General features: G+C 39.9%; 51 protein-coding genes and 1 riboswitch. Of the genes, 19 read left to right on the forward strand and 32 right to left on the reverse strand.

Annotated elements, in window-relative coordinates; genetic code table 11:
* Positions 1 to 441 precede the first annotated feature (441 nt).
* The gene (locus NON16_RS20745) at positions 442 to 1,740 is read right to left on the reverse strand and encodes a Glu/Leu/Phe/Val family dehydrogenase (protein ID WP_372508856.1); all 1,299 of its coding nucleotides are present in this window, start codon (positions 1,738 to 1,740) and stop codon (positions 442 to 444) included.
* A gap of 200 nt (positions 1,741 to 1,940) precedes the next feature.
* A complete protein-coding gene (locus NON16_RS20750; RefSeq protein ID WP_257351330.1) occupies positions 1,941 to 3,173 on the reverse strand; it encodes an arginine deiminase in 1,233 nt (410 codons plus the stop codon).
* 486 nt (positions 3,174 to 3,659) lie between these two features.
* Between NON16_RS20750 and motA the strand changes: the two genes are divergently transcribed.
* The 6 genes from motA to NON16_RS20780 all read left to right on the forward strand — a co-directional run bounded on the left by motA (position 3,660) and on the right by NON16_RS20780 (position 9,829).
* A complete protein-coding gene (motA, locus tag NON16_RS20755; RefSeq protein WP_257351331.1) occupies positions 3,660 to 4,457 on the forward strand; it encodes a flagellar motor stator protein MotA in 798 nt (265 codons plus the stop codon).
* Entirely contained in the window at positions 4,450 to 5,205 is a 756-nt protein-coding gene (gene motB, locus NON16_RS20760) for a flagellar motor protein MotB (protein ID WP_257351332.1), read from the forward strand. The genes motA and motB overlap by 8 nt, the downstream gene beginning before the upstream one ends.
* A 257-nt stretch (positions 5,206 to 5,462) precedes the next feature.
* A complete protein-coding gene (locus NON16_RS20765) occupies positions 5,463 to 6,968 on the forward strand; it encodes a spore germination protein (protein WP_372508857.1) in 1,506 nt (501 codons plus the stop codon).
* A 166-nt stretch (positions 6,969 to 7,134) separates the two neighbouring features.
* Positions 7,135 to 8,226 carry a GerAB/ArcD/ProY family transporter gene (locus NON16_RS20770; protein ID WP_257351334.1) on the forward strand — a complete coding sequence of 364 codons (1,092 nt, stop codon included), beginning with the start codon at positions 7,135 to 7,137 and terminating at the stop codon, positions 8,224 to 8,226.
* On the forward strand, positions 8,223 to 9,299 hold the full coding sequence (locus tag NON16_RS20775) for a Ger(x)C family spore germination protein (protein WP_257351335.1): 1,077 nt from the start codon (positions 8,223 to 8,225) through the stop codon (positions 9,297 to 9,299). Before NON16_RS20770 ends, NON16_RS20775 begins: the two co-directional genes overlap by 4 nt.
* A gap of 191 nt (positions 9,300 to 9,490) precedes the next feature.
* Positions 9,491 to 9,829 carry a DUF3905 domain-containing protein gene (locus NON16_RS20780; RefSeq protein WP_257351336.1) on the forward strand — a complete coding sequence of 113 codons (339 nt, stop codon included), beginning with the start codon at positions 9,491 to 9,493 and terminating at the stop codon, positions 9,827 to 9,829.
* Between the two features lie 64 nt (positions 9,830 to 9,893).
* Here NON16_RS20780 and cphA read toward each other — a convergent pair whose 3' ends face one another.
* The 3 genes from cphA to NON16_RS20795 all read right to left on the reverse strand — a co-directional run bounded on the left by cphA (position 9,894) and on the right by NON16_RS20795 (position 14,879).
* On the reverse strand, positions 9,894 to 12,533 hold the full coding sequence (gene cphA / locus NON16_RS20785) for a cyanophycin synthetase (protein ID WP_257351337.1): 2,640 nt from the start codon (positions 12,531 to 12,533) through the stop codon (positions 9,894 to 9,896).
* The gene (locus tag NON16_RS20790) at positions 12,523 to 13,359 is read right to left on the reverse strand and encodes a cyanophycinase (RefSeq protein WP_257351338.1); all 837 of its coding nucleotides are present in this window, start codon (positions 13,357 to 13,359) and stop codon (positions 12,523 to 12,525) included. The genes cphA and NON16_RS20790 overlap by 11 nt, the downstream gene beginning before the upstream one ends.
* A 128-nt stretch (positions 13,360 to 13,487) precedes the next feature.
* Positions 13,488 to 14,879 carry a hypothetical protein gene (locus NON16_RS20795; RefSeq protein WP_257351339.1) on the reverse strand — a complete coding sequence of 464 codons (1,392 nt, stop codon included), beginning with the start codon at positions 14,877 to 14,879 and terminating at the stop codon, positions 13,488 to 13,490.
* Positions 14,880 to 15,286: 407 nt separating this feature from the next.
* On the opposite strand from NON16_RS20795, the gene NON16_RS20800 reads away from it, so the two are divergent.
* Positions 15,287 to 15,790: a hypothetical protein gene (locus NON16_RS20800; RefSeq protein WP_257351340.1), complete on the forward strand. Its 504-nt coding sequence runs from the start codon at positions 15,287 to 15,289 to the stop codon at positions 15,788 to 15,790.
* 266 nt (positions 15,791 to 16,056) lie between these two features.
* On the opposite strand, the gene nadE is transcribed toward NON16_RS20800, so the two are convergent.
* On the reverse strand, positions 16,057 to 16,881 hold the full coding sequence (nadE, locus tag NON16_RS20805) for an ammonia-dependent NAD(+) synthetase (RefSeq protein ID WP_257351341.1): 825 nt from the start codon (positions 16,879 to 16,881) through the stop codon (positions 16,057 to 16,059).
* Between the two features lie 271 nt (positions 16,882 to 17,152).
* Here nadE and NON16_RS25750 point away from each other — a divergent pair, with 271 nt between their 5' ends.
* Positions 17,153 to 17,236, forward strand: coding sequence for a putative holin-like toxin (locus NON16_RS25750; protein WP_372508858.1), 84 nt, complete (start codon positions 17,153 to 17,155; stop codon positions 17,234 to 17,236).
* A 262-nt stretch (positions 17,237 to 17,498) separates the two neighbouring features.
* On the opposite strand, the gene NON16_RS20810 is transcribed toward NON16_RS25750, so the two are convergent.
* From NON16_RS20810 to NON16_RS20845, 8 genes are all read right to left on the reverse strand, one after another.
* Positions 17,499 to 17,882 carry a DUF302 domain-containing protein gene (locus NON16_RS20810; RefSeq protein ID WP_257351342.1) on the reverse strand — a complete coding sequence of 128 codons (384 nt, stop codon included), beginning with the start codon at positions 17,880 to 17,882 and terminating at the stop codon, positions 17,499 to 17,501.
* A gap of 108 nt (positions 17,883 to 17,990) precedes the next feature.
* Entirely contained in the window at positions 17,991 to 20,135 is a 2,145-nt protein-coding gene (locus NON16_RS20815) for a heavy metal translocating P-type ATPase (protein ID WP_257351343.1), read from the reverse strand.
* Positions 20,113 to 20,496: an ArsR/SmtB family transcription factor gene (locus NON16_RS20820; protein ID WP_257351344.1), complete on the reverse strand. Its 384-nt coding sequence runs from the start codon at positions 20,494 to 20,496 to the stop codon at positions 20,113 to 20,115. The genes NON16_RS20815 and NON16_RS20820 overlap by 23 nt, the downstream gene beginning before the upstream one ends.
* Before the next feature lie 370 nt (positions 20,497 to 20,866).
* Positions 20,867 to 21,490 (reverse strand): Type 1 glutamine amidotransferase-like domain-containing protein, encoded by a 624-nt coding sequence (locus NON16_RS20825; RefSeq protein ID WP_257351345.1) that lies wholly within the window; start codon positions 21,488 to 21,490, stop codon positions 20,867 to 20,869.
* Positions 21,491 to 21,825: 335 nt separating this feature from the next.
* On the reverse strand, positions 21,826 to 22,467 hold the full coding sequence (locus NON16_RS20830) for a class D sortase (protein WP_372508855.1): 642 nt from the start codon (positions 22,465 to 22,467) through the stop codon (positions 21,826 to 21,828).
* A 1-nt stretch (position 22,468) separates the two neighbouring features.
* Positions 22,469 to 23,626 (reverse strand): processed acidic surface protein, encoded by a 1,158-nt coding sequence (locus tag NON16_RS20835; protein ID WP_257351346.1) that lies wholly within the window; start codon positions 23,624 to 23,626, stop codon positions 22,469 to 22,471.
* A gap of 143 nt (positions 23,627 to 23,769) precedes the next feature.
* Positions 23,770 to 25,167, reverse strand: coding sequence for an argininosuccinate lyase (argH, locus tag NON16_RS20840; RefSeq protein WP_257351347.1), 1,398 nt, complete (start codon positions 25,165 to 25,167; stop codon positions 23,770 to 23,772).
* A 17-nt stretch (positions 25,168 to 25,184) separates the two neighbouring features.
* Positions 25,185 to 26,414 carry an argininosuccinate synthase gene (locus NON16_RS20845; protein ID WP_257351348.1) on the reverse strand — a complete coding sequence of 410 codons (1,230 nt, stop codon included), beginning with the start codon at positions 26,412 to 26,414 and terminating at the stop codon, positions 25,185 to 25,187.
* A 485-nt stretch (positions 26,415 to 26,899) separates the two neighbouring features.
* Here NON16_RS20845 and NON16_RS20850 point away from each other — a divergent pair, with 485 nt between their 5' ends.
* A complete protein-coding gene (locus NON16_RS20850) occupies positions 26,900 to 27,655 on the forward strand; it encodes a SurA N-terminal domain-containing protein (protein WP_257351349.1) in 756 nt (251 codons plus the stop codon).
* A 964-nt stretch (positions 27,656 to 28,619) separates the two neighbouring features.
* Here the strand turns inward: NON16_RS20850 and NON16_RS20855 are convergent.
* The 3 genes from NON16_RS20855 to NON16_RS20865 all read right to left on the reverse strand — a co-directional run bounded on the left by NON16_RS20855 (position 28,620) and on the right by NON16_RS20865 (position 31,520).
* Positions 28,620 to 29,489 (reverse strand): cation diffusion facilitator family transporter, encoded by an 870-nt coding sequence (locus NON16_RS20855; RefSeq protein ID WP_257351350.1) that lies wholly within the window; start codon positions 29,487 to 29,489, stop codon positions 28,620 to 28,622.
* A gap of 295 nt (positions 29,490 to 29,784) precedes the next feature.
* Positions 29,785 to 30,198 carry a GlcG/HbpS family heme-binding protein gene (locus NON16_RS20860; RefSeq protein ID WP_257351351.1) on the reverse strand — a complete coding sequence of 138 codons (414 nt, stop codon included), beginning with the start codon at positions 30,196 to 30,198 and terminating at the stop codon, positions 29,785 to 29,787.
* A 233-nt stretch (positions 30,199 to 30,431) separates the two neighbouring features.
* Positions 30,432 to 31,520: a DUF2325 domain-containing protein gene (locus NON16_RS20865; RefSeq protein WP_257351352.1), complete on the reverse strand. Its 1,089-nt coding sequence runs from the start codon at positions 31,518 to 31,520 to the stop codon at positions 30,432 to 30,434.
* 219 nt (positions 31,521 to 31,739) lie between these two features.
* Here NON16_RS20865 and NON16_RS20870 point away from each other — a divergent pair, with 219 nt between their 5' ends.
* A complete protein-coding gene (locus NON16_RS20870; protein ID WP_257351353.1) occupies positions 31,740 to 32,015 on the forward strand; it encodes a hypothetical protein in 276 nt (91 codons plus the stop codon).
* Positions 32,016 to 32,142: 127 nt separating this feature from the next.
* Here the strand turns inward: NON16_RS20870 and NON16_RS20875 are convergent, their stop codons facing one another.
* Complete coding sequence (locus NON16_RS20875) at positions 32,143 to 32,679, reverse strand: GbsR/MarR family transcriptional regulator (RefSeq protein WP_257351354.1); 537 nt, start codon at positions 32,677 to 32,679, stop codon at positions 32,143 to 32,145.
* Positions 32,680 to 33,011: 332 nt separating this feature from the next.
* Here NON16_RS20875 and NON16_RS20880 point away from each other — a divergent pair, with 332 nt between their 5' ends.
* The 3 genes from NON16_RS20880 to NON16_RS20890 are packed head-to-tail and all read left to right on the forward strand — an operon-like array spanning position 33,012 to position 35,988.
* Positions 33,012 to 34,220, forward strand: a complete 1,209-nt coding sequence (locus NON16_RS20880; RefSeq protein WP_257351355.1) for a quaternary amine ABC transporter ATP-binding protein — start codon at positions 33,012 to 33,014, stop codon at positions 34,218 to 34,220.
* A 2-nt stretch (positions 34,221 to 34,222) separates the two neighbouring features.
* The gene (locus NON16_RS20885) at positions 34,223 to 35,059 is read left to right on the forward strand and encodes an ABC transporter permease (RefSeq protein ID WP_257351356.1); all 837 of its coding nucleotides are present in this window, start codon (positions 34,223 to 34,225) and stop codon (positions 35,057 to 35,059) included.
* Between the two features lie 11 nt (positions 35,060 to 35,070).
* The gene (locus tag NON16_RS20890; RefSeq protein ID WP_257351357.1) at positions 35,071 to 35,988 is read left to right on the forward strand and encodes a glycine betaine ABC transporter substrate-binding protein; all 918 of its coding nucleotides are present in this window, start codon (positions 35,071 to 35,073) and stop codon (positions 35,986 to 35,988) included.
* Between the two features lie 136 nt (positions 35,989 to 36,124).
* Here the strand turns inward: NON16_RS20890 and thiC are convergent, their stop codons facing one another.
* The 6 genes from thiC to NON16_RS20920 form a co-directional block, all read right to left on the reverse strand.
* Positions 36,125 to 37,906 (reverse strand): phosphomethylpyrimidine synthase ThiC, encoded by a 1,782-nt coding sequence (thiC, locus tag NON16_RS20895; protein WP_257351358.1) that lies wholly within the window; start codon positions 37,904 to 37,906, stop codon positions 36,125 to 36,127.
* Positions 37,907 to 38,068: 162 nt separating this feature from the next.
* Positions 38,069 to 38,183: riboswitch (TPP riboswitch) on the reverse strand.
* Between the two features lie 94 nt (positions 38,184 to 38,277).
* Positions 38,278 to 39,204: a manganese-dependent inorganic pyrophosphatase gene (locus tag NON16_RS20900; protein ID WP_257351359.1), complete on the reverse strand. Its 927-nt coding sequence runs from the start codon at positions 39,202 to 39,204 to the stop codon at positions 38,278 to 38,280.
* 584 nt (positions 39,205 to 39,788) lie between these two features.
* A complete protein-coding gene (locus NON16_RS20905) occupies positions 39,789 to 40,379 on the reverse strand; it encodes a CalY family protein (RefSeq protein WP_257351360.1) in 591 nt (196 codons plus the stop codon).
* Positions 40,380 to 40,467: 88 nt separating this feature from the next.
* Positions 40,468 to 41,031, reverse strand: a complete 564-nt coding sequence (gene sipW, locus NON16_RS20910) for a signal peptidase I SipW (RefSeq protein WP_257351361.1) — start codon at positions 41,029 to 41,031, stop codon at positions 40,468 to 40,470.
* Entirely contained in the window at positions 41,028 to 41,168 is a 141-nt protein-coding gene (locus tag NON16_RS20915) for a hypothetical protein (protein ID WP_257351362.1), read from the reverse strand. Before NON16_RS20915 ends, sipW begins: the two co-directional genes overlap by 4 nt.
* Complete coding sequence (locus NON16_RS20920) at positions 41,165 to 41,545, reverse strand: hypothetical protein (protein ID WP_257351363.1); 381 nt, start codon at positions 41,543 to 41,545, stop codon at positions 41,165 to 41,167. Before NON16_RS20920 ends, NON16_RS20915 begins: the two co-directional genes overlap by 4 nt.
* A 355-nt stretch (positions 41,546 to 41,900) precedes the next feature.
* Here NON16_RS20920 and NON16_RS20925 point away from each other — a divergent pair, with 355 nt between their 5' ends.
* Positions 41,901 to 43,400: an alkaline phosphatase PhoX gene (locus NON16_RS20925; RefSeq protein WP_257351364.1), complete on the forward strand. Its 1,500-nt coding sequence runs from the start codon at positions 41,901 to 41,903 to the stop codon at positions 43,398 to 43,400.
* Between the two features lie 154 nt (positions 43,401 to 43,554).
* Here the strand turns inward: NON16_RS20925 and catA are convergent, their stop codons facing one another.
* Entirely contained in the window at positions 43,555 to 44,205 is a 651-nt protein-coding gene (catA, locus tag NON16_RS20930) for a type A chloramphenicol O-acetyltransferase (RefSeq protein WP_257351365.1), read from the reverse strand.
* Positions 44,206 to 44,565: 360 nt separating this feature from the next.
* Positions 44,566 to 45,510, reverse strand: coding sequence for a cation diffusion facilitator family transporter (locus NON16_RS20935; RefSeq protein ID WP_257351366.1), 945 nt, complete (start codon positions 45,508 to 45,510; stop codon positions 44,566 to 44,568).
* A gap of 302 nt (positions 45,511 to 45,812) precedes the next feature.
* Here NON16_RS20935 and NON16_RS20940 point away from each other — a divergent pair, with 302 nt between their 5' ends.
* Positions 45,813 to 46,538 carry a MerR family transcriptional regulator gene (locus NON16_RS20940; protein WP_257351367.1) on the forward strand — a complete coding sequence of 242 codons (726 nt, stop codon included), beginning with the start codon at positions 45,813 to 45,815 and terminating at the stop codon, positions 46,536 to 46,538.
* A 74-nt stretch (positions 46,539 to 46,612) separates the two neighbouring features.
* On the opposite strand, the gene NON16_RS20945 is transcribed toward NON16_RS20940, so the two are convergent.
* From NON16_RS20945 to NON16_RS20960, 4 genes are all read right to left on the reverse strand, one after another.
* Positions 46,613 to 47,452, reverse strand: coding sequence for a glycerophosphodiester phosphodiesterase (locus NON16_RS20945; RefSeq protein ID WP_257351368.1), 840 nt, complete (start codon positions 47,450 to 47,452; stop codon positions 46,613 to 46,615).
* 128 nt (positions 47,453 to 47,580) lie between these two features.
* A complete protein-coding gene (locus NON16_RS20950) occupies positions 47,581 to 48,198 on the reverse strand; it encodes a dienelactone hydrolase family protein (protein ID WP_257351369.1) in 618 nt (205 codons plus the stop codon).
* A gap of 434 nt (positions 48,199 to 48,632) precedes the next feature.
* Positions 48,633 to 48,827 (reverse strand): CsbD family protein, encoded by a 195-nt coding sequence (locus NON16_RS20955; protein ID WP_257351370.1) that lies wholly within the window; start codon positions 48,825 to 48,827, stop codon positions 48,633 to 48,635.
* 102 nt (positions 48,828 to 48,929) lie between these two features.
* The gene (locus tag NON16_RS20960; RefSeq protein ID WP_257351371.1) at positions 48,930 to 50,033 is read right to left on the reverse strand and encodes a hypothetical protein; all 1,104 of its coding nucleotides are present in this window, start codon (positions 50,031 to 50,033) and stop codon (positions 48,930 to 48,932) included.
* 177 nt (positions 50,034 to 50,210) lie between these two features.
* On the opposite strand from NON16_RS20960, the gene NON16_RS20965 reads away from it, so the two are divergent.
* From NON16_RS20965 to NON16_RS20980, 4 genes are read left to right on the forward strand one after another with little or no spacing between them, the layout of a single operon-like run.
* Entirely contained in the window at positions 50,211 to 50,414 is a 204-nt protein-coding gene (locus NON16_RS20965; protein WP_257351372.1) for a hypothetical protein, read from the forward strand.
* 23 nt (positions 50,415 to 50,437) lie between these two features.
* Positions 50,438 to 50,731 (forward strand): spore coat protein, encoded by a 294-nt coding sequence (locus tag NON16_RS20970; RefSeq protein WP_257351373.1) that lies wholly within the window; start codon positions 50,438 to 50,440, stop codon positions 50,729 to 50,731.
* Between the two features lie 16 nt (positions 50,732 to 50,747).
* Positions 50,748 to 50,882, forward strand: a complete 135-nt coding sequence (locus NON16_RS20975) for a hypothetical protein (RefSeq protein WP_257351374.1) — start codon at positions 50,748 to 50,750, stop codon at positions 50,880 to 50,882.
* Positions 50,883 to 50,915: 33 nt separating this feature from the next.
* Positions 50,916 to 51,065: a hypothetical protein gene (locus tag NON16_RS20980; protein WP_257351375.1), complete on the forward strand. Its 150-nt coding sequence runs from the start codon at positions 50,916 to 50,918 to the stop codon at positions 51,063 to 51,065.
* Between the two features lie 111 nt (positions 51,066 to 51,176).
* Here the strand turns inward: NON16_RS20980 and NON16_RS20985 are convergent, their stop codons facing one another.
* Positions 51,177 to 52,604, reverse strand: a complete 1,428-nt coding sequence (locus NON16_RS20985) for an MDR family MFS transporter (RefSeq protein WP_257351376.1) — start codon at positions 52,602 to 52,604, stop codon at positions 51,177 to 51,179.
* A 584-nt stretch (positions 52,605 to 53,188) separates the two neighbouring features.
* Positions 53,189 to 53,480, reverse strand: a 292-nt coding sequence (locus tag NON16_RS20990; protein ID WP_257351377.1) for a transposase, incomplete at its 5' end; no start/stop codon positions are given.

The raw sequence follows: 53,480 nt of genomic DNA on the forward strand, positions 1-53,480 counted from the left end.
TCCCGTATATAAGTTTTCGGGGCTCCATCCCTTCAGCCATTTGGTTTTCGGCCCACTGTCTTGCTGTCTACGCTTAAAGATAGGAGTTACCTCCAACCCTCCAAGACTCGCTACAGGTGAATGGCTAGTTCTTACCTGATGGGGTTCCCACCCATTATGGAATATCACCTATGCTCGGACGCTCTATACTTTCTTAACGTGTAAAGAAAACTTGGTAAAGCCAAGCCTTGGTGCTGGCTGAGCCCTAGCTGCACTTATACTTAGGACTTAAACTTTTCCACAACGTCGATTTACTTCCAGCTGAAAAGTATAAAAATTTGCTACATAGATGTGATGTCCGCACCCAACCCCTCGGATCACTTCTGTCCTCCTGCGGCGGCGACAGCCTCCTCGTTGGCCTTCCAGTGACCTTCGGGGCTTAACAGGGGGCTTACGCTTTTCTTAACAATCAATCGGCATTTTCCAGTTTTTGATCCATCCCCGTGCAATCATTGCCTGTGCAAGACGGCCAACCCCTACCAGGTAGGCGGCTTCTCTCATTTTTACACGTTTCTCCTCACGCATCTCATAAACAATTTTAAAAGCTTCAATCATTTTTTCTTCCAACTTTTCAATCACTTCTGCTTCTTTCCAAGCATAGTGCATTGTGTTCTGGACCCACTCAAAATACGATACGGTTACACCACCTGCATTACAGAGAATATCGGGTATGATGAAGATCCCTTTTTCCTCCATTATTCGATTTCCTTCTGGTGTTGTAGGACCATTTGCAGCTTCAGCTACAATCTTTGCTTTAATGGCGCCTGCATTATTACCAGTTATTTGGTTTTCAAGTGCTGCTGGGATTAAAATATCACATTCCATCGCAAACATGTCGTCATTTGAGATTTCCTCGCTACCAGGAAACCCACTAACTGTACCCTTTTCTTTGACGTATTCAATAAGTTCACTGATATTCATTCCCTTCGGCTGATATGCACCACCGCCAGCATCTGTAACAGCGACAACTTTCACATTATTTATTTCTAAATATTTGGCAGTTATCGATCCGACATTTCCGAACCCTTGGATCACAGCTGTCATTTTGGAAAGGTCATAATCAAACCGTTTCGCTGCTTCCTTAATGGTAATTACGACACCCCTACCAGTTGCCTCAAGGCGCCCCTCAGATCCACCAATGATTAATGGCTTTCCAGTAATGAACCCCGGAACATTATGCCCACGTAAACGATCAAATTCATCGAGCATCCATCCCATAATTTTCTGGTCTGTGTTCACATCTGGTGCTGGAATATCCTTCTCAGGTCCGATAACCGGCTCAAGCTCTCGAATAAATCCTCTGCTTAATTCTTCTAACTCTCGCTCTGAAAGTTCATCAGGATTGACTATGATTCCACCTTTTCCGCCTCCAAATGGAATGCTGACAATTGCAGCCTTCAAGGACATCCACATGGAAAGTGCTACGACTTCATCTTCTGAAACGTTTTGATGAAAGCGAACACCGCCTTTTGTCGGACCAAGAATATCTGTATGTTGGGCGCGTATTCCAGTATAATTTACGACATCACCATTGTCTCTGCGGACCGGGATTGATACTTTCATAACACGTTTCGGTTTTTTCAAAATATCATAAACACCTTCCTGTAGTTCAAGTGTCTTAGTCGCCCTTTCAATCAAACGTTTTGCAATCTGGTAGGGATTCGTTATTTCTTCTCCGTTCTTCTCTTCTTTAGCAGGCATTTCTGGTTTAACTTCTGTGTCGATATTGTCCTGATTCTCTTGTGGGTTTTTCAATTCGTCTATTTCTTTGTCTTTTTCCACTATAAAGCCTCCTCGACTATTCCGTTATACATAATTTTCCCATCCTATTTTTGAGTAAACATCTATATCATCCATGTTTATATTTGAACAATCTTTTGAGTATCCTGATAAATAGACCGCTAGAGTTTCTGCCTCGTGCGCTTGATTGGCATGCTCATACATCTTGGCCCACCACGTCCTCGTGATAGTTCAGCACTTTCAATTTCTAATACTTCTACTCCGTGTTCACGCAGTAAACGGTTGGAGACTTCATTCCGATCATAAGTAACAACCACACCAGGCGAGAGGGTTAGTGTATTGGATCCATCGTTCCACTGTTCCCTGGAGGATATAATCTCATTTTGCCCTCCACATGGAATGAAGACGATCTCATCTAGGTCAAGTACTTCTTTTAACGTCTCAATTAATGAAGAACGTTCATAAATTGCAAACTCCCCATCCGATTCAACCTTCTCTAAAATAAATATTTTCAAATGCCCATGGTTTTCAAATGCAACAGGATGAACGGTAAATTTATTTTTATCGACCATCGTAAATATAGTATCGAGATGCATGAATGCTCTGTTATGAGGAATCTCAACCGCAACGATCTTTTCAAAGGAAGTGTCCGACGAGAAAATTTCCTTAGCGAGCTTTTCAATACCTTGGGCTGAAGTTCGCTCCCCTGCACCGATAGCTATGACCTTTTCGCTTAAAACAAGCTGGTCGCCTCCTTCCAGCGGAAAACCTGTATCCCGACTGAAATAAACCGGCGGACTATCTTGAAATAGTTTGTGATGCTTGGATATGTAATCGATAAACAACGACTCTCTTCTACGAGCGGCCTTTTTCATCCGATTCACTGAAATACCCTCACCAATAACAGCAGCCGGGTCTCTAGTAAAATATAGGTTTGGCATTGGATCGAGATAGAATGGATACTGCTGGTCCATTAATTCATAAAGATGGGTTTTCTTTTGTTTGGGTACATCCGTTTTTAAAATTCCAGCCATTATACTCGCTAATAGCTCAGAGGTCCTTAACGATTGAAGATAATCAAAAAGATGGTCATGAGCTCCATTTTCACTGTACCTGCTTTCGTGTAGCACATCCTTTATAAAATTTGTTTTAACATATTCATTGGACAGCACAACTTCCATCAATTCTTTGAGATACAAAACCTCTACGCCATGTGATCTAAGAAGAGAGGAAAAAGCTTGGTGCTCAGACTGCATGTTTGGTAAGTATGGAATATCTTCAAATAATAGATGTTCTAGATATTCAGGGGTGACATTTTGGATTTCTTGATCAGGCTCGTGCACCAGTACAACCTCAAGCTTCTGAATTTCTGAAAAGACTTGGCAATTACTCATGCTTAATCAGCTCCTCAAAATAATAAACCTCTATCTATCCTTCACGATAACGACCTTTCTGAAACCTATTTCTAAATACCGATTAAACAATCCTGCTCGTTTTGTCGATATTACTATAAGAAAAGCGGAAGCGCCTTGACCAGGTGCGACAAGCGCTGGAGATTCTGTAACATAACACGCTTTTTGTGTTTGTGGAAGAATCGAAGCGACCTCGAGCACCTAGGCGCTGAAGCTAGACATTGCATCTATGCCGCAAACTTTTATACTTTCTTTACTCATAAAGAAAACTTGGCTAGCGACAAGCCTTAGCGCTGGCGATCGTCTTAGTTGAACTTATACTATAGAAATTATTTTTATACTTTCTTAACGTTTAAGAAAAGCGGAAGCGCCCTGGTCAGGTACGACATTGTTTATAAAGACATGCTGTGAACGAGAAACCAGCCAAGCGGGAAGTTATAGAATTAATAAAGTGAGGATGAGCTGCATATGGACAAGACTTCAGTGATCGGAATCATATTAGGAGTCGTTGCAATCGGAGTTGGAATGGTTATGAAGGGGGTCAACCCGACGGCGTTATTTAATCCTGCTGCGATGTTAATCATTTTTGCAGGTACTGCTGCATCGATCATGATCGCATTCCCGATGAGCGAAATTAAATGCTTACCTGCTTTGTTTAAGATCCTTTTTACCGACAAAAAAATGACAACCGTTGATGAACTAATTCCTATATTCAGTGAATGGGCGACAATTGCTCGAAAAGAAGGGTTACTAGCCCTTGAAGCACACGCAGATGATATTGCAGATCCCTTCCTTAAAAACGGAATGAAGATGGTTATTGATGGGCAGACTCCTGAATTTATTCGAGACGTGATGGTTGAAGATCTTGCGGCAATGGAAGAACGACATGAAAGCTGCGCGGCAATATTCACACAGGCAGGAACTTACGCTCCTACTCTCGGTGTACTTGGTGCAGTTGTTGGTTTGATTGCTGCTCTTGGAAACCTCGATGATATTGAAGCACTCGGGCATGCGATCGCGGCGGCATTTATTGCAACATTGTTCGGGATTTTTACCGGATATGTACTCTGGCACCCATTTGCGAACAAACTGAAACGGAAATCAAAGCAAGAAGTAATGGTTAAGCAAGTAATGGTTGAAGGAATTCTCTCTATCCAAGACGGAGCTTCCCCACGTGTAATTGAAGAAAAACTGAAAATTTATGTTCCTGCAAATAAGAGAAATCTAGCTCCTTTTTTACAGGAAGGAGAGGAGTTTAATGCTTAAAACACGCGATAAAAAGAAAAAGGAAGAGCATATTGATGAATCATGGCTGATACCTTATGCGGATATGTTGACGTTATTGCTTGCTCTTTTTATTGTATTATTTGCAGTAAGTACAGTGGATGCACAAAAATTTGAAAGCATGGCGAATTCCTTTAAATCTGCTTTAAACGGCGGCACCGGACCAATGGATTATACAAGCCCTGTCAGTGTTGTTGAAAAAAGCTCAATTCCAGTTGCGGAAACAGTGATCACACCTGAGGATGACAAAGAAGAAGATGCCAACATAGATCAAGTTCAGCTAGAGGAAATAAAAAAAAGAATCGACAAATATATTGAAGAAAAGAAGTTAAGCCGAAGCCTACGCACAACCCTGACAGAAAGCGGATTGATCATCACAATTTTGGATAATGCCCTCTTTGCTTCAGGAAGTGCAACCGTGAAGAAAGATGCAGTAGGTCTCGCTAAAGAAATTTCTCAGCTTCTCGTAACAGATCCACCACGGAATATCATTATCGCTGGTCATACAGATAATGTTCCAATTAGTAACAGTAACTTCGATTCAAACTGGGAGTTAAGTGCTCACCGATCGATCAACTTCATGAATTTACTTTTGGAAAACAAGAAACTTGACCCTAGAAAGTTTAGTCAAGCGGGATATGGCGAGCATCATCCCGTTGCCCCGAATGATACAGCGGCCGGCAAAGCAAAAAATCGACGAGTCGAAGTGAAAATTCTACCGAATAAATGAGTGACCTTGTGGGATGCCTATGATGATGGTATCCCTCTTTTCTTGGAGTTAAATATGAATGGATGTTCTTAGTATCCGTTTCTTCTTTTAAACTTAACTAACGACGAATTTATGAAAGCCGACTCACTAAGGGTCGGCTTTCTTGCACATTAAGAAAGCATAAATCTTAATCTACATCATTCCATTAATCGTATAGGCAAGCTAATAATTGGTAAACGTAAGGAGAAGAATAAATGCGTTGGGAAAGGATAGTTCTCATGATCAACTGGTGGAAAAAATGGACCCAACCAAATGAACAACCAAAACAGGAATTCAAGTCGATATCCGCCCTTTTTGAACAAGCAAAAAAGTCAAAAGACTTTGTGCATTATAAAATCAACAACGAACATGGAAGCGTTTGGATTTCTTATATTAAAACGCTTGTTGATACGAATATGCTGCAACGCGATATTTTACCTACCATTCAAAGCAATAATAAACAGTCTCTTGAGGAAATAAAAGGGACTGTACCAATCGGTAATGTGAAAATCACCGATGATATTGAGGAAATAAAAAAGAAATTGCTGGGCGGAAGTGTCATCATCCAAGTTAAGGACCAAAGTAATAAATGTGTGATTATCAAAGCCCAGTCCAAATCTGGCAGAGAGGTTGCTGCACCAGAGATTGAGTTTAGTGTACTCGGTCCTAAGGAAGCTTTTGTAGAGTCTATTGATACAAACCTCCACCTCATTCGTAAAAGAATACCTAGCCTTCAATTCACAGTCAAGGAAATGAAAGTCGGTACCACCTCTCAAACACGTGTTGCCGTATTGTATGTGGAAGGCATCGCAAATCAGGAAAATATTAATACAGTCTTACAACGAATAGATAGTATCGATTTCGATCACGTAACTGATAGCTCTTTTATTACCCAATTAATTGCCGACGACCAGAACTCGCCCTTCCCTCAGCTCCTTGATACTGAGCGCCCTGATCGTGTATCAGCTGTTTTAAATGAGGGGAAGATTGCCTTCGTTATTGATGGATCACCTCAAGTGTTAATCGGCCCTACAAATTTCATCGAATTCTTTTCTTCATTTGAGGATTACTTTTTAAACTGGCATATCGCGTCAGCATTCCGATTAATTCGTATGTTTTCTGTCTTTTTTTCCATATTTGCTACGCCAGTTTATGTAGCTGTATTAACCTATCATTATGAATTAATTCCCAAGGACCTCGTAAGCACGCTCGTTACCTCTCGTAGTGCAATTCCGTTTGCACCTATATTGGAGGCATTGATTCTTGAGTTAGCCATTGAACTGTTGCGTGAGGCCGGGGCCAGGCTGCCAACGAAGGTTGGTCAGACGATTGGTATTGTGGGCGGTATCGTTATTGGAACAGCATCCGTTGAGGCAGGTTTAACGAGTAATGTACTGTTGATTATTGTGGCTCTTGCTGCCCTGGCCTCTTTTACGACACCCGTATATAAAATGGGTAATACAATTCGTTTGATACGGTTTCCATTTTTGTTATTCGCCCAAATCTGGGGGCTTTTAGGGATTGTTCTATGTTTTAGTTTCTTGCTTGTTCATCTTCTGCGTCTCCAATCGTTAGGCAGACCCTATTTAGAACCAATATTCCCTCCACGGATCCCTGATTTAAAGGATACAATTATTCGTTTGCCATTTTCTTCTCAATCCTTGCGCCCATTAAATCTACAAACTGAAAGCACAGTAAGGTTTAAAAAGAAAAAAGCAAAGAAAAAGAAAGATATTGATGAATAAGAAAAGCGGAAGCGCCCTATTAGCCCCAAAGGACACTGGAGGCCCAACGAGGATGTTGCCACCACAGGAGGACTGAAGTGATCCAAGGGGGCTGGGTGCTGGAGCTAGACATTACATCTATGCTACAAACTTTCTTGAAAACACAGACTGAAAGGAGGGACACCATATGAAAACTCCTATACCAGATCGGTTTCTAGTCTCTGCTGGCATTGCCTTTTTTCTCATTCACTCGATGCAGATTGGAATCGGAATACTTGGTTATCAACGAGACATCGCAATGGCTGCGGGATACGATGCATGGATTTCAATCTTGATATCAGGAATCTCTATCCATATCATACTTTGGATGATGTACAGCATGCTAAATAAGGAAAATGGCGATCTGATTTCAATTCATCAACGGGTATTCGGAAAATGGATAGGTGGTTTTCTTAGCACCATCGCAGCTTTTTATTTCTTTTTTCTCGGGGTTACTGTTCTTCGAAGCTACATTGAAGTTTTACAAGTATGGATGTTCCCAGAGATAAATGTTCCTTTTGTTCTTGGTGCCTTTTTGCTTTTAATTTATTATACGATCTCAGGTGGTTTTCGAGTTGTTGCAGGTGTGGCCTTTTTCGGTGTAATCATTCCCTCTTTTTTAATAGTGTTTTTATTTTACCCAGTGCCCTTCGGCGAATTAGATTATTTAAGACCTATTATGAATCATTCTGTCACGGATTTATTAAAGTCAACAAAGGCTGCAACACTATCATTTCTTGGTATAGAAGTTATATTAATTCTATACCCTTTTCTAAAAAACAAAGAGAAATCACAGAAATGGGCGCAACTTGGTGTATTATTCTCGACTTTTATTTATACCTCTACAGCAATCGTCACGTTCATGTACTTTAGTCAAACCCAGTTGGAGCATACAGTTTGGGCGACTTTAAGTATGTTTAAAATTATAGAATTCCCTTTCGTAGAGCGGTTTGAATACATTGCAATTGCGACCTGGGCATTGGTAGTGTTTCCAAACATATGTACAAGTCTATGGTGTGCAAGTCGCGCAATCAAACGAACCTATAATTTCCAACAACGGTGGGTACTCATTTTCTTTCTCCTCACATCCTACATTGCAAATCTCATTTTTAAAGATCGTGAAATTATAAACGTATTCATTAGTTCAATATCTAAGTCGGGTTTCTATATGCTCTACGTGTACACCCCCTTATTGTTCATACTATATCATCTTAAAATAAGAAGGAGACACAAAAAATGAAACAGGTTCTATCACTCATTGTCTGTGTAATCCTATTATCAGGTTGTACTACTATTGAGAAGGAAGTATTAGATGAAATTTATCTGGTCACATTAGCTGGATATGACTTAGAAGACGATAAAATCCAGGCAACATTAGTTGTGCCAATTTACCAAACAGAAGGTACTGTACGTAACGAGTTTTATACAGCTGAAGGGTACCTTAATCAAGAGTTAGACAAAGAAATATCACTGCAGACGCCTAACCCAGTTTTTCCGGGCAAATTAGAAATCGCGATGTTTAGTGAAGAATTTGCAAGTAAAGGTTTCATTGAATTAACAGATGTATATCGACGGGATCCAAGTATCAGTGCGAATGTCAGACTTGCAGTATATGATGGCAATATAAAAGAATTCATCTATAATCAGCAGGTTCAAAACATGGACCTTGGCATGCATGTCGCGAAGATTATTGAACAAGCAATCGAAGCGGAGGTTTTACCGAAAACCAACCTGCACCTTTTTTTCCAATCGTATTACGGAGAAGGTGAGGACCCTTTCCTACCCCTCCTCACTCGAAAAAATGGAAAGTTAAAAATAAAAGGAATCGCATTATTTAAAGGTGAAAAAATGGTTGATCAAGTGCTGGATGATCGACTCTATATATTCGGAGTTCTCCATAATGAATTAACCAAAGGAAGATTATCGATAGAACTTCCGAAACAAAATGCACGTGTCTCAATCGGCCATGTTAAAACAAATAAAAAGGTTCACATTACTGGAACGTCCTCATCCCCTAACATTAAACTTAGCATTGATTTAACTGGAACCATCGATGAATACTCTGGGGGAAGAAAAAGGGTGGATAAAAATATAAAAAAAATTGAAAATCGAGTAAATCAATATCTTGAAAAAGAAACGCAAAAAATGATTAATTCTTATCAAGAACAAGGGGTAGACCCATTCGGCATCGGGAAAGAAGCAAAAGCGCATTTTAGAGACTGGGATTCAAAGACCTGGCAGGAAATTTACCCACAAGTTAACATTCAAACCGAAATAAATATGGATATAGTGCAATCTGGAGTTATTCGTTAAATGAGACCAGAGCTTGCACAAACAATGGTTCAACTAGGAATTTCATTTGAAGGAATTAAAGTCGTTTGTTCATTAAAGGATGCACTAAAGCAAATGAAAGACGAAATTTAACCAAGATTCAACATTTGTGAAACATAATCAAGCCCAGATTGGTTAAAACTATACGTATCCTTCTATTGGAGGTGCAACATATGGATTCAAAGCAAAAAAATCCATCGGTTGATGGGACATTGCCCCATCAGGCAAATGCTCCTGTATTTGAGAATGTATCTGAGGATGAGCGAAAACCATTTGTTAACGAGCATGGTGTAACTATCGGAGACAGTTATTATGAATCAAAAGACTCTCCTTTAAATCAGTGGAGTGATGACGTTGATCCATCAGTAATGGCTGGGGATGAGTGGGTACATCCGTATAACGATATTGGTTGGAACTCCTCAGAAAATAAGGAACTTGCTGAAGAGGACAGGATTCCGAAGGGCAGTCCGTTTATGCATCCAACCAAAGATGTCAGCTATGCCCGAGATTAATTATAGATGGGGAACGAGATAAAATCTCGTTCCCTTCTTATTTTGACCCAGGGCGCTTGCGCTTTTATAGCGAGGATGTTTTTCGAAATTTCGATTCAACCCTCCGCTTACGTTTCAGTTCCTTCATAAATTCCTCCACTGTTTGAAAGGAATCATAAAAGAACAACAGTAAATCGCCTGGTTTGGAGGCTTCCCAAGCAGCTCGGAATGCTTGTTTTTCATTGAGCTCAATGATCCGGCTTTCACTTGATAAATAATCCTTAAAAACCTCATCTATCATTACTGCAACCTCTTTCGGTTCTCTCCCTCTCAAGTTTTCATCCTCTTTCACCACAACAAGATCGGTCTCTTTCCCAATAATAGAAGCCATATTGCGAATATCCTCATCCATTCGGTCTCCTGGTGCTGAAATAGCTGTAATAAGCCGTTCATAAGGAATTGCCTTAACTGTCTCATAAATAGCTCTTAAGCCAGCAGTATTATGAGCATAATCGATGACAATTGTACGACCCTCATGGTCAATTTTATTAAAACGCCCAGGACTCTGATAAAAGTCTGGGAAAAAGGTTAGTACCTTGGTCCGTAATTCTTCAATAGAGACGCCTAATGCATGGGCTGAAGCCATAGCCTGTAACAAATTACGAATGTTATGACGCGCATATCCATTAAATGTTATCGGGATCTCCCTATACACCATGAACTTTTCTTGTTTCCCATCTTTCTCATGAATAATCCAATCATCCTTAATAAACCATAACTCCCCACCCTCTTGCTTATGCTCCCTAAGGAATGGATTCTCCTCAGATAGAGATGTAAAGATCACCTGTCCGTCTGTGTGAGCACACATTTCCCCTACAGCTTGATCATCTGCATTCAAAATACAGTAACCATCCTGGTGTACCAGCTCTGGTATTAATCGCTTAAGCTTGCGCAAGTCCTCAATCGTTTCAATTCCGTCAAGGCCGAGATGATCCTCTGAGACATTGGTTACAATGCCTACGTCACAATACCTGAACGCCGTTCCTTCGCGTAGCATACCTCCTCTGGCTGTTTCAAGTACAGCTGCATCAACCTCTGGATGATGCAGAACTTTTCTTGCACTAACAGGACCACTGCAGTCACCCTCATCAATACATTGATCCCCTATGAAAACACCATCTGAATTAGCCATCCCAATGGTTTTTGAATCGGATTTTAAAAAGTGAGCAATGAGTCGTGCTGTTGTAGTTTTCCCGTTCGTACCGGTTACTGCAATTGTTGGGATACTAGCCTTATCACGATTTTCAAACAAATAATCGACTATGGCTCCGCCTACATCTCTCGCTTTTCCTTCACTTGGATAGAGATGCATTCGTATGCCAGGTGCCGCATTTACTTCGAGAACAGTTGCATAACCTTGCTTATATCCTGCTGTAATGTCTTGAATGATCATATCAACCCCAGCAATATCTAGTCCGATTGCACGTGCGGATCGTTCAGCGATTTCACAATAACTGGGATGAACAGTATCTGTGACATCAATTGCAAGCCCACCTGTTGACAGGTTTGCATTGCCAAGAAGGTGAACAGTTTCACCCTTTCCAACAATCGTTTCTAAGGTTAGATTTTTCATTTTCAAATAGCTCACTACCGACTGGTTAATCGGTATTTTCGTCATCGGCTTTTCGTGACCGTCTCCTCTTAAAGGATTCTTATTTTCACACTCGATTAAGGTATGAATAGAATCCTTTCCATTCCCAACTACATAAGGTGGAAGCCGTAAGCTTGCTGCCTGCACGCGCCCATTGACCACAACAAAACGATAATCATTACCGGAAATATAGCGCTCAATGATTACTTTTTCATGATCCTTCAAGCCATTGTATCCTGCCCGTAATTCTTCCTCTGTTTTAATATTTGTTACAACACCTTGTCCCTGTCTGCCGTCTAATGGTTTGGTCACTAATGGATAACCCAGTTGCCTTGTTACCTCCATAAGCTCCGTTTCATTTGTAATCACCTTCCCATCTGGAACAGGTAGTGCCGCTCCACGTAAAAGTGTTTTAGTGACTTCCTTATCACAAGCATTTTCAACCGCAACGAAAGAGGTTTGGCTCGAAATTGTTGCATGCATCGTTTTCTGTTTTATTCCAGTTCCTAATCGAAGTACACTCTCATTTTCGATTTGTTCGACAGGTATTTTCCGATCATAGGCAGCTCGATAGATGGCCTCTGTACTTGGGCCAAGTTTATTTGTATAAAAGAGTTCTTCAACTTTTTTGATATAAGAGTCAATCGTAAGCCCGCTCGTTTCGTCTGAAAGCAGTTTATTTACAATTTCCATCGCAGCATGAAAGGCGTATATACCCGATTCCTTTTCCTCATACCGATAGGTCACAAAATAAATACCTTCTCGTTCACTTGTAATTGTCTTCCCCCGCTTTACTGGAATACCAGCTAATGACTGCAACTCAATAGCGATGTGCTCAAGTATATGACCCATCCACGTTCCTTCGTACATTCTTTCAACAAACCCACCTTCATACCCACGGGAACACGTATGAGTTTGCAAGCTCGGAATTATCGCTAACAATTGATCTGTAAAACCTGGAAGCTTATTGGATGGTTTCTTCTCTAATGCTCCGATGTCTAGTTCGATCCAAATTGTTGGCTTATAGCTATAATAATTAGGCCCCGAAAGGTATTTAATCCGATTAATTTTCATCGGGTTGAGTCCTCTTTTCCTTAATAATTAAGTGGCGTTGTTCAAGATCAAATTGATATCCTTTAGCAAGTGAGTGCAGCTGCACCCCAGTAATGGTAACCTCATCACTTTCAGCTTCATCTGCAATATCAACAAAAGACAGCTTACATCCATCAATTACCGTAACGGAATGCTCTCCAATTACTTCGAAGAATCTTCCACCATCCCGAACCCAAACAGCCGTATTTTCATCTATACCAACCCCGATAATCTGGGGATTTTGAGCAATCGCATGAAGTAATCTTCCGAAACGAGCACGTTGGGAAAAGTGTTGATCAATGACAACGTCCTCCAAAAAGCCGAAGCCGACTCCCATTTCTACATTTACGTTTGCTTGATTAGCTTTCGTTTTACCAGAAACAATCATATGTCGACTCATTATAGCTGCCCCTGCACTCGTTCCTGCTATAATCATTCCGTTGTGCCATTCCCTTTGCATCCGTTTAAAAAAGCTCGTCCCGCCAATAATACTTGAAAGTCGGTTTTGGTCTCCCCCTGTCATAAATAATGCTGATAAAGTAGAGACTTTTTCAAGAAATTCTGGGTCTTCTGCTTTTGTCCGCGTGTCAATATGTATAAGCTCGACCTTAGATGCCCCGAGTTTCAAAAATATATCTCGGTATTCACCACCAACCTCTTCAGGATAACCTGTAGCGGTTGTTAAAATTCCGATTTTTCCTTCTTTTGTTTTCGTATCTTTAATAAAGGTAGAGAGGATTTCCATCTCCCCCAGTTTATCTTCATTCCCACCGATTATGAATAAATCACCGTTCACGATGTTTGTCACGCTTCATCTCATTCCTTTATGATTAAAAAGTGAAGTGTCAAGGAAACATACAAAACTGAAAAATCACCCATTATCGATAAATGAGTGATTTTTACTATTTTATTCCATAACTTCTAAGTTTATACCTCTTATAGCAAAAAGATTGCAACGATCGTCGTTACGAGTAAGCCTATAATAACTGGCAGCAAATTCCGACGGGCTAACTCAAATGGGTCGACATTACAAATTGCAGCTGCAGGAATGAGAGCCCATGGTACCAATGTACCTCCACCGACCCAGATCGCAGCGACTTGCCCGAGTGCCGTTAAGGTAGCGATCCCTTTTCCAATTGCAGCTGCAAAGAGACCAGCAATAGAACCAGCTAATGAGATTCCTGAAAAGCCGGAGCCATCTAAACCAGTAATTGCTCCTACACCGGTCAGTGTAAAGGCTGCTACTGCTTCATGAACCGGAACATTGTGAGCAAGCGCGTATCCTAAGTCATTGACAATTCCTTGAGACCCCTCAGGTAGTGTCTCACCAAATACGGCTGTAAATCCGGAATCCCCCATATAAAAGAAGGCTGCGATCGGAATAACGGGACCGAACACTTTAAAACCAAACTGAAAGCCTTCGATGAGATAGGAAGTAATTTTCTCGAGCCCTTTGTTTTGATACCCAAGCATAGAAATAAGCATTAATATGAAGATTACCGTTCCACCGATTAATGCGGTCGCATCTCCACCTTGGAGATTCAGCTTAAACATAACAGAGACATCGATCAGGAATAAGATTGGGATAACGATAGCAAGTATTTTCTTCGAACGGTCTGTTAATAGGTTGCTACCTTCCTCATTATTGGTAAGTTCAAGATCCTCTGTCGAAACTTGAAGCAGACCTTTTCGCATGTCTCTACGTAAAAACCAGAACGCGATTACTGTAGTCACAACACCCATAACAATAACAAGAGGCACACTAGCTTCTAATACATCTCCAACTGGGATACCAGCCGCGTCTGCTGTCAGCTTCGGTGCTCCTTGAATGATGTAGTCCCCTGAGAGTGCGATCCCATGCCCAAACAGGTTCATTGCCATCGCAGCACCTAATGCTGGAAGTCCGACACGTAATGCTACTGGTAGGAGAACTGCACCTAACAACGCAACAGCCGGAGATGGCCAAAAAAACCAGGATATAACCATCATCACAATCCCAATCGTCCAATAAGCAAGGGCTGGAGTACGTATGAATTTTGCAAAAGGAGAAATCATAACTTCATTGATTCCAAGCCGTATTAGGATTCGACTCATCGCTACGATTACTGAAATAACGAGAATCGTTCCGAGTAACGCATTGATCGCATAAATAAAACTGTTAAATATCCCACTTACAGCTGAACTTAGAGAAGATGTAGCGATTAGGCCTAGCACAAACACACCAATCACACACACTAAAGTCGTATCTCTTCGCATTACCATCACGCCAATGATAATGAGGATAAACAATAAATATACACCGTGAATTAGTGTTAATTCAATCCCCATACTTGTTCCCCCATTGTGATATTCGTCTATAAGAGGATGTTCAAAAAGTCCGGGAAACATTGCTTTCGAATTTCTTCGTTGCGTTGCCACTTCGGTCCAAGTAAGAGTCTATGTACCTGCGTCTACAAGCGTATTCTTGGATGTAAGCTTCCTCGGTACAACTCGTAGTATTTATGCAAGTACCGCTCGTCGTTCCGGTCCTCGTGACTGCCGCGTCTCGGGCTCACACGATGTGAGTCAGTTCAACGTTGTAACAGGACGTTACGATCTTAGTTGAACTTCACATATCTCGGCTCTGTTTGTCCTCCTTTTTGAACACACACTATAATGCACAATATGCAGGGCTTACTTTACCGGTGAGTTATAATGAATGTTAAAATGTCGGTAGCAAACGAGGGGGGATCTTTATGGCGGGTTACATACTTAGATGGTTGTTTCGTCTCAACGTATCGAAAAGTACACTATTTGCAACACTGTTAACCTCTCCGTGGCTTATTTTTCTATTGCTGCAGCATAGAGATTTTACAACAGCCATTTTGTGGGCCTATACCGCAGTTGTCTACTTCTTTATCTCATTCTTCCTTCTCATTTTTTTAAAATTGATATCGTTTCTTGGGAGGTCAAATGCAAGAAAAAAGCTCGTCACGTTTACGAGAGTATACATCCGTTTTCATGTCGCATCCGCCTTGTTAGGTCTTTTCTCCTTATATTTTCACGTTTCATATATGTTGGAGTTAGGATGGGTGGGAACTGATGTTGGTTCAGCGGGGTTGTTTGCACTAATCGGGTTAGCAGGGGTTCTTTTCACAGGTTACCTCCGTAAACAAAAATCATCGGGAAGAAGACGCCGTTATCATCGTTATTGCGCTTACGCTTTTATCGTGCTCGTAATTGTACATCTGTTTTTATGAAGAATTAAGCTGAAAAACTCCAAGTAAGCTCAGCATCTAGCTTCTTAATGACAGATACGAATAACTGGACCCATATAAGAAAAGCGCAAGCGCCTGCTTAGCCACGAAGGTCACAGGAAGACCGACGAGGAGGCCTGAAGTGATCCAAGTGGTTGGGCGCTGAAGCTGGACATTACATCCATGCCGCAAACTTTTATACTTTCATTACTCATAAGAAAAGAAGGGATGCCGAAAAACAGCAATCCCTTTCTCTTCATATCAATCTGTTACTTTTTCCACCATTCTGTATACAGCGATACTTCTTTTTCCCGTTTATGCCTTGTCTTTAGGTAATGTAGTTCGAGTATTTCTCTCGATTCTGCCTTAATCTCTTTGCCTTCAAGGTAATCATCAATTTGATCATAGGAAATACCGAGTGCTTCTTCGTCCGGTAGTCCAGGACGATCTTCTTCTAAATCAGCGGTCGGAACCTTTTTATAGAGGGACCCAGGTGATCCCAGTTCCTTAAGAAGCTCTTTACCTTGCCTTTTATTCAATCCGAACAGTGGCGCAATATCGCATGCACCATCGCCATGTTTCGTAAAAAAGCCAGTAACTGCTTCAGCTGCATGGTCTGTGCCAATTACGAGCAAGTTGTAATGGGCTGCAAGATCATACTGGACCTTCATCCGCTCCCTTGCTTTTGTATTTCCTTTCAAAAAGTCATTGAGTTCTTCCCCAGTTGCCACATGAAACGAACGATAAGAAGCATCGACAGCTCCTTTAATATTTTCAGTGACAATACGGTCGGGCTGAATGAAATCCAAAGCCTCCTGTGCATCATCTTCATCGTGTTGAACGCCATATGGAAGACGCACTGCAAGGAATGTGTACTCTTCATCCGTTTCGTCAGATAATTGATTTACAGCTAGTTGTGCAAGTTTACCAGATAAAGTCGAATCTTGGCCCCCACTAATCCCAAGGACAAATCCTTTCATCCCAGTCGTTTGTGCATAATGCTTCAACAACTCAACCCGCTTTGATATTTCCTCTCCCGGGTATATTTTCGGCCTTACATGCAGTTCATTAATAATTTCATCTTGTAAACTCACTCTATTACCTCCATTGCTGTAGCTCTATATTACAGTAGATTAAGTTTTCATTTCGTTATTTTAGCGACATTTCACCTTTTAAATACTACTTTCAGCTTAATTAATGGGAATAAATAAGCATTTGTGTTTTATTGGTAGGAGTTTAGGACGTGCAATAACTGGTCCCAATGTATCATGAGAATTTTTTCCATTAATGATAAAATTGTATAAATACGATAGGTTTAGGCTCTCGAGGGCGGTCGGCACTATACTCGAAAGGGGTGGTGTTACAATGACAGTCTATCAAACGTTGATGGTTGCCATCTCGTTTGCTACGTTGATTATCGGCGTCTTGTCATTTCCTTACAAGAAATAGACCGCCCTTGAGCTGCATACTTTAGGTCGCGGTCTACTATCTAGCCGGATCCCTTCTCGGGACACGAACTTGTCGTATTTTCCACAGGTGTTCCTGCACCTGTGGAATTTTTTTATTATTGATTATTCTAAAAATCTTTTTTTATTATAACACCACTTTAACTGTATGTCATCGGTTAAATGAATAGAAGTGTAAAATTTTCCTGTTTTTATTTGATTCCCTGTCAAATTTTGATTAAAACTGGACAAGGCTTGCGATTATTTTAGACACTCTTATCCATACAAGCCATCAATCTCTGTTCAATTTCCTGCGCCATAGCAGTAATCTCATCATCTTCTACCATTGCTACGAGTGCTGTTGGCTTTGGCATCCCGATTTTTGTCACACCTTCGTCCTCATAGACAACCATTTTACAAGGAAGAAAGTATCCAATCATTACATTTTGATTAAGAACCCGTTGGGCCTCTTTTGGGTTACATACTTCCAGAACCCGAAACGAACGATCAAACTCAAGATCCTTCTCATTCAATTTTTCTTTTATATCGAAATCCCATAGAACGCCAAATTGCTCCTTACTTAACTGGTCCTCAAGGTTTTTGCACGCGTCATTAACAGAATGCTCTGTCAGTACTGTGTAGTGGAACAACCGCCTCATCTCCTTTACAATATGATTCCTTATATAGTCTTAGAATTGTTCCCTTTACTATAATCCATTAAACAATGCTCTGTTTTATACAAGCTTCAAATTTGATCGTTATGATCCGCCTTTATCTTTAACTCTAAGCAAGCGTAACCCATTGAGCGTAACGATCAGTGTCGCGCCCATATCAGCAAAAATCGCAATCCACAGTGTCAGCCAGCCTGGAATGACAAGGAGTAGTGCGAGTACCTTGATCCCAATAGAGAAGCTAATATTTTGTTTAATAATTTTCAAGGTCTTCCTGCTTAATTTTATCGTGAATGGAAGCTTTTTCAGATCATCCCCCATTAATGCGATATCCGCTGTTTCTAGAGCTGTGTCCGTTCCAGCACCACCCATTGCTATTCCAACTGTTGATGCAGCAAGGGCAGGTGCGTCGTTTACACCATCACCGACCATCGCGACTCGTCCATATTGATCTTGATACTCCTTTATATATCGCAGTTTTTCTTCAGGAAGAAGGCTAGCTTCAACATGATCAATGCCAATTTGTTGTGCAATTGCTTTTGCTGTTATTTCGTGATCACCTGTCAACATCATTATGTTAGGCATATCGAGTTGTTGAAGTGCTTTGACTACAGTAGCACTTTCCTTCCGTACTGGATCTGCCACCGCAATAATAGCAATGATCTTCTTGTCGGTTCCAACAGCCAACACCGTCTTCCCTTTTGAACGTAGAACATCAATATGTTCAACATGCTCACTCAATATAGGAATCCCCATTTCTTCTGTGAACAATGAGATACTTCCCACATAAAAAGGGATCTGATTGATTGTTCCGGTTACACCTTTGCCCGTAATCGAGCGAAAATCAGTTAGTGCCTGATCGTCCGTGTAAATACCTGCTTCTTCTGCCTTCTTTACAACGGCAGACGCTAATGGATGTTGAGATTTCTTTTCAAGAATTGCTGTCACCTGAAGGACTTCCTGCTCGGTATAATGCGATACAAGAACTACATCCGTAACAACAGGAACCCCCTTCGTTAAGGTTCCGGTTTTATCAAATGCAATTGCCTTGAGTCTACTGGTTTCCTCCAAGTAAACGCCACCCTTGATTAAGACACCGTTTCTAGCCGCATTTCCAATTGCTGTTACAATCGATACTGGCGTTGAAATAACGAGGGCACATGGACAGCCAACAACAAGCACTGCTAAGCCTTGATAGAGCCACTCACTCCAGCTTGCTCCAAATAGTGGTGGAATCGTTGCAACACCAAGTGCAACAAGGATGATTATAGGTGTGTAATATCTCGCAAATTGATCAATGAACGATTGTGAAGGGGCACGTTCATCCTGCGCTTCCTCTACGAGGTGAATAATCTTTGCAAGTGTAGTATCCTCTACCCGCTTTGTGACCTCCACTTCAAGGAACCCTTCTTCATTTAATGTACCGGCAAACACGTCATCCCCGCTTGTTTTGGTCACTGGAACAGATTCTCCCGTGATTGCTGCCTGATTAATGGAGGACTCCCCTGTTCGTACAATTCCATCCATCGCGAGCTTTTGACCAGGCTTGACGAACATTACATCTCCAATGCGTATCTCTTCTACTGGGATTGTAATCTCTTCTCCGTTTCTTTGGACAATGGCTTCTTTCGGTGCGATATCCATCAACCCATGAATCGATTGTCTCGCCTTATCCATCGAGTAGGACTCAAGAATTTCGCTGATCGCAAAAAGAATCACGACCATCGCCCCTTCTCCCCATTCCCCGATAATGACAGCACCAATAATCGCAATCGTCATAAGTGTCCTCATGTCAAAATCAAAACGGATCAGATTCTTCAGGCCAGTTCCAAATAAGCGAAAGCCCCCTAAGACAATCGAACCTGCATATAAAAGAACCGATAATAACGACCCCTCACCAATTGTCAGACCCACACACCAACCGGCAACAAGAAGAAACCCAGCGAGCAGTACAAATAAATGCTGTTTCCAGAACGTTTCCTGTCGCTCTTCTTCTATTTGATTTTCAGGACGTACCTTTATGTTTTCAAACGCCCCAGCTCTTTCAAGCTCACCTATATTGGTTTCTCCCATCACGGTAAGTTTGGCAGCGGCGAAGTTTACTTTTGCATCAAAAACACCATCCAGGTGCTTTACGTTCGTCTCGAACTTTTTCGCGCAACCCGCTCAGGTGAACCCAGAAACCCGGTACACATTTTTGGTGACATCTTTAGTTTTTTGTTGTGGCTGCAAGGTGTTTCCCCTCCTTTAGATGGGAAAACGCAGTCTGGATAATTTGACGTACGTGATCATCATCAAGTGAGTAGTATACAAGCTTTCCTTCTTTACGGTATTTTGCAAGTCCCATGTTTCGTAGTAAGCGTAAATGATGGGAGGCTGTAGCTGCTGTGCATTCAACAATCATGGAGACATCACATACACAGAGTTCCTCTTCAATCGAAAGAGCGTATGCAATCTTAATCCTAGTATCATCCGAAAGTGCTTTAAAAATCTTAGCAGCAGACATTGTATCCTGTTTATGAAGATCATTTTTTATTTGAGTAACCTTTTCATCATGGACACAGGTCACTTTACATACATCATCTTGTGGCATTAAATGCACCCCTTTCATTTTAAGGCAAACCACATTCAAATACTCATTTGAATGTTAGTATATTAGTTCTTACCACAAAGTGTCAATAAAAATACATTTCGGCTTATTATTCTGGTGTCATATAAGAAAAGCGCAAGCGCCCTGCTTAGCCACGAAGGTCACTGGAAGACCGACGAGGAGGCTCGGCCCAAACAAGTTCGGCCCTGCGTGGGAATATACATGGAGTACTTCAGTGTGTTGCCGCCGCAGGAGGCCTGAAGTGATCCAAGTGGTTGGGCGCTGAAGCTGGACATTACATCCATGCCGCAAACTTTTATACTTTCTTTACTCATAAAAAAGAGCCGACTACAATGCCCGCTCCTATAAAAACTTATTTAAATGTTGTGATTTCACCATAAAACTCAATTTGATCATCTTTAACTACGATACCTGATTCATCCTTACAGCAGTAAAGAGGTAGTCTATGGTCCCGAGTAAATGCTTCAATGTTCTTACGATGCAATCCCTCTGAATAATGGGGCAAAAAATGAAAAGGAACAATATCAAAAGAGTCTAGTTTCTCTAGCTGAATGTCGTTAGGATCAATGATACCCGCAACTTTAACCGTTGGAGACATCACCATTGCCCCTGCACTCACCCCAATTAACATCCTGTCATTCCGGACAAACTCCTTTATAAATGGGATTAGACCCCGTTTGCGTAAATTAGACAAAAAATAAAAGGTGTTGCCACCCGATAAATAAATAGCATCACACTTCATCAAACGTTCTATATCATCTGTGTCGTATGCTTTGTCAATGTCAAAGTATATGTATTCATTGAATCCAATCCTATCTAAATTCGGCTTCATGCGCTTGTAATAATATTTTTCCGCATCAAATTGTGACGGAATATACCCGAGGCGCGCTCCATTCTTTGAAACCATCTGATTAATTTTGGCTTCAAGACGTTGATCAAGGTTTTCTGTTAAATTACTTAATAAGATAAGGTTCACTTTGTCACCCCTTGTTGTTCTTTTATAACGATTGGCTTTCTGATGTCGAATTTTCGGATTTCATTTTTTTAAAATCTTCTTCTTCCTGTAAAAGTTTTGAGATATAGATGAACCCAACAACAATTGCTGCGGTAGGACGCCCTTCCCGCTCAAAAAATTTCTAATTGTATTATTCGGTTTTTTTTTGAAGAAATCCTTTTTAAGGAGATTCGAAATCTGCTGAATTCGAAGTAAATAAACTAATTATTTTTAGTGTAAGAAAGCGCAAGGGGACTGAAGTGATGTATCTGGTCGCAGGAGCTAAACATTAAAAAAAGCTGGCTCCCATTCGGAAGTCAGCTTTCCCCATTATGTTTAACTAAATTTGCGACAAGGACATATCGTTCTGGTGCCGCCCCTACAAAAGTGAATGGATAACAAGTCGTAACCGTCAATGTTGCCTTTGGTTTCGGAACGATAACTGTTCGGTCATCCGCATCCACAATTCTAACTTTACGGATTTTATAAACAAACGTTCCTGCTGAGGTCGAAACTCTTAACTCATCCCCTTTTCCAACTTCTCCAAGCCGACGGAAAACCGTGTCTCGATGGCCCGATAAAACAGAGTTATTATCTTCCCCAGGCAAAACACTTCCTGCAAAATGCCCGACCCCTTTTTCAAGGTTCTCTTCTTCTGTTCCATGAATGATCGGGAGTGTCGCATTAAGCTTAGGGATGTGTAACTCCCCAATATTCTCACCTTTTTCAGGGCGAGTTTTATAGACTACAGGCTCTGAATTCCTCTTTACATCGGTCCTCTTTTCTGCGATTACAGGGTCCGTTGTGTCCATTTTCTGCTCTATCTTATAAAGAGTGTACCCTGTAATCAGCTTATATGCGTTCGTTCCTGTAAACCAGATACCAAGCCCAATCACCCCGAATGCCAAAACCATTAAGAAGAGTTTAGATCCCTTCCTTCTTCCTTGCCTCTTTTTCACTTTAAGCAACGTCCTTGGAACGATATCTACGTAGTAAGAACCAACCACTCACAATCAATAGGATTCCAAATGCCATATCTTCCGTATAGTTTCCTGCTGTTTTTGGCATTTTCGCGCCCTTCTCTGTTTTCGCGGGTGGTGTCTTTGCTGCAATCTTAACGATATCTTCTGCTTTTTTCAGATCTTTACCTGTTTCTTGAATCAACTCCGAACCAAACATTTCAGCCGTTAGTAATATGTCTAGCAGAAGTGATCCATCTAGGCTATACAATTCAATGAAAAGATCATAGCCAGCCGCATCACCTTCACTCAAAGCCAGCAACGAATTCATTGTTATAAGCTCTTTTTGACCATCCTTTGCTAAATAAAACTTCGCCTCAAGCTGGAGCAATGAAAGCATGTCTGTCCAAATATCACTTAGCTCGGCAATTTGTTCTGCGGTTAATTCTGTAGCACTCTCGAAATCTCCCAATGCTATCATACGATCATATAGTATAGTCATCTCTTCCTCAATCTTTCCATCGTCAAGTTTAAGAGACATTAGATAATTCATCAAGTTATCAAGCTCTTCCTCTGATAGACCCATTTCTGAAAAAAGATCGTCATAGTCCGCTATTTCGTCCCCGTACATATATGTGAATAGGGCTTCATCAAGTTCTTCTATTGTTTCGTAGTTTTCAATCAAATCTTCGTTTTCTTCTAAAAGCTTTGTTAGCTCATCCATTGTTAAATCATAACTCGCCAAAAGCTCCTTCATTGATTCATCATCAATCGGTGTACCCTTATAAAAAGCAATTGCCATATCGAGTTCTTCATAGATAGAATATACGGCTAACACATCTTGTCCTACTTCAAGCTCACCATTTTCAATTAATAACTGGTTTACTGCTTTACGGGTTAGACCATATTGATCAAGAAGCCCCTGTAGGTTATTGTTTGTTAACGGTTGTCCAATAAGCTCTTTCAATTCTTTAATTGATTCAAAATCTTCGAGGGTCATTTCAAGATAAGAAAGTTCTGCTTCAAGGTCTTCTTGAGTCCAACGAATTTGTTCCAAGTACTGATCCAGCTCCTCTTGCTCAATAGCTGCAAAAGCCGAAATTGGAACCAAGGTAAAAACAATACTAAGTGCTAAAACTACTGCTGTCACACGTTTCATCCACGCGTTCCCCCTGTAAAATATAGTCAAATAAAATTAATTATAGGGTTAAAGTAGTCTTTTGGATACAGGAATTTAGAACTATTTATTAGCAGTCTTTTTAGCACTTGTCATAACAAAAAAAGCCCTTATAATAGATGGGCTTAAATGTTGGGAGATTTATTCGAACTGTTGAGTTTACTTTCCGCCTGCTCAATTTGTTTTTTCACTTGCGAGGTTGCGGTTCCTCCATGACTATCTCTCGCGTTCATCACATGTTCCGGTTCAAGAATATCAAAAATATCCTCTTCGAATAATGGGCTGAATCGCTTATACTCGACAATGCTTAAGTCTAGTAAATATTTCTGACTTTTGATTGCATATAATACAACTCTCCCAATGATATCGTGTGCTTCACGAAACGGCATACCTTTTGTCACAAGGTAATCGGCAATATCAGTCGCATTTGAATAATCTTCCGTGACTGCTTTTCGCATTGCTTTTTCATTTACTGCCATCGTTTCAATCATTGGAGCTAACAGTTTCAGAGATCCATCCAACGTTTCAACTGTGTCGAACATCCCTTCCTTATCCTCCTGCATATCTTTGTTGTAGGCGAGTGGCAATCCTTTTAAAACAGTAAGAAGGCCAATTAAATTCCCATAAGTGCGACCGGTTTTTGCCCGTAACAGCTCTGGGACATCAGGGTTCTTTTTCTGTGGCATAATACTTGATCCAGTGCAGAACGAATCATCAAGCTCAATAAACCCAAACTCCTGACTTGACCAGATTACGAGCTCCTCAGACAATCTGGAAATATGGGTCATGATAATAGAAGCAATCGATAGGAATTCGGCGATAAAGTCCCGGTCACTAACCGCATCGATGCTGTTTGCATAAACCGAATCGAATTGTAAAATCTCAGCGACACGCTCGCGATCAATCGGAAATGTTGTACCTGCCAAAGCCCCTGCACCGAGCGGAAGGACATTTATACGTTTCATACTATCTTTTAAACGCTCTTTATCACGTTCAAACATCCAGAAATAAGCCAACAGGTGATGTGCAAACGATATCGGTTGTGCACGTTGAAGGTGCGTATATCCTGGAACAATCGTTTCAACATGTGTACTTGCTTGCGAAAGAAGCGCTCCTTGCACCGCTTCAACAGAATCAATGAACTCGATTGTTCGCTCCCGTAAATAAAGATGCATATCGGTTGCGACCTGATCGTTACGACTCCTTCCTGTATGAAGCTTACCTCCTACCGGTCCAATTTCATCAATTAAATGTTTTTCAATGTTCATGTGGATATCTTCATGCTCGATGTAGAAATCTAGCTTGTCATCCTCTATCTTTCTTTGCAATATGGACAGCCCAGACTTAATCTGTTCGGCATCCTCCTCAGAAATGACATTACATTCTGTGAGCATTTGAACATGGGCAAGACTTCCGGTTATGTCTTCTATCGCTAGTCGTTGGTCAAATTCGATTGATGCGGTGAATTGTTCGACGAGCTTATTCGTTTCCTTTGTGAATCTTCCGCCCCATAATTTCGACATACCCTTTTCCCTCCAGATTATTTAGTTGGACTTAACGGCTTTTGTTCTTGTTGCTTCTGATTAACTTCCGTATATGTCTTGGTCGCTAACCCCCACAATTTGATAAAACCAACTGCAGAATTGTGGTCGAATAAATCTCCCTTCGAATAGGTTGCGAGTGATTCATTGTATAAGCTGTGGACAGATTTTCGCCCGACAACCATGTAGTTACCCTTAAAGAGTTTAATTTTCAACGTTCCTGATACAACCTTTTGAGTTTCATCTACAAAAGCAGAAAGTGCATTTTGCAACGGCGAATACCAGAGTCCGTCATATATGAGCTGTGTCATTTGCTGATCAATCTGTGTTTTAAACTTGGTTACCTCTCGCGGCAAAGTCAGAAATTCCAATTCCTTATGAGCATGGATTAAAAGCAACGCCGCTGGATTTTCATACACTTCTCGCGATTTAATACCAACCAGTCGATTTTCAATATGATCAATTCTTCCGATTCCGTGCTTTCCTCCAATTGTATTCAACATCTCGATGATTGAAACGAGTGGCATCTTTTCTCCATTTAACGAGATCGGCACTCCTTTTTCAAACTCAACTTCAATATATTCAGGTTGATCTGGTGTCATTTCGATCGGTGCCGTCCAATCAAATGCTCCTTCAGGGGCTTCATTCCAAGGATTTTCGAGCACGCCTGCTTCACAAGCACGGCCCCAAATATTGGCATCAATCGAATAAGGATTATCCAGATTCACCGGAATCGGAATATTATGTTGACTGGCATACTCGATTTCTTCATCCCTTGTCATTCCCCATTCACGAACCGGTGCAATAACTTTAAGGCTTGGGTTTAACGCTTGGATCGCTACTTCAAATCGCACTTGATCGTTCCCTTTTCCCGTACATCCATGCGCTACCGCAACCGCCCCTTCCTGTTCTGCAACCTCAACAAGAAGTTTCGAAATCAATGGACGAGATAGAGCTGATGATAAGGGATATTTGCCTTCATACAGGCAATTTGCTTTTAATGCAGGCAAAAGGTATCCTTCCGCTAGCAATTTCTTGGCATCTACCATAATCGCTTTGACAGCACCTACATCAAGGGCTTTTTGTTTAATTGCTTCCAGGTCCTTCCCTTCACCAACATCCAAACCTAAAGCAATGACCTCGTACCCGTACTTTTCTTGAATCCATTTTACTGAAACGGATGTATCTAACCCGCCAGAATAAGCTAACACAACCTTATCTTTATTCATTTATTCTCGACTCCTTATCTTTTTTATAATGTATTAATATTTATAATGATGCATTATTATTCAATCGATATCCATTACAATAATCGATTCCTAGCCATTTTGTCAATAGGTTTTTAATAAAAGATCACGGATTTTCTTTACAACAAAATTTTGCTTATTTATAATTCGTAAAAAATAAACAAATGTTCGGTGGCCAGGTTGATATTTTGAGGAGATTATAGGCTTTTTAATAGAAAGGGGCGTTTTTAATGAGGCTACTTACTGGAAAGGTAGCGGTTGTAGTTTAGAAGCTAAAAGTTGATTCAAAGGTGATACTCATATAAAATGTTCAAAACACCTAGTTCAGATTCTAGCTTTTTTCAGCATATCCTGTATAGCTTATGGTTACGTAGAATAAAATAACGTTTAATGTTAGAAAGTGGAACTATGAACCCCCACTACTTATCGTACAAGACGAATTGTATTCTTGAAGGGAGACATCTAATTTGAAAAACTTTATGAAATTTGCCCTTGTGGCACTACTTACTGTTGTTCTAGCGGCCTGTGGAGGAAATGAGGAAGGCAGTAAAGAAAAAGCGGACAAACCGAAAGATGAAAAAACATCCCAAGATGAAAATAAAGCTAAAATGGAAGAGCTAAAAAAGAAGATGGAAAAACAGCAAATAGATAAAGATAAAGTCGTTGCAAAGGTCAATGATACTGAAATTAAAGGCGACGAATATAACCGTGCCCTTTCTCAATTTCAAATTCAATACCAACAGATGGGACAAGATCCAACTTCAGATAAACTATCAAAACAAATTGAAGAGCAAGTCGTACAAAGCCTTGTCGATTATGAATTAATACTTCAAGCAGCAGAAGGTAAAGGTTACACAGCATCTGATGAAGAAGTTGAAAAGAAGCTCAAGTCCATTAAGGATCAGTACAAAGAGGATAAGAAATTTGAAGAGGCATTAAAACAGAACAAGTTAACAGAAAAAGAACTAAAAGCACAGCTTACAAGAAATCTTACCTATGAAAAATTTGTTGAAAAAGAAGTCCCGGCAGCAGAAGTGTCCGAAAAAGAAATGAAGGATTACTATAACAAATTCAAAGAAAAGGCAAAAGGCCAACAAGCACCTCCTTATGAAGACGTTAAAGCACAGATCAAAACCCAACTTGAAAATCAACAAAAACAAGAGCAAGTAACCAAAAAAATCAAACAACTTAAAGACAAAGCAGATGTCAAAGTAATGATTTAAAGCAGCCCATACGGCTGCTTTTTTTGTAAGAAAAACCTGAGTGAAGGAAGAACACCTCCACTCAGGTCCTTTTTTGTTCAAAGCACATCCGATAGCTTGTAATCTACGCCATGTTTTCCTTTGTAGTACTCAGGACATTTCGCCTCCACAGATTTCGCAGGAAACCTTCGGAGGTACAGAGGGATCTCCTCCTCCATCCATCAATATTCACGTAATTTTGTGACCAAGAGCTGTATTCTTGTGCACAAAAAGAGACGAANCCTTCGGAGGTACAGAGGGATCTCCTCCTCCATCCATCAATATTCACGTAATTTTGTGACCAAGAGCTGTATTCTTGTGCACAAAAAGAGACGAATCCCACTTATTCGTTACCTTAAGCTGCATATTGTGCATGGAAAGGGAACGAATCGCATTTATTCGTGACCTCGAGCTGCAGCTTGTGCTCAAAAAGGAACGAACCGCACTTATTCGTGACCTCAAGCTGTATCTTATGTACAAAAAGGGAACGAATCACACCTATTCGTGACCTTGAGCTGCTTCTTGTACTCAAAAAGGGAACGAACCGCACTTATTCGTTACCTCAAGCTGCATCTTGTGCTCCTACGTTTATCAGTAATCACCGAACCTAACCTGAAAAAAGAAGCTAGACATTACATCGATGAGTCAATGATTTTATACGCTTATCTTTTAAGAAAAGCGCAAGCGCCCTGTTTAGTCACGAAGGTCACTTGCAGACCGAGGAGGCTGTCGCCGCCGCAGGAGGTTTCAAGTGATCCAAGTAACTGGGCGCTGGAGCTAGACATCACTTCTATGCCTACAAAATTTTATACTTTCTTACCTTTTAAAGAAAACTTGGCTAGCGCCAAGCTTTAACGCTGGCGATCGCCTTAGTTACACTTATACTATAGAAAGTATTTTTATACTTTCTTAACGTGTAAGAAAAGCACAAACACCCTGCTCTCCCCTAACTTGGCTCTATATGCACGTGCACATCATAGACACCGTGTTTCTCTATTAACACTTTTTCAACATTCGTTGAGATGTCATGAGCATCACGAATATCCAAATTACCGTTTACAAGAATGATAAGATCAACCACAATGTTATTCCCATAGCTCCTAGCTTTAATATCCTTTATTGATTTCACACCTCTTACATTGTTAATGGTTTCTTTATACAATTCGATTTCGTCCTCGTCAAATCCATCAGTTAAATAATGTGACGATTCACGAAAGATGCCCCATGCTGTTTTACAAATCAATAATCCGACGATAACGGCAGTCAATGGATCGAGCCAAGGTAAATTAAATTGTGAGCCAATGATCCCTACTGCAGTACCGATACTGACCCAGGCATCGGAAAGGTTATCCTTGGATGCTGCCATAAGCGACTGACTGTTAATTTTTCGAGCTAAACGCTTATTATACCGATAAACTGCGTACATGAAGAACGCACTAAAAATGCCTGTCCAAGCAGCAATTAAATCAGGTGATTCACTTTCTCCGCTAAATATATGCTTAATGGCTTCATATAAAACTTGAATACCAACAATCATCATGACGAAAGATGCAACCATTGAAGCAACCGTCTCAGCCTTCCAATGCCCATATGGATGGTCTTTATCAGCTGGATTTTGTGATAATCTTAAGCCAATCAATACAGCAACAGACGCGATGATATCCGTCGCATTATTTATTCCATCTGCTTTTAAGGCTTCCGAATTCGTTACGTTTCCAATATAAAATTTCAAGGCAGATAAAAAAAGATAAGCAAAAATACTTATTATTGCGCCCCGTTCACCACGTTTTAAATCATCGTATTTTAGTTGATCCATCGTTCCGTCCTCTCTGCATCATTATCCTAGACCATCGTAACAAGCAGAAAGCGATTGGGTCTATAGCAACCTTTTTAGTACATGCTATTAAAGTAATGAATATCCAATAATTTTTCATGGAGTAAAAACTATTAACTATATTCAAATTCCATTTGCATCTTATTCTATAGTTCCCTGCATATCAGAAAACATAAAGAAAATGTAAAGAAAACCCTAAACACAAAAAAAGACAGCCCAGCTAGTGGACCGTCTCATGACCAGACAGGCTGTAGTAGCCTTTCCCGTTTAAATAACTTTATAATGCTTCTTCAAATACCTTAACAGCTGCTTCGGCCACTTGTACGTCATCAGCTACTTTACTCCCGCTGACGCCAACTGCACCAACCACTTTACCTTCCTTTATAAGTGGAATACCGCCACCAAATACAACCAAACGACCGTTATTTGTCGTATTAAGGCCATAGAGCTCAGCTTTTGGAACCGTCGCATCTGCCAAATCAGCAGTTGACATCTTCAAGGCAACAGATGTCCAAGCCTTGTTTTGTGCAATATCAATACTTGCTATCCAAGCATCATCCATACGGTGGGTAGCAATTAAGTTTCCACCTTCATCCAAAATGGAAATAACCATAGCTACATCTAGCTTCTTTGCTTCCTTTTCAGCACCTTCAATTAACTTTTTAGCTGCATCCAATGTTAGATAACTCATTTTATTATCATCCCTTCCTTTTTCAATAATCGTGTGCCTTTTAAATTACTTCTACAAATTAAACTGTACAGGCTAAGTGAAAAATTGAAAAGGGAATTATCGTAAAGTGGCTCTTTGTTCCTATAGTTGAAATTTCTGCTGATAAAATGGAGTTTAAGTGGATTACGTGTTAAAAAATTGAGGTGACGGGTAATATATTTTATATCGAAATAGGTATTTTTTTCAAAGCTACTTTACCTTGGGGATAAGTTATACTCAGACTCCTTTGCCAAATTATTCGCATAATGAATAACAGTACTTGTCCCAATTGTTTCACACATTTTAAAGGGGATATTATATTCTTTACAGTACTTTTTCGCTGTTGCACTTCCATTATGACTTACAGCTGGGATAATAATAATTACCATATTGGACTTTTTAATTAGTGCGGCAATTCTTTGCTCATCTTCAGTACCATCCATTGCTTGAAATGTGGCACCTAAGGTTGTTAAACGCTCCCGATAAGCAGCTTGGCGATCAATACATCCAATTAGCGTCACTACCTTATCCTTTAAATGAATGTTCTCAATAACTTTTCTATTCGATTGGTATTTCTCTTTATAAACACTTGAGGGTAGAGGTGTAGAGTAACGATCAGGCTTGATATGATGCTTCCAAACGACCCTGCAATAACTTGGATTATCAGCAAAATAAGCAATATCAACAATGTCTCCCTCCTCAAGATGAAACTCCATTATCTCGGATTCTTTGATTCGAATCGTAAAAGGAAGTTCACCTAGCTTTATATTTTCACCGGACATTGTTTGGTTGCACACCCACAGTCCCCCGTCTTTCTCAACAACACAATAAGGAATAACTTTACGATCTTGGTCTTTACCCTCACCTTTTTTCACTAGTTCAAAAAAGTAATGCTTACGTTTAGAATTGACTTCACCCGTTTTCTTCAGAGTCGCCCGAACATAATCGCCTTGATTCAGCCCTAACTGACGAATTACTTTTTCCGGGACATAGGCATCTATATCCTGCAGCTGACCCCCCTTTAGTTTCCTTTCAAAAACAAAGGTGTTTGCATCCAGTTGATCTACTCTTGATCCCTTTTCCTCTTCAAGTTCACCATCACCGTGCAGCACCTCATCAACCTCATCTAAACCAATCGTTTGTTTATCAAGATTTGGAGGACTTACCAATGTAGATAAGGTCTCAAGAAAAACTAAATATCTTTTGGACTGGGCTACGTCCTCTGTAAGTGTATCAAGACTCAACTGCTCAATAATCCGTTGTAAATCAGTCTTTGCCATTTGAAAGACTTTTTCTTTATCCATTTTCTAATCCCCCACTTTCGTTATTTTCTGTACTCTGTTAAAGTATAGTTTTGACGGTCGAATCTATTTTTCCTTCCACACACAAGAACTAGACAAAATTCGATATTAGTAGTGCCTTTTTAAGACTACTAAAATCAGGTAACCAACGCTTTTGATGTTGACGAGAAAATCGGCTAGCAGAGATAATAACGATTTCAAACATGAGGAGTGGCTTTATATATGGAATATCCGTTTATATCAATAGGAGTGTTGATCTTTCTTGCATTATGGATCAGTACCCTGAATATGAAGGTGACTAATTTACAAGATCGACTAAAAACCATGAGATATACTTTAAACCAAATTGCGGATCAGGTTGGGGTTCCAGAGCATCCTGTAAATGAGCAGATACGTGCCCTGGTTAAAGACGGAAAAAACATTGAAGCAATTAAAGAGGCTCGAAAAGCGCTTGGCCTTTCACTAATCGAGGCGAAAGAATATGTAGACTCCTTGTAATCTTTTTTTACGTTATGAAAGTATTTTTATACTTTCTTAACGTGTGAAAAAAGAGATGACGTCATAAGGGCACTATCTCCCTTGGTCACCTCCCTTATACGTTATCACTAAATTGATTTATATTAGACTACGGATTCTCATTTTTATTAGTTAGTTTAAAAATTTCTTTCGATTCGAAAAGATTAACCACTTGATTAAGCCAATGGTAATAATTGATTGCATAAGTGATTTTTTCAATATCCTTCCTTACTTGTTCGGCTATAGCTTCGCTCGGTTCTTCTTCTAATACTTTTTCAAACTCAGATAAAGACTTTGTTAACGCCTCCATATTCATCTGTGTTCCTTTTCTCCATTGAACACAAAACAGATCAATGAAGTTTTGATACCAGTCCGCTTTAATTTTATATAAATCCTTACGTTCTCCCTTCTTCCAAACCTTTTCAACCATGTTTAGGTCAATTAAAGTTCGAACGCCAGTAGACATACTTGTTTTACTCATATGAAGTTCTTCTTTTAATTCGTCTAGCGTCATCGGTTCATTTTCAAAATAAAGGGTTCCATATATCCGCCCTATCGAAGGGGTTACACCGTATAAATGCATATTTTTTGCTACTGATTCGACTACACGTTCGCGCGCATGTGCAATCGTTTCTTCGTTATTCATAGGACACCACCATTAAATTTCAAATAAGAGGAGTACGTCTTATAAGTTTAATTATAAACCCTCATGTTCATTTATATTTTAAAGATTGCTAACTGCAATGTAAAGTTTGCCAAGTTTAAGCATTTGGGAGCATTACTAAACAATCATAAGAATAAATCAGTTAGGACTGTACAGTTTTTTCTGTATGAACTGATTTTATTGAATACGCCTGTTTTTCACGTTTGTTGCTCACTTGAATTCTCCTTATACTAAAGAGGTGTGCAAAGGGAGTAGGACTAAATTACCATTCTTAATTAGCGACAATTGCTTACATATGAATAGAGGTGAAGAACATGGCTCAATCAAAAATAACCATTCGTAACGTCACAAAGGTCTTTGGTAAATCCCCTAAACAAGGGATGAATTTGTTGAACAACGGAAAAACAAAGCAACAAATTTTAGAAGAAACAGGTATGACAGTTGGTGTCAATAAAGCGAATTTCGAAGTTAATGCTGGTGAGATTTTCGTTATTATGGGACTTTCGGGCAGTGGGAAATCTACACTCGTTCGAATGTTAAATCGGCTAATTGATCCGACTGATGGTCAGGTTCTAATTGACGGAGAAGATATCGTAAAATTAAAGCCCCATCAGCTTCGGGAAGTACGCCGAAGGAAAATGAGTATGGTCTTTCAACGCTTTGCTTTATTTCCACATCGAACGGTGTTGAACAATACAATATACGGTTTGGAAGTCCAAGGCCCTGATAAACAAGTCCAGAAGGCAAAAGCACTTCAATCCCTAAAACTTGTTGGTTTAGATGGATATGAAAACAGCTATCCGAAAGAATTAAGTGGCGGGATGCAGCAACGGGTAGGATTAGCCCGTGCTCTTGCAAATGATCCTGATATTTTGTTAATGGATGAAGCATTCAGTGCTCTAGATCCGTTAATTCGGAAAGATATGCAAAACGAATTATTGGAACTACAAGAAACAATGGAAAAGACGATTGTCTTTATTACTCACGATCTTGACGAAGCATTACGTATCGGTGACAGAATTGCATTAATGAAGGACGGTAGTATCGTTCAAGTAGGTACACCAGAAGAAATTTTGATGAATCCAGCTAACGATTATGTCGAGCGTTTCGTAGAGGATGTTGATCTCTCAAAGGTATTAACTGCATTCAATATCATGAAACGACCGGAAAAAATGCAAAATGATCGTGGACCAAGAGTCGCATTACAACTAATGAGAGATGAAGGAATTTCAAGTATTTACGTTGTCGATAAGAGGCAAAAGCTAATCGGTGCTGTAACTGCTCAGGATGCCGCAGAAGCTGTGAAAAACAATCAGTCGCTCGAGGATATACTGATACATGATTTAACAACTGTTACACCGGATACATTGATTGTTGATATGTTTGAAAAAATGACTGGATCCTCTTTACCGCTTGCAGTTGTTGATGATGAGAACCGCTTGAAGGGTATTATTGTCCGTGGTGCAGTTATAGGAGCTCTCGCTGGTGATGATAACCATATAAACGGGAATGGGGTGAATTAGACATGCAACTATTTCCGAAATTACCACTCGCAGAATGGGTGGAACAAGCGGTAGATTTTTTAACCGATAATCTCGGTCCATTTTTTGAAGCACTAACAGAAGGAATAGAAGGATTTGTTGAATTTATAGTACTCATTCTATCTTCTATACCAGCAGTAGTATTAATTGCAATATTTACAGGGCTAGCGTGGTGGGCGAGTCGTTGGACAATTGCCCTTTTTACAGCTGTAGGATTACTGTTAATCCAAAATCTAGGCTATTGGGATGGAACGATTGATACGTTAGCGCTTGTATTATCTTCCGTTATTATCTCAATTATTATCGGGGTTCCAATCGGGATTTGGATTTCTCAGAGTGATCGATCAAGGAATGTCATTACACCGATTCTAGACTTCATGCAGACAATGCCGGCCTTTGTATACTTAATTCCAGCAATTTTATTCTTTGGAATAGGTGTCGTACCAGGGATTATTGCTTCTGTTATCTTTGCGATGCCACCGACGATCCGCTTAACCAATTTAGGGATACGTCAAGTACCGGAGGATCTGATTGAAGCTGCAAATGCATTTGGGTCAACGACAAATCAGAAATTATTTAAAGTCCAGCTGCCTTTAGCAACACCAACGATTATGGCAGGGATTAACCAGAGTATTATGCTTGCACTTTCCATGGTTGTTATTGCGTCCCTTGTAGGTGCACCAGGATTAGGTGCTGACGTATATCGGGCAGTTACACAACTTCGAGTAGGAACTGGTTTTGAAGCCGGTCTTGCCATTGTTATTCTAGCAATTGTTTTAGATCGGATTTCTCAAAATATAGGAAGTACTAAACAACAATAAGGGGGATTTACATGTTTAAAAAGAAATTTCGTTTTCTTGGATTAGCAATGGTACTTGCATTGTCCTTTGTACTAGCAGCATGTGGTAGCGGTGAATCGGATGGAGGTTCCGGTGATGGAGAAGGATCTAGCTCAGCATCTCTTGGAGAACAAGTAGATTATAAGATTACTGGAATTGAGCCAGGTGCTGGAATCATGAAAGCAACTACAAAGGCTTTAGAAGATTATGAGAGCCTTGCTGAATGGGAGCTTATTGAGTCTTCATCAGCAGCAATGGCATCAGAGTTACAGAAGGCGATTGAAGATAAAGAGCCAATTGTTGTTACTGGATGGACTCCACACTGGATGTTCTCAAAATTTGACCTTAAGTACCTCGAAGATCCAAAAGGTGTGTATGGCGAAGCAGAAAACATTGAAACATTTGTTCGAAAAGGGCTTAAAGACGATCAACCTAGTGCTTACAAAGTGTTAGATCAATTCCATTGGACGAGTGAAGATATGGGTGCTGTAATGGTAGACATTCAAGAAGGAATGAAACCGGCAGAAGCAGCATCAAAATGGGTTGAAGAAAATAGTGATAAAGTAGCTAAATGGACCGAAGGTGCAGATAAAGTTGACGGTAAAGAAATTTCTCTTGCATTTGTAGCTTGGGATTCTGAAATTGCAAGTACAAATGTGGTTGCAAAAGTATTAGAGGGCATTGGTTATAAAGTTGAACTCGTTCAGTTAGATGCTGGCCCAATGTTCACTGCTGTTGCTAATGGTGATGCAGACGGGATGGTAGCAGGCTGGTTGCCATTAACTCATAAAGACTATCTTGAAGAGTATGGTGATAAAATGGAACGTCTAGGACCAAACTTAGAAGGTGCTAAAACAGGTCTTGTCGTACCTACTTACGTTGAAGCTGATTCAATCGAAGACCTTAAATAAACATTTAGAAGGTTAAGCAAGAACTTACTTTAAAGCCAGTGACCCTATCTGAAGGGTTACTGGCCTTTTTCTATTTATTAGAAAGTTTATAAAAAAGATGAAACGAAATATATTCGCTTCATCTTTTGCAATCTACTTATTTGTAAATTTCACTTCCGGATTCCTTAAATTCCTTAGACTTCTCTTTCATTCCTTCATCGATTGCTTCTTTCGTATCAAGGCCTTTCTCTTTCGCATAGTCGCGAATGTCTTGTGAAATTCTCATACTGCAGAACTTCGGACCACACATCGAACAAAAATGTGCTGTTTTTGCTCCTTCTGCCGGTAACGTTTCGTCATGATACTCAATTGCCCGTTCAGGATCGAGTGAGAGATTGAATTGGTCTCTCCAGCGGAATTCAAAGCGTGCTTTCGATAAGGCATCATCCCGCTTCTGTGCCCCTGGATGTCCTTTTGCAAGATCCGCTGCATGAGCTGCAATTTTATACGTAATAACACCTTCACGGACATCGTCTCTATTCGGTAAACCGAGGTGTTCCTTTGGTGTCACATAACAGAGCATTGCTGTGCCATACCAACCGATCATCGCTGCTCCAATGGCAGAAGTAATATGATCATAACCAGGTGCAACATCTGTTGTCAGTGGCCCTAATGTATAAAAAGGTGCTTCTTTACAGATTTCCAGTTGCTTATCCATATTTTCTTTAATAAGATGCATTGGAACATGACCCGGTCCTTCAATCATCACCTGAACATCATGCTTCCAAGCGATTTGTGTTAATTCCCCTAATGTTTCAAGTTCTGCAAATTGGGCCTCGTCATTAGCATCTGCAATCGACCCAGGACGTAGACCATCACCGAGTGAAAAAGCAACATCATATTTTTTCATGATCTCACAGATTTCTTCAAAATGAGTATAAAGGAAGCTTTCTTCATGGTGAAACAGACACCATTGAGCCATAACTGAGCCGCCACGGGAAACGATTCCGGTCTTTCGGGTTGCTGTTAATGGCACATATCGCAAAAGGACACCGGCATGAATGGTAAAGTAGTCTACACCTTGCTCCGCTTGCTCAATGAGTGTATCGCGATACACGTCCCAGGTGAGATCTTCAGCGACACCATTTACCTTTTCAAGTGCTTGATAGATTGGAACAGTTCCAACTGGTACTGGTGAGTTCCGAATGATCCACTCACGGGTCGTATGAATATTTTTACCCGTAGAAAGATCCATCATCGTGTCAGCACCCCAGCGCGTCGCCCATGTCATTTTCTCTACTTCCTCTTCAATGGAAGACGATACAGCTGAGTTACCTATATTCGCATTGATTTTAACGTGAAAATTGCGGCCGATAATCATCGGTTCACTTTCCGGATGGTTAATATTAGACGGAATAATCGCTCGACCTTTCGCAACCTCCTCACGAACAAACTCTGGAGTAACATGTTCACGAAGTGCGATAAATTCCATTTCAGGTGTAATGACTCCTTTACGAGCATAGTGCAATTGCGTTACATTTTGCCCTTCTTTTGCACGCATTGGACGACGATTCAGGCCAGTAAAAACATCTTGGTTAGACCGCTCATCCGACTTATACCCATTGTCCTCGGGTTTCACTTCACGTCCCTGATACTCTTCCACATCATCACGCTCAAGCACCCATTTTAGTCGAAGTGCTGGTAACCCTTTTCGAATATCCACTGTGTAATCTGAATCGGTATACGGGCCACTCGTATCATAAACCCGTAAAGGGGGGTTGTCTTCCTCCCCAAAAGTGCTGCTTGTTGGACTTTGCGCAATTTCCCGCATTGGAACGTTCAAGTCCTCCCTTGAACCTTGTACATACACCTTCTTGCTCCCTGAAAAATTGGACATAATAGAAAAGCTCATTTGTTCTTGCGTACTGCCTGATGTCATTTCAATTCCACTCCTTTTAAATTAGTAAAGGACTTGAATCTAGAACATGACCAGTATAAAGAAGCTGCTAATCGTATAGGAAAAGCAAAAAAGCCGAGCCCTAAAATAATAGGACCCGGCTGAATAAGAAATAGATAGATGTACACTTAACCTACTTCTCAATAGCTGACAAATTAACTTCCCCACGCTGGTATGAACCAGATCAGGTCCCGAGGGTCGAGAAACTTCTAAGCATTTCTCTCTCAGCCCAACTCATTGGACACCCCTAGTTGAAAATATATATAATTGGTAATTCCCATTTATTATAACTTGCAGACTCTAGGATAACAAGTTCACTTACAATACTTTAATAGTCTTTTAATATATATTACTTAGGACAATGCTTTTGTTAAGAAAGGGACAATTTGTTTTTTACGTGAAACGACACCTTTTAATACCGCTGTTTGATCGGTCAACTTCACTCCAAAAGCTTGCTCTACGGCACTTGAAGCATGTCCAACTGGTAAGACAGTGGAGTCATTATTTAATATATCAGTTACAACCAATACAAACAGGTCTAATTGTTTCTCGGCTACCACACTTGTAATTTCAGTTGTTAGTTCTTCTTGATGCTGGAGCACATCATTCACATCGACTGTATTCACTTGAGCAACCTCAACCTTACTATCGCCCAATGCAAACTCTTTGGAATCCAGTGAAATGAGCTCTTTCATTGTTTTTCCACTAAGGTCCGCACCAGCCCGGAGCATGTTTAAGCCATACTCTTCAATGCTCATTTGAGCAATTTCACCTAATTCGTTCGCTGCTTGAACATCTTCATTCGTACAAGTAGGCGATTTAAATAATAATGTATCCGAAATAATTGCCGAAAGCATGAGTCCCGCCATTTCCCTCGGAATCTCTACCCCATGTTCTTTAAAAAGCTTGTTCAAAATCGTAGCCGTACAACCTACTGGCTCGGCTCTATAGTATAGAGGGTCTGCCGTTTCAAAGTTTGCGATACGATGATGATCAATTACCTCAAGTACTTTTACCTTATCAATGCCATCTGCACTTTGTTGATGTTCATTATGATCAACCAATATCACTTCACTTACTTCTTCCGCTACGTTTGTGACAAGACGCGGTGCCTCGATATTAAAATAATCCAATACGTATTGAGTTTCCTCATTTATGTTGCCTAAGCGTACAGGCTCAGTGTCCAACCCAAGTTTATTTTTCAAGTAAGAATACACAATAGCAGAAGAAATCGTATCAGTATCAGGATTTTTATGCCCGAAAATTAATGTATTAGCCAAATTAAGTACCTCCTAAGAATTTTTCCTATAAGTGCGTGTTCAAAAAGGAGGACAAAAAGAGCCAAGAAGTTCGAGGCGTGAAAATCTCGAGGACCAGAACGTATGCTACTAATACGTGAGGACCGGAGAGATCGAACAACGAAGAAATTCGACAGCTATTTTTACCGGACTTTTTGAACAACCTCTATAACAGATTATACACTATTTTAGTGGTCAATTTCTCCCTTTATCAATCGAAAAATGAATGCTACTTATTATTGGAGTTTCCACTTTAATCCGAACCGAACATATTTAACTTTTTGATAATTTTAGGCTGCTGAAATCTAGTAATAAAGAAAACTTGGCTAGCGCCAAGCTTTAGCGCAGGCGATCGCCTTAGTTGCGCTTATACTATAGAAAGTATTTTTTATACTTTCTTAACGTGTAAAGAAAACTTGGCTCAGCCAAGCCTTTGGCGTCGGGTGGGCCTTAGCTGCGCTTATACTATAGAAAGTATTTTTATACTTTCTTAACGTGCAAGCAAAAAACACGTAGGTTCAGCTGAGACCCGCGTGTTTTTCGTATTTTTGAAGTTAATCTAACGGTTACTTTTCTTCACCATCTGTTTGTCTACCTTCAAAGGTCCACTCAAGCTGTACAGAATCACCTTGGAAAACATTTTGGTCTTCACCGTTATCAATGAATTTGAATTTAACAGTAAAATCATGGACGGAACCAGCCGGAAGACCCTTCTCCCCTAACCACGGATAGAAAACATGCTGATCAACCGCTTCTGGACTCATGCCTTGAAGTTCAGCTAACGTTGTTTTATAAATCACTTCATCTATATTATCAATGTTGTACAAGAATTCTACTTCAATATGTTCTCCAAAGTTGGCTTCGTTATTGTCGCCCTTTACGTCAGTTACGGTATATGCTGTTTCCAACAATACTTGTTTAATATCTAGCGAACCATTGTTCCCAAGCTTAAATTCACGAGTAAATGTATCACCAGGCTTGATGTTCTCAACATCGATAATCGTTGTTGGGTCAACAGACAAATCTAATGTGCCTGCCGCAAAAGTGTTGGTTGTTTCTGCCGTATCGCTGAAATACGCATACGTTCCACCACCTACAAGTGACAATCCCAATGACGCTGAGGCTACTCCCATTACAAGCGTTTTCTTTAAACCCATCCTTTTATTCCTCCTCTTTTTTACTGCACCTTTATTAGGTGAAAACCCATTTATTGATCCCACACTTGTGGGTAACAACCCCGTTTTGTTAATCAACGCTTGTCGTTTCGCGTTTCTTCCTAGTATCCATTTCTGAGATGACCTTCCATACTGCGAAAATCGAATACCCGATAAGCAACAACCCTGGAATGATTAACAGAAGTGCACCACCGGATTTTGAGTCTGCAAAATTGAACAAGTAGCCAACATAAGGAATCGTGAAACCTTTGTATTCGGCAGTTACGTTTTGTGGCAATACAGGCTCCCGATCTGGACCATCGTTATGATCACCTTTTGTTATATAGTGGAGCTGTTCGTCGCTTCCTTTTACATTAACAATACGGTGAGTGATTAAGCGGTCTTCTTTATCGGTAAATGTGATGACATCGCCTTTTTCAAATCTAGTCATATCTCCTCCTGGTTTAACAGCAATAATAGAACCTGTTTGAATTACGGGTTCCATCGAACCAGATAACACCGTTTTCAATTGATAACCGAATACATTTGGCTCACCACCAGTTACTCTCGAGGAAATGACGACAATGGCCATAATTAGTAATGTAAAAAACAAAATTGTCGAAACCAGATTACCTATTATTTTTACAGATTTCATTTCTGATCACCATCCGTCTGACTTATTGCTTTTCCACCATGATTGGGATCTGTAACCTTTTTCATAACATCAACATCTTTGGTTTTATCAGTTCCCGAATCCTCTCGCTCACCATTGTTAACCGGTTGTCCATTCATGTTCTCTTGCATTTCATCTTTAGGTGTATTTTCTCTGTAGGATCATCATGATTGTTGTTATTATTAGAGACACTTTCTTGCGTGAATTGTTCCTGTGTAGAACCTGGCTTCAGTTCACTTTTTTCAGATGATTTATCTTTTCTAGTAGCTTTAGGCTTCTCGCCTCTCTGTTCCTTTTCAGATGTAATTTCCCATGTACCCACTTTTATTACGGCAACGCCTTTATCGGTATCACTAAAATAAGCAGCTGTTGGCTCCGTTAATTCGCTAATAGTTAAAAAGAATAAGAATGCTGACGCCAATAGTTTTAAAAGGAGCAAATCCCTAAAGGCGAATTTATAACATTTCAGCTTTGTTCTTGTCCTAATTATCCTCACCCCACTTCATTCCTCGCACAACCAAATAATAGTGAATCGTTATTAAGAGGACATGAAATAAGAGTAAAGATGGTGTAAATGGTAGGAAAATATCGAAATTTATTACAATTTATCTATTAAAGCCTCTAGTAGAACTCTCCATATAGAGTAATAATTTACTATAACATTACTATTTTTAGTAAAAAGTACATGCGACAAACTTCATTGAATTTCAATTTTGACTTATAAAAAAGATCTATTAACACAAGACCGGACATTATCCGCCATAAAAAGATTTACAATTTGACAACATTGAATTTATATTCATTTGCTAGAGTAATTACTAGATTGAAAGTATAAAGGAGGAATTACCCAATTGGATAACAGTAGTAATGGGCGGAGTCGTATGAAGAGAAAGGATTTCATCAAATTAAGCGGGATCAGTACAGTTGCGTTAACTCTAGGTTCAGCAGGATTACTTTCAGCAGATCCAACCAAAGTATTGGCTAACCCGAACAGAACGAAACCGATGCGTGGTAATCCATTCACTGGTTTTGGTCCACTCGTTAAAGACCCTGGTGGTTTGATTGACCTTCCTAAAGGGTTCCAATACCGTGTTATTTCTGAAGAAGGAAAGAAAATGACGAATGGTGCACCTATCCCAGCGGATTTTGACGGTATGGCTGCTTTCCAAGGACCAGGTCATACGACAATTTTAGTAAGAAACCATGAATTAAGTGGTTCTGAATCTGCAGTCCAAGGTAAAAATCCATACAACCGCCACGCCCCCGGTGGGACTGCAGCTCTCGTTCTCGGACCTGATCGGAAAAAATTTGCTGAATATGTAACGTCGTCTGGTTCGATGCAAAACTGTGCAGGTGGAGCAACTCCATGGGGGACTTGGCTAACATGTGAAGAAACGCGCACGGACGGACACGGTTATGTATTCGAAGTTATGCCAAATGAACCAGAGAACAAATTGTCCAAAACGCCAATTCGCGATATGGGATTCTTCTCACATGAAGCGACAGCCATAGATCCGGCAACCGGAATTGTTTACTTAACTGAAGATGATTTTCGCGGTAGTATCGACCCTAACGATCCTGCTAATGATGAGCGTTCAAGCTTCCTGTACCGATATATTCCAAATGATAGAACTCCACGTCCAGGTGCTTTACAAAGGGGCGGAGAGCTTCAGGCATTGGCGATTGAGGAAAAAACAAATCCGGATGCAGACTTCATGAATCCAGGACAAAAATTCGGGGTTGTTTGGAAAGACGTCAACAAAGAAGATCCTCATGACGATGCACTTGAAAAAGGATGCGTTCGCTTCAATCGTTTAGAAGGGGCATCTTTTGCTGGCGGTGTGTTTTGGTTTGACGATACGGCGGGTGGCGAAAAACGTCTAGGACAAATTTATCGTTATACTCCTGCGACTGAAACACTCGAGCTATTTTACGAAGGTACTGAAGCGAATAAAATGGAAAGTCCGGATAACATCGTAATTACACCATGGGGAGACCTTTTATTTGCTGAAGATGGAGGCAATGGTAACCGTGTAATGGGCATTACTCCAGATGGGGAAGTATACGAGTTTGCTAATAACCATCTTAATGGATCTGAGTTCTGCGGACCAACATTCTCACCAGACGGGCAAACGTTCTTCCTTAATATCCAATCACCTGGTCTTACATTTGCAATTTGGGGACCATTCCCTGGTCGACGCCCTGGACGCCAACGTCAAATGGGACACGCTGCACCTCCGAAGCATTTCGCACCTCGAATCTCAGCGGAAATGTCACAAATCGCTAGAGAAAGCGGTATTTCTGATTTAGAAGCAGCTGCCTTCTTACGACACGGAGTACCGTTAAAGTAAAGTACGTAAACCATTTTAAGAGGAGTGACCTAAAAGGAAAACACCCTTTTGAGCCACTCCTTTTTCAATTATCGTTATAAACTCAAAACTGCTTATCGCCTTGCATTAAAGTCTGGACAACTCCTTAACGACACGACACACTTATTTGCTCATTTTAACGGAGCCAATTATAACAATTTTCAGCTAGAAGTTGTAATTCTTCAATAAATTTACTAGCGTGGTAACCATCGCAAACAGCATGATGTACTTGTAATGAGATAGGCATTAACGTTTTACCTTCTTGATTAAAGTATTTCCCCCCTGTAACAATGGGTAATAAAAAGTTTCCATCATTATTTATATTAAGGTTAAAACCAGTAAAACTAACCCATGGAATACTGGATATAGGAAAAACGTTTTTTGGTACGTTTTCTTTTACAAAAAATCCCTTAACATCACCGTATTGCTTGATATCATCTTGATAATTTATATAAAATTCACTAAATTCATTAGAAAACTCAGTCCAGATGCTTGAGAATGATTTGTCATCACTATGAAAGATTGTAAAACTCGGTATCATTTTATCCCAATATCCTAGATCACCCTCATCGTTAAAGCAGGTTCTGAATTCCACACGAGAATTGACTGTTTTGCTGACCATATAAATAAAGGCTGGGTATAGTTTCATCCCATTGTTACGAAGCTCTTTTAATAACGTTGTAATTTCTACATTTGCTGTTATGCTGAATGTACACTTTTGATTTAGATAATGCTCAAAATATGGTTTTCTATCCCAGCTTTTTCTATCAATTAAATTAAACTTCATTTTAATAGCCTCCTAAAATTGTGTTTTTTAATTTTAGGAGGCTATTTGTCTGTTTTCACCAATATCCTCACCTCATAATAGGTCTTCCTTTAGCATCTAAAGAAAACTTGGTAAAGCCAAGCCTTTGGCGCCGGCTGAGCCTTAGTTGCGCTTATACTATAGAAAGTATTTTTATACTTTCTTAACGTGTAAAATAAACACATGTAGTCTAAATAGAAACTTTCACAACTTATATATATTAACACATTACCTGTTAAACTAAGCTGCCTTTTAGCTCAATAAGCCTTAACCGATTGTTGAAGAAAGTAGCCTGTTCCACAAACAACCTTTTACCAGATAAGGAGTTTTTTCATAGAACACCTAGTTCGTAAGACTATTCTGCAGCAAAAATTGTTCCCCATATTCTCCATGATCGTGTATTGCTGGATGTTCAACTTGAATCGTCGAATGTTCGATACTATATTTATCTTTTAATAACTGATCGATTGCCTTAATAACGGTAAATGATTGAATCCCTTCTCGGATAAAAACATGGGCGGTTAACGAGTAGTGCTCTGTAGATATCGCCCATAAATGCATTTCATGAACATCCTCTACACCCTCTACCTTGTTTATATCCTGACGAATGGAATCAAGGTCAAATTTTTCTGGCACTGATTCCATCAATATGAGGTAGGACTCACGGATAATCCTTGATCCTCCAAGGAATATGATACCTCCGATCACCATGCTAATGATTGGATCAAAAATAAAATACCCCGTAAAATAAATGAGTACGGCTGATACAATAATACCGACGGAACTTAGTAGGTCCCCGATAAAATGCCAGAGAGCGCTTTTAATATTTAAGTTCTCCTCTTCCTTCATACTTCTGCTCAACACATACGTCAGTATAATGTTCACGATCAAGCCGATTGAAGCGATGATTAACATCAATTGCAGATTGACGTCCTGCGGATGAATCATCCGATTGATCCCTTCAATGAAAATACCAACCGCAATCACAGCAAGTGCTAGGCCATTTAAAAAAGAAGCAATAATCTCAAAGCGTAGTTGGCCAAACGTGTATTTCTTATTGGGATGTCGTGTGGCCATATAAATAGCCACCATACTTAAACCTAAAGCAACCACATCAGAAATCATATGAGCTGAATCGGATAATAGAGCTAGTGAATGGGACAATAAACCTCCCACTATCTCTACGATTGTAAAAAACAAGGTGAGCATTAATGTAATCCACAATGTTTTCTTTGATGTTTGTTGCTCTTTGCTATGGTTGAGGTGATGATAATCGTATCTTTTCAAATCATCCACTCCCTTATTTAAAATAATTATTATATAATATTTATACCAGAATGAACAGGTAAAGTCAAACTTAAGTGAGAAATTTATCCCTAATTGAGAATGATAATTACTATACATGCCTTATTTAGGGGATGACCTAACTCGTAAATGATAATAATTATCAAAATCATGCACGTCTGTGGAACTGGAAATTACATCGATGCAAAGAAAATTTTATATTTTTCCCCCAATGCCTTGCTCCTAACGTGACGTCAGGTTATATAGTTAAGTTACCGGTAAAATAATTCGCGCGAAATGAGGGGATGATCATTAAGAAAAACTGGAAAATAGGAGAACTAGCTAAACAGACTGGACTAACGGTACGGACACTCCATCATTACGATAACATCGGACTGTTTTCTCCTTCTCAGCATTCGAGTGTGGGTCATCGTATCTACACTGAATCAGATATTGCCGAACTTCAAAAAATCATTTCATTAAAGCAACTCGGCTTTGCACTTGAAGAAATCAAAAGGATGATTGGAAGTCCAAGTTTCAGAGCAGATGAAGTGATCCGCATGCAGTTAGATCGTTTGAATGAGCATATCCGAATACAGGAACAATTGCAGAGTCGTTTATCAGACATCTATGATTTGCTTAGCACTCAGCAAGATGTTACAGCAGAACAATTTATTAAATTAATTGAGGTGATCAATATGAATGAATATTTTACAAAAGAACAAATTGATGAAATTAAAAAACGTGGTGAACAATTCACCCAAGAAGAAAGAAAACAATATGAAAAAGAATGGGCTGAAATAACGGGAGAATTTCGTGTGGAAATAGAAAAAGGGACGTCACCAGGTAACCCAGAGGTCGTAAAACTGGCCAAAAGATGGAATGAACTGGTCAGCAAAACTACTGGTGGAGATCCTGAAATCACAAAAGCAGCAGAAAAATATTATTCAGAAAACCCCGATAATGCCCTACAATATGGCATGGACGGTGACCTTTATAAATATATCAAGAAGGCATCCGAAAACATGTAAGGTAAAAAGACCGAGCGTATTTTTCTACGCTCGGTCTTCTGTTATATATAAATTTTTCAAGCGGCAAATAATCGTTAATTTCTTGGATCTACGTAATCAGGATAATCACTAATTATTGCGTCTACATCCATTTCTAATAGAAAATCAGCTGTCTCTTGGCTACGAACTGTCCATGCGGATATTTTCAATCCGTGTGCATGCACCTTACTCACTAATTCTTTATTAACAATTTTGTAGTTTGGGTTGAAATAATCAGCATATGTGGCAAATTCATTTAATGCTTGATCGGTTGTATGGGTCTTCGAGGATGTAAGTACTCCTATTGGCACTTTTGGAAGGAGAGTATTCATTTTTTCCATTGATTCGAAATTGAAGGATTGGATGATGATTTTTTCGTTCTGAGGCTTATCTAAGGTTCGTTCTTTTAATATCATAGCAACGGTTTCTTCAATTCCTGGGTATAGCTGTGGAGCTTTTAATTCGATTAAAATACCAAATTTCCCATGATATCTGCTAAGAACTTCTTCAAAAGTAGGGATTTTTTCTCCAGAAAATTCTTTCCCTTTCCAGCTGCCGGCGTCTAGACTTCTAAGCTGTTCAAAGGTTAAGTCTTTAACATGGCCAGTTCCATCCGTCGTTCTGTCAACTGTCGTATCATGTATAATAACCAGTTTCCCATCTTTACTTCTCTGTACGTCGATCTCAATATAGTCCGCCTTCATTTCTACCGCTTTATCAAATGCGGCAATTGTGTTTTCTGGCGAATATCCGGATGCACCGCGGTGGGCCACAGTATCTACTTGTCTTGTTTCCCCAGTTGATACTGCTTTAGCCCCTTTAAGCGGACTAATTAATAATACGATAGCGAAGCACATCACTAGTAACACACTTAATCGAAATAAAGTTTTCTGCATTCTCTTCATCTCCTTTAGTAAAGATCACTTCGGAGATAATTTTAGTACATTATTTTTTATCCAGTATGTGCTTTCCATATTACTCATGTAAAATTAGGGTAAGGAAAACTAGGAAATTTCTCATTCATTTATTTACAACTGTTCTTCCAACTTCGAATCTGTAGAAATCTGGTCATTTCATTAAACGATAATTTAGCAGATGTCTCGCAATATTTTGGAGCGTAAGGATCACTAAATCCATGTTGTCCATCAAACTTACGGGTGTTAACATTATCCTTTTTCTGCAGTGTTGTTATTAAATCGGCAACATCAAATGATTTCTCTTGTTGTGGAAAGAATAATAATACCGGACACTGAGGTGTTAAATCCACATAGTTTCGAATACGAGAACCATAAAACCCGACTACCCCATCTAGAGATCCCTCTTCACTACACATCCAAGCAAGAGTTGCTCCGACACTAAATCCAACTATAAAGACTTTCTCATATTTCTCTTTCAATTTTGTAATTAATGTTCTGATCGTACGTGATGTTTTTGAAAAGCTTAAACTCTCCATATAATTAATGTAAGCTTCTTTCTCTTGTGTGTAATGAAATGGTTGGTCCTGGTCTAATAAGTTAGGACATATTACATCAAAACCTTGTTGTCCAATTGACTCACAAATATATCTCATATGCTGGTTAACTCCATAAATCTCATGGATAACGATAATTGCATTGTTCGAGTTGTTTTCAATTGTGATCATTTTGAATTCCTCATTACTACTCAATACCTCTAATATCGTTTTAAGTCTTTCAAATTTACCTTTTCAAGTTGCTTCAACATAAACCCGCCTTTATCTAAAATTATGATTCTCCACTAGAGGAAGTCGTTTGTAAGGTTAGCATTTTTCCTCTCTAAATCTAATCCTTTTCTTACTTCAATATTTTACACTTTCTTAACGTACGAAAAAAAGATCAAAACGGTAATTGTAACCGCCTTGGTCTTTACGTATAGCTGATATATGGATTTATTTTATATTCAATGGATCTGAAACATTCTTTGTTTCACATAAGTACTTGATAGTAGGAACGGAACGAAATTATTTTCTCATGCTTTTTAAAGAAAACCTGGCTAGTGCCAAGCCTAATAAAGCTGACCCCTTAAAAGGAGCCAGCAAGTAAGTAAGGCCTTTTTACGCTATATTTTATTATTTCCACCAAATTTATCTTTAGCTTTACCAATTGTTTCTTGAACTTTGCCCTTGTCTTTATCTCTTTCACCTTCAGCAACTTTCGAGTCATCATTAGTTGCTTTTCCCCACGTCTTTTTCGTTTCGCCTTTGACCTGTTCCATCTTACCCTTTACACGATCATTGTTATTATTCGAATTCATTGTCATCCATCCTTTCATTCGTTCGAGCAATAGTGAATTACTTAAACTTTAGTCTTACCCGTCACTTCTTGGAATGAAACCTTGTGTTCAATTATATTCACTTTAGGCTTCATCTCTACCACAGTGACCACATTGACCTCGCCGACGATAATAGTAAGAAATCGTGGCAAGACCTAAAGCCACTCCCCAAGGAACCCAAAGAAGCATTGGACCCACTGCACCCCAGATTTGACTCACTAGAATACCATCCGTTGGCATAAGTTGAAGCTTAACTGCGATAAATGAGAAGGTAAAGACAAATCCAGCGGCGGTTACAGCAATGGCTACACATGTTGCTGGAATGACTGCTAACAGAATTGGCACCCTTTTACCCCTGATTAATGGAAACCAAAGAGGAAATACTTCACCCCATTTCCGGATCAAACCTAGAGTGAGGAGACCGCCGGCTATACATATTGATCCGAATACCCATTCGGTAATATGATGCATCGGGTTAACACTCGAAAAATCCTGCAAGAAGCCCGGGTCAACTCCCAAAGGAATCCCTAGTGCCCAAGCATAGCGAGTGATTGCGTATGGAATCGGGGCGAGAACCGCAATATAGGTAATCCATTTACCCCGTCGAACGAGAAAGAAAGGTTTTTCATACTCAGCTCTTCCGCAGTTTTCACAGGCATTTCTTGTATTTCGTTGGTAAGCTAAAGCAGCAAAACCCCAAAAAAGCGCACCGAAAATACATATGACCTGATTCATCATCATCCAATTAAAATGAAACTTGAACAGAAATGCATAAGCCATAGCCGCTATTAGGCTACTATCTGGCACGAAAAGAATCAGCACAACTGTGATGCCCCACGCGTATGCAAGGACAAACCACCTTGGAATAATTCTCTTACTAATTTTCATTTGTACACCAACCAATATGCCTAGGAGACAAAGGATAACGAAAATCATACCTCCGACCTTAACAGGGAGATACGTAACCATTGCTGCCCCAAACAATCCCATACTGGTATTGTTGAACGGATACCCCGCTCCGCCAAGTAACCAGTAAAGATGCAGTACCCCGTAAAGAGTGGACCAAGCAACCGCAAGATATGCAATCCAGGTTGGCCAGCGCTGTAAATTCATCCTGACTCTTTCTTTCAATGTAAAAGTGGAATCCACATTCATTTTAGATTTGTCATCAATTGTCTTAGAATTCATTAACCGAACACCCTTCCTCATGTAAACTTTCTTACTCCTTCATACTAATCACTGAAGGTTAAAAGGAAGGTATGGCTTTGTTTAAATTCAGTTTAACTTTTTGTTGGATAAAAATAAAAAGACTTATCAATACTAATCAAAGGATAGTCGAACCTTATAACTGGGGGTGATTTCAAAATGAACCAGCTTACGACTAAGGAATTAGCTTTTATTGAAGACGAAATTAGGGCAGAGGAAATTACAGCAAAAACGATAAACTGGTGTGCCTCTCAATGTCAGGATCAAACGATTCGAGAACAATTAGAAAATATAGCCGAACGTCATCAAATGAAAATTGTGGATCTCTCAAAATATTTCAATCGCTCTATGAACATTCAATAGAATAGTGGAGGTGTTGTTGAATTATGCCAAACAATATGGAAGGCCGTGGATTGACGGACCGTGAAATGCTTCTGCTTTGTTTAGAATTAGAAAAAGGAAGATGCAGAAGCGTCAGTAACACGTTGTTGGAGACAAGTCATAAGGAATTGCGTAATGTCTATAAGCAATGCTTTGAAAATGCTGAACAAAATCAAAGCAATCTATTCGAAATCATGAGTGAGAAAGATTGGTACAAGGTAGAAACTGCTACCACTGAGCAGGTAGGGAAAACTCAAGCATTAATGCAAAATAACCTACACCCAGATGATAAATTCTAAATACAGAGGTGATAATATGGTTCAAAAAGATAAAAGCCAATATCAAGTAGAAACAGGACCTTATAAAGATAAAACAAACGGATTAAAATTTGGATACGAATACTCTTCCGGCAACAAAACAGGGAAAACGGAGAAAAGCAAAAAAGTTTAAATCGGATAACCAATTTGAGGAGGACAGAAAGTAATGGCTAAGGAAGAAAAATTAAATGAGGAAGCTGCCAGAAATAATAATTTACACTCTTCAACAATCAAAAACGATGTTGAACTTTCTGAAGAGCTTCCGGATAAAACAATCGAAAAAGAAGTTAATCAGAAGAAAGTTACACGTAGTTAGTAATAAGACTTCCCAAAAGTACAACATCGATGACTTAACGTCAAAAGGCCGACCCGACATTTACTTACAATGTCAAGTCAGCCTTTTTGTAATTTTAAAAATACCTCATTATTAGTTTTGATCAAAATCAGGGGCAATGGCTTTTCGGATAAATAACGCAATAATGAAGGCGATAATACTTAAACCTAAAGCAAACCAATAAGCATGGTGAACGCCGTGGGTCATAGCTTCATTCATTATTTCTTCTGTTATTGAACCTGAATGCCCCTCTAAATAGCTCGTGCGGCCTTGAGTCATAATACTTACAAAGATTGAAACGCCAAGTGCACCTGCAACCGGTTGTAATGTGTTCGCAATCGCTGTTCCATGGGCGTATAAATTTTTCGGTAATTCATTTAATGCATTCGTTTGAGCTGGCATCATAATCGCAGAAATCGATAGCATTAACAGGATATATACAATAACGAACGACCATATCGAAATGGAAGGGTTGATATAGCTAAAGAATATCATAACCCCTACTAATACAACCGTACCAGGGATTATTAGTTTCCTTGGGCCATACTTATCGAATAATGTGCCCATAGTTGGTGACATCAGACCGTTCAATAACGCTCCTGGTAAAAGCAATAATCCTGCCACCTTTGCAGAATACCCTAATGGTCCTTGTAAATACATAGGCATTACAATTTCAGAAGCGAACATCGCCATAATGACAATGACAAAAATACTGACCCCTCGTGCATAGCTTTTATATTTAAACACACGTACATCTAATAATGGTTCATCTAACTTCAATTGACGTAGTACAAACAACAGTAGGCTGATAAAACTGATACAGAGAATTGAAATAATCGTTACCGATAAAAACCCTTCTGAACTTTCCCCTGCACTGCTGAATCCATAAACGATTCCTCCAATACCTATTGTAGAGAGAACGATCGAGAGGACATCTGTTTTAGGACGCGTAACCTCACCGACGTTTTGTAAATATTTATGTGCAAATAGAATTGAAAACACCGCAAAAGGGATGACGGATATGAATAACCAACGCCAACCTAGAGTGTCAACAATCACCCCTGATAAAGTGGGGCCAAGTGCGGGAGCAAACATGATAACCAGGCCAAAGGTACCCATAATTTTTCCGCGAACTTCAGGGCGATAAAGTAAAAGTAAAGCGGTCATTATAACAGGTATTAACAAGCCAGTACCGACCGCTTGTATCATACGGCCAGTTAAAAGCATTGGAAAGTTTACTGCACTTGCAGCAATAATAGTCCCGATTAAAAAAACAGTCATGACACCAATAAACATCTGTCTTGTAGTGAACGATTGAATTAATAATGCAGATATAGGCATCAGAACACCCATAACAAGCATAAATCCAGTTGCTAACCATTGGACAGTTGGAGCATCGACGTCAAATACAGTCATTAACTCTGTTAGTGCAATATTAAGCAACGTTTCGTTCAATACTGCAAAAAATGCACCAATCATAAAGGTGATTAATATCGCTTTTGTATTTATTTTAGATTCCATATTGTTCCTCCAACTTTTTAACCATAAATAGAATACCTATCCATAATCTATCATTTCAATTGATTTCTCAAGTAATTCCGCTCAGCCACCAAACTTTGGAATTTCCGTTCCAAATCTTCTGTTGGATTAGCACTGAGTTTACTGATTACTTCCGTTAGTTTTGTTTCAACTTGCAATAGCTCATCCTTAGTAAAATCACGTTATCAGGCTTTGATTTTCTTAGTCTGCTTGAACTTGATCGCAGAGAAGATAAATAAAATCCCACCAACCATCCAATATGGCTCCCAAAAAAGGAGTCTCCACTGTAAAGCAAAATGATCTATCTGAAGAGAGAGCAGTCCCAAGTCTAATAGTATTAGGGGGATAAAGTTTGCCAATCCATATAGCAGTAATAAGACACCCCCGATTAAAGATGTAAGGTATGAATACTCCCGGCCACTTACTCTGCCATAGGGCTTCCTTGAAGTGGGGGTTTCTAACGTATCGCCCTAAAAGGACTCTTAACGTTAGTGGAGCTGACACATTGGCGACCTTGTTACGCCCAGCCCCTCTATGCCATTAGTCTTGCCTTTGGCACTTCTTTTTTAGAAGACAGTGGGTTGCCACACATTCACCGGCCGGAGGGAAGCGGCTCGCTCTTTGAAAAACTGGAGAATCGCCTTTTTTAAAATATTGGCTGCTCCGTTGAGGTCTGCATTCACGTGTACACCCGTAGATGCTCGATACAAACCCCGCCTCACCCGTCTTCCTGAAAATACAGGTGGAGGCTTCCCTTCATCCCAAACAGGAATAGGATCATCATCTAAAAAACTGGCTTTCGACGTGTACGACTCTTCCGTTGTGATGACGTTAACCCCATACTGTTGAGCTTTGTAG

Source organism: Pseudalkalibacillus decolorationis, assembly GCF_024609785.1.
Classification (GTDB): Bacteria; Bacillota; Bacilli; order Bacillales; family Fictibacillaceae; genus Pseudalkalibacillus; species Pseudalkalibacillus decolorationis.

Excerpts from the sequence above, each read along its gene's own strand:
- NON16_RS20745 (WP_372508856.1), bottom strand. The coding sequence starts at position 1,740 with ATGCCTGCTAAAGAAGAGAAGAACGGAGAAGAAATAACGAATCCCTAC.
- NON16_RS20750 (WP_257351330.1), bottom strand. The coding sequence starts at position 3,173 with ATGAGTAATTGCCAAGTCTTTTCAGAAATTCAGAAGCTTGAGGTTGTA.
- motA (WP_257351331.1), top strand. The coding sequence starts at position 3,660 with ATGGACAAGACTTCAGTGATCGGAATCATATTAGGAGTCGTTGCAATC.
- motB (WP_257351332.1), top strand. The coding sequence starts at position 4,450 with ATGCTTAAAACACGCGATAAAAAGAAAAAGGAAGAGCATATTGATGAA.
- NON16_RS20765 (WP_372508857.1), top strand. The coding sequence starts at position 5,463 with ATGATCAACTGGTGGAAAAAATGGACCCAACCAAATGAACAACCAAAA.
- NON16_RS20770 (WP_257351334.1), top strand. The coding sequence starts at position 7,135 with ATGAAAACTCCTATACCAGATCGGTTTCTAGTCTCTGCTGGCATTGCC.
- NON16_RS20775 (WP_257351335.1), top strand. The coding sequence starts at position 8,223 with ATGAAACAGGTTCTATCACTCATTGTCTGTGTAATCCTATTATCAGGT.
- NON16_RS20780 (WP_257351336.1), top strand. The coding sequence starts at position 9,491 with ATGGATTCAAAGCAAAAAAATCCATCGGTTGATGGGACATTGCCCCAT.
- cphA (WP_257351337.1), bottom strand. The coding sequence starts at position 12,533 with ATGAAAATTAATCGGATTAAATACCTTTCGGGGCCTAATTATTATAGC.
- NON16_RS20795 (WP_257351339.1), bottom strand. The coding sequence starts at position 14,879 with ATGGGGATTGAATTAACACTAATTCACGGTGTATATTTATTGTTTATC.
- NON16_RS20800 (WP_257351340.1), top strand. The coding sequence starts at position 15,287 with ATGGCGGGTTACATACTTAGATGGTTGTTTCGTCTCAACGTATCGAAA.
- NON16_RS25750 (WP_372508858.1), top strand. The coding sequence starts at position 17,153 with ATGACAGTCTATCAAACGTTGATGGTTGCCATCTCGTTTGCTACGTTG.
- NON16_RS20820 (WP_257351344.1), bottom strand. The coding sequence starts at position 20,496 with ATGCCACAAGATGATGTATGTAAAGTGACCTGTGTCCATGATGAAAAG.
- NON16_RS20835 (WP_257351346.1), bottom strand. The coding sequence starts at position 23,626 with ATGAAACGTGTGACAGCAGTAGTTTTAGCACTTAGTATTGTTTTTACC.
- argH (WP_257351347.1), bottom strand. The coding sequence starts at position 25,167 with ATGTCGAAATTATGGGGCGGAAGATTCACAAAGGAAACGAATAAGCTC.
- NON16_RS20845 (WP_257351348.1), bottom strand. The coding sequence starts at position 26,414 with ATGAATAAAGATAAGGTTGTGTTAGCTTATTCTGGCGGGTTAGATACA.
- NON16_RS20855 (WP_257351350.1), bottom strand. The coding sequence starts at position 29,489 with ATGGATCAACTAAAATACGATGATTTAAAACGTGGTGAACGGGGCGCA.
- NON16_RS20860 (WP_257351351.1), bottom strand. The coding sequence starts at position 30,198 with ATGAGTTATCTAACATTGGATGCAGCTAAAAAGTTAATTGAAGGTGCT.
- NON16_RS20865 (WP_257351352.1), bottom strand. The coding sequence starts at position 31,520 with ATGGATAAAGAAAAAGTCTTTCAAATGGCAAAGACTGATTTACAACGG.
- NON16_RS20870 (WP_257351353.1), top strand. The coding sequence starts at position 31,740 with ATGGAATATCCGTTTATATCAATAGGAGTGTTGATCTTTCTTGCATTA.
- NON16_RS20875 (WP_257351354.1), bottom strand. The coding sequence starts at position 32,679 with ATGAATAACGAAGAAACGATTGCACATGCGCGCGAACGTGTAGTCGAA.
- NON16_RS20880 (WP_257351355.1), top strand. The coding sequence starts at position 33,012 with ATGGCTCAATCAAAAATAACCATTCGTAACGTCACAAAGGTCTTTGGT.
- NON16_RS20885 (WP_257351356.1), top strand. The coding sequence starts at position 34,223 with ATGCAACTATTTCCGAAATTACCACTCGCAGAATGGGTGGAACAAGCG.
- NON16_RS20890 (WP_257351357.1), top strand. The coding sequence starts at position 35,071 with ATGTTTAAAAAGAAATTTCGTTTTCTTGGATTAGCAATGGTACTTGCA.
- thiC (WP_257351358.1), bottom strand. The coding sequence starts at position 37,906 with ATGACATCAGGCAGTACGCAAGAACAAATGAGCTTTTCTATTATGTCC.
- NON16_RS20905 (WP_257351360.1), bottom strand. The coding sequence starts at position 40,379 with ATGGGTTTAAAGAAAACGCTTGTAATGGGAGTAGCCTCAGCGTCATTG.
- sipW (WP_257351361.1), bottom strand. The coding sequence starts at position 41,031 with ATGAAATCTGTAAAAATAATAGGTAATCTGGTTTCGACAATTTTGTTT.
- NON16_RS20915 (WP_257351362.1), bottom strand. The coding sequence starts at position 41,168 with ATGAATGGACAACCGGTTAACAATGGTGAGCGAGAGGATTCGGGAACT.
- catA (WP_257351365.1), bottom strand. The coding sequence starts at position 44,205 with ATGAAGTTTAATTTAATTGATAGAAAAAGCTGGGATAGAAAACCATAT.
- NON16_RS20940 (WP_257351367.1), top strand. The coding sequence starts at position 45,813 with ATGATCATTAAGAAAAACTGGAAAATAGGAGAACTAGCTAAACAGACT.
- NON16_RS20945 (WP_257351368.1), bottom strand. The coding sequence starts at position 47,452 with ATGCAGAAAACTTTATTTCGATTAAGTGTGTTACTAGTGATGTGCTTC.
- NON16_RS20950 (WP_257351369.1), bottom strand. The coding sequence starts at position 48,198 with ATGATCACAATTGAAAACAACTCGAACAATGCAATTATCGTTATCCAT.
- NON16_RS20955 (WP_257351370.1), bottom strand. The coding sequence starts at position 48,827 with ATGAATTCGAATAATAACAATGATCGTGTAAAGGGTAAGATGGAACAG.
- NON16_RS20960 (WP_257351371.1), bottom strand. The coding sequence starts at position 50,033 with ATGAATTCTAAGACAATTGATGACAAATCTAAAATGAATGTGGATTCC.
- NON16_RS20965 (WP_257351372.1), top strand. The coding sequence starts at position 50,211 with ATGAACCAGCTTACGACTAAGGAATTAGCTTTTATTGAAGACGAAATT.
- NON16_RS20970 (WP_257351373.1), top strand. The coding sequence starts at position 50,438 with ATGCCAAACAATATGGAAGGCCGTGGATTGACGGACCGTGAAATGCTT.
- NON16_RS20975 (WP_257351374.1), top strand. The coding sequence starts at position 50,748 with ATGGTTCAAAAAGATAAAAGCCAATATCAAGTAGAAACAGGACCTTAT.
- NON16_RS20980 (WP_257351375.1), top strand. The coding sequence starts at position 50,916 with ATGGCTAAGGAAGAAAAATTAAATGAGGAAGCTGCCAGAAATAATAAT.
- NON16_RS20985 (WP_257351376.1), bottom strand. The coding sequence starts at position 52,604 with ATGGAATCTAAAATAAATACAAAAGCGATATTAATCACCTTTATGATT.